The 48392-nt window shown below is 48.7% G+C and carries 46 protein-coding genes; 23 read left to right on the forward strand and 23 right to left on the reverse strand.

Annotation, left to right across the window (positions count from 1 at the left end; all coding sequences use genetic code 11):
- Positions 1-451 (forward strand): hypothetical protein (locus FE296_RS32585; RefSeq protein ID WP_190944984.1); only part of this gene is annotated, 451 nt, incomplete at its 5' end.
- Positions 452-475: 24 nt separating this feature from the next.
- Here FE296_RS32585 and FE296_RS01110 read toward each other — a convergent pair.
- The 5 genes from FE296_RS01110 to FE296_RS01135 are packed head-to-tail and all read right to left on the reverse strand — an operon-like array spanning position 476 to position 5163.
- Positions 476-664: a hypothetical protein gene (locus tag FE296_RS01110; protein WP_150364062.1), complete on the reverse strand. Its 189-nt coding sequence runs from the start codon at positions 662-664 to the stop codon at positions 476-478.
- Between the two features lie 6 nt (positions 665-670).
- Entirely contained in the window at positions 671-1342 is a 672-nt protein-coding gene (locus FE296_RS01115; protein WP_124116680.1) for a class I SAM-dependent methyltransferase, read from the reverse strand.
- A complete protein-coding gene (locus tag FE296_RS33155) occupies positions 1339-2877 on the reverse strand; it encodes a glycosyltransferase family 4 protein (RefSeq protein WP_223868730.1) in 1539 nt (512 codons plus the stop codon). Before FE296_RS33155 ends, FE296_RS01115 begins: the two co-directional genes overlap by 4 nt.
- Before the next feature lies 1 nt (position 2878).
- On the reverse strand, positions 2879-3871 hold the full coding sequence (locus FE296_RS01130; RefSeq protein WP_150364082.1) for a glycosyltransferase: 993 nt from the start codon (positions 3869-3871) through the stop codon (positions 2879-2881).
- Entirely contained in the window at positions 3871-5163 is a 1293-nt protein-coding gene (locus FE296_RS01135) for a hypothetical protein (RefSeq protein ID WP_150364063.1), read from the reverse strand. The genes FE296_RS01130 and FE296_RS01135 overlap by 1 nt, the downstream gene beginning before the upstream one ends.
- Positions 5164-5545: 382 nt before the next feature.
- On the opposite strand from FE296_RS01135, the gene FE296_RS01140 reads away from it, so the two are divergent.
- The 4 genes from FE296_RS01140 to cydC are packed head-to-tail and all read left to right on the forward strand — an operon-like array spanning position 5546 to position 11809.
- Positions 5546-6961 (forward strand): cytochrome ubiquinol oxidase subunit I, encoded by a 1416-nt coding sequence (locus tag FE296_RS01140; protein WP_150364064.1) that lies wholly within the window; start codon positions 5546-5548, stop codon positions 6959-6961.
- The gene (gene cydB, locus FE296_RS01145) at positions 6933-7961 is read left to right on the forward strand and encodes a cytochrome d ubiquinol oxidase subunit II (RefSeq protein ID WP_150364083.1); all 1029 of its coding nucleotides are present in this window, start codon (positions 6933-6935) and stop codon (positions 7959-7961) included. The genes FE296_RS01140 and cydB overlap by 29 nt, the downstream gene beginning before the upstream one ends.
- Before the next feature lies 1 nt (position 7962).
- Complete coding sequence (gene cydD, locus FE296_RS01150) at positions 7963-9870, forward strand: thiol reductant ABC exporter subunit CydD (protein WP_150364065.1); 1908 nt, start codon at positions 7963-7965, stop codon at positions 9868-9870.
- Between the two features lies 1 nt (position 9871).
- A complete protein-coding gene (gene cydC / locus FE296_RS01155; protein WP_150364066.1) occupies positions 9872-11809 on the forward strand; it encodes a thiol reductant ABC exporter subunit CydC in 1938 nt (645 codons plus the stop codon).
- 222 nt (positions 11810-12031) lie between these two features.
- Here the strand turns inward: cydC and FE296_RS01160 are convergent, their stop codons facing one another.
- The 3 genes from FE296_RS01160 to FE296_RS01170 all read right to left on the reverse strand — a co-directional run bounded on the left by FE296_RS01160 (position 12032) and on the right by FE296_RS01170 (position 14312).
- Positions 12032-12991 carry an MraY family glycosyltransferase gene (locus FE296_RS01160; protein ID WP_145325010.1) on the reverse strand — a complete coding sequence of 320 codons (960 nt, stop codon included), beginning with the start codon at positions 12989-12991 and terminating at the stop codon, positions 12032-12034.
- Positions 12992-13109: 118 nt separating this feature from the next.
- Entirely contained in the window at positions 13110-13925 is an 816-nt protein-coding gene (locus tag FE296_RS01165; protein WP_150364067.1) for a hypothetical protein, read from the reverse strand.
- A 69-nt stretch (positions 13926-13994) separates the two neighbouring features.
- Positions 13995-14312 (reverse strand): ArsR/SmtB family transcription factor, encoded by a 318-nt coding sequence (locus FE296_RS01170; RefSeq protein ID WP_223868731.1) that lies wholly within the window; start codon positions 14310-14312, stop codon positions 13995-13997.
- Positions 14313-14666: 354 nt separating this feature from the next.
- Between FE296_RS01170 and FE296_RS01175 the strand changes: the two genes are divergently transcribed.
- Entirely contained in the window at positions 14667-15056 is a 390-nt protein-coding gene (locus FE296_RS01175) for a nuclear transport factor 2 family protein (protein WP_150364068.1), read from the forward strand.
- A 224-nt stretch (positions 15057-15280) separates the two neighbouring features.
- On the opposite strand, the gene gntK is transcribed toward FE296_RS01175, so the two are convergent.
- The 4 genes from gntK to FE296_RS01195 form a co-directional block, all read right to left on the reverse strand.
- A complete protein-coding gene (gene gntK, locus FE296_RS01180) occupies positions 15281-16831 on the reverse strand; it encodes a gluconokinase (protein ID WP_124116672.1) in 1551 nt (516 codons plus the stop codon).
- 288 nt (positions 16832-17119) lie between these two features.
- The gene (locus FE296_RS01185; RefSeq protein WP_091035913.1) at positions 17120-17947 is read right to left on the reverse strand and encodes a carbohydrate ABC transporter permease; all 828 of its coding nucleotides are present in this window, start codon (positions 17945-17947) and stop codon (positions 17120-17122) included.
- A 20-nt stretch (positions 17948-17967) separates the two neighbouring features.
- Positions 17968-18834, reverse strand: a complete 867-nt coding sequence (locus FE296_RS01190) for a carbohydrate ABC transporter permease (RefSeq protein ID WP_091013252.1) — start codon at positions 18832-18834, stop codon at positions 17968-17970.
- Positions 18835-18962: 128 nt separating this feature from the next.
- On the reverse strand, positions 18963-20237 hold the full coding sequence (locus tag FE296_RS01195; RefSeq protein ID WP_150364069.1) for an ABC transporter substrate-binding protein: 1275 nt from the start codon (positions 20235-20237) through the stop codon (positions 18963-18965).
- A 323-nt stretch (positions 20238-20560) separates the two neighbouring features.
- Here FE296_RS01195 and FE296_RS01200 point away from each other — a divergent pair, with 323 nt between their 5' ends.
- The 5 genes from FE296_RS01200 (at position 20561) to FE296_RS01220 (ending at position 26737) form a co-directional block, all read left to right on the forward strand.
- A complete protein-coding gene (locus tag FE296_RS01200) occupies positions 20561-21328 on the forward strand; it encodes a GTP cyclohydrolase II (protein ID WP_124116670.1) in 768 nt (255 codons plus the stop codon).
- A gap of 191 nt (positions 21329-21519) precedes the next feature.
- Positions 21520-22089 carry a glycerol-3-phosphate responsive antiterminator gene (locus FE296_RS01205; protein WP_026081418.1) on the forward strand — a complete coding sequence of 190 codons (570 nt, stop codon included), beginning with the start codon at positions 21520-21522 and terminating at the stop codon, positions 22087-22089.
- 28 nt (positions 22090-22117) lie between these two features.
- A complete protein-coding gene (gene glpK, locus FE296_RS01210; RefSeq protein ID WP_124116668.1) occupies positions 22118-23605 on the forward strand; it encodes a glycerol kinase GlpK in 1488 nt (495 codons plus the stop codon).
- A gap of 400 nt (positions 23606-24005) precedes the next feature.
- A complete protein-coding gene (locus tag FE296_RS01215) occupies positions 24006-25664 on the forward strand; it encodes a glycerol-3-phosphate dehydrogenase/oxidase (RefSeq protein ID WP_411860552.1) in 1659 nt (552 codons plus the stop codon).
- Between the two features lie 68 nt (positions 25665-25732).
- A complete protein-coding gene (locus FE296_RS01220; RefSeq protein WP_124116667.1) occupies positions 25733-26737 on the forward strand; it encodes a Gfo/Idh/MocA family protein in 1005 nt (334 codons plus the stop codon).
- Between the two features lie 104 nt (positions 26738-26841).
- On the opposite strand, the gene FE296_RS01225 is transcribed toward FE296_RS01220, so the two are convergent.
- Positions 26842-27141, reverse strand: coding sequence for a winged helix-turn-helix transcriptional regulator (locus FE296_RS01225; RefSeq protein WP_026081419.1), 300 nt, complete (start codon positions 27139-27141; stop codon positions 26842-26844).
- A gap of 424 nt (positions 27142-27565) precedes the next feature.
- On the opposite strand from FE296_RS01225, the gene FE296_RS01230 reads away from it, so the two are divergent.
- Positions 27566-27946 carry a DoxX family protein gene (locus FE296_RS01230; RefSeq protein ID WP_091035924.1) on the forward strand — a complete coding sequence of 127 codons (381 nt, stop codon included), beginning with the start codon at positions 27566-27568 and terminating at the stop codon, positions 27944-27946.
- A gap of 125 nt (positions 27947-28071) precedes the next feature.
- Here the strand turns inward: FE296_RS01230 and FE296_RS01235 are convergent, their stop codons facing one another.
- The 5 genes from FE296_RS01235 to FE296_RS01255 all read right to left on the reverse strand — a co-directional run bounded on the left by FE296_RS01235 (position 28072) and on the right by FE296_RS01255 (position 31484).
- Positions 28072-28911: a DNA alkylation repair protein gene (locus FE296_RS01235; RefSeq protein ID WP_150364070.1), complete on the reverse strand. Its 840-nt coding sequence runs from the start codon at positions 28909-28911 to the stop codon at positions 28072-28074.
- Positions 28912-28988: 77 nt separating this feature from the next.
- Positions 28989-29684 carry a Crp/Fnr family transcriptional regulator gene (locus FE296_RS01240; protein WP_124116665.1) on the reverse strand — a complete coding sequence of 232 codons (696 nt, stop codon included), beginning with the start codon at positions 29682-29684 and terminating at the stop codon, positions 28989-28991.
- 126 nt (positions 29685-29810) lie between these two features.
- Complete coding sequence (locus tag FE296_RS01245; RefSeq protein ID WP_047840820.1) at positions 29811-30329, reverse strand: AbrB/MazE/SpoVT family DNA-binding domain-containing protein; 519 nt, start codon at positions 30327-30329, stop codon at positions 29811-29813.
- Between the two features lie 106 nt (positions 30330-30435).
- Positions 30436-31116, reverse strand: a complete 681-nt coding sequence (locus FE296_RS01250; protein ID WP_124116664.1) for an LrgB family protein — start codon at positions 31114-31116, stop codon at positions 30436-30438.
- On the reverse strand, positions 31113-31484 hold the full coding sequence (locus FE296_RS01255; RefSeq protein ID WP_017691758.1) for a CidA/LrgA family protein: 372 nt from the start codon (positions 31482-31484) through the stop codon (positions 31113-31115). The genes FE296_RS01250 and FE296_RS01255 overlap by 4 nt, the downstream gene beginning before the upstream one ends.
- Before the next feature lie 155 nt (positions 31485-31639).
- Between FE296_RS01255 and cidR the strand changes: the two genes are divergently transcribed.
- From cidR to FE296_RS01280, 5 genes are all read left to right on the forward strand, one after another.
- Positions 31640-32524 carry a cidABC operon transcriptional activator CidR gene (gene cidR / locus FE296_RS01260; protein ID WP_124116663.1) on the forward strand — a complete coding sequence of 295 codons (885 nt, stop codon included), beginning with the start codon at positions 31640-31642 and terminating at the stop codon, positions 32522-32524.
- A 111-nt stretch (positions 32525-32635) separates the two neighbouring features.
- Positions 32636-33493 carry a carbon-nitrogen hydrolase family protein gene (locus FE296_RS01265; protein ID WP_124116662.1) on the forward strand — a complete coding sequence of 286 codons (858 nt, stop codon included), beginning with the start codon at positions 32636-32638 and terminating at the stop codon, positions 33491-33493.
- Positions 33494-33567: 74 nt separating this feature from the next.
- Positions 33568-34254: a GNAT family N-acetyltransferase gene (locus tag FE296_RS01270; RefSeq protein ID WP_150364071.1), complete on the forward strand. Its 687-nt coding sequence runs from the start codon at positions 33568-33570 to the stop codon at positions 34252-34254.
- A 35-nt stretch (positions 34255-34289) separates the two neighbouring features.
- Positions 34290-34961: a GNAT family N-acetyltransferase gene (locus FE296_RS01275; RefSeq protein ID WP_150364072.1), complete on the forward strand. Its 672-nt coding sequence runs from the start codon at positions 34290-34292 to the stop codon at positions 34959-34961.
- A 158-nt stretch (positions 34962-35119) separates the two neighbouring features.
- Positions 35120-35671: a hypothetical protein gene (locus tag FE296_RS01280; RefSeq protein ID WP_150364073.1), complete on the forward strand. Its 552-nt coding sequence runs from the start codon at positions 35120-35122 to the stop codon at positions 35669-35671.
- Between the two features lie 95 nt (positions 35672-35766).
- Here the strand turns inward: FE296_RS01280 and FE296_RS01285 are convergent, their stop codons facing one another.
- The 4 genes from FE296_RS01285 to FE296_RS01300 form a co-directional block, all read right to left on the reverse strand.
- Positions 35767-37749 carry an LTA synthase family protein gene (locus tag FE296_RS01285; RefSeq protein WP_223868732.1) on the reverse strand — a complete coding sequence of 661 codons (1983 nt, stop codon included), beginning with the start codon at positions 37747-37749 and terminating at the stop codon, positions 35767-35769.
- Between the two features lie 170 nt (positions 37750-37919).
- The gene (locus FE296_RS33890) at positions 37920-38417 is read right to left on the reverse strand and encodes an antibiotic biosynthesis monooxygenase family protein (RefSeq protein ID WP_150364074.1); all 498 of its coding nucleotides are present in this window, start codon (positions 38415-38417) and stop codon (positions 37920-37922) included.
- A 90-nt stretch (positions 38418-38507) separates the two neighbouring features.
- Positions 38508-38822: a hypothetical protein gene (locus tag FE296_RS01295; protein WP_150364075.1), complete on the reverse strand. Its 315-nt coding sequence runs from the start codon at positions 38820-38822 to the stop codon at positions 38508-38510.
- Complete coding sequence (locus tag FE296_RS01300; protein WP_036612923.1) at positions 38812-39024, reverse strand: helix-turn-helix transcriptional regulator; 213 nt, start codon at positions 39022-39024, stop codon at positions 38812-38814. The genes FE296_RS01295 and FE296_RS01300 overlap by 11 nt, the downstream gene beginning before the upstream one ends.
- A 169-nt stretch (positions 39025-39193) precedes the next feature.
- On the opposite strand from FE296_RS01300, the gene FE296_RS01305 reads away from it, so the two are divergent.
- The 3 genes from FE296_RS01305 to FE296_RS01315 all read left to right on the forward strand — a co-directional run bounded on the left by FE296_RS01305 (position 39194) and on the right by FE296_RS01315 (position 44363).
- Positions 39194-41506 (forward strand): ATP-dependent DNA helicase, encoded by a 2313-nt coding sequence (locus FE296_RS01305; protein ID WP_150364076.1) that lies wholly within the window; start codon positions 39194-39196, stop codon positions 41504-41506.
- A gap of 203 nt (positions 41507-41709) precedes the next feature.
- Positions 41710-43191, forward strand: a complete 1482-nt coding sequence (locus FE296_RS01310; protein ID WP_150364077.1) for an alpha-amylase — start codon at positions 41710-41712, stop codon at positions 43189-43191.
- 539 nt (positions 43192-43730) lie between these two features.
- On the forward strand, positions 43731-44363 hold the full coding sequence (locus FE296_RS01315) for a hypothetical protein (RefSeq protein ID WP_150364078.1): 633 nt from the start codon (positions 43731-43733) through the stop codon (positions 44361-44363).
- Between the two features lie 73 nt (positions 44364-44436).
- Here the strand turns inward: FE296_RS01315 and FE296_RS01320 are convergent, their stop codons facing one another.
- Positions 44437-45180: an MBL fold metallo-hydrolase gene (locus FE296_RS01320; protein ID WP_150364079.1), complete on the reverse strand. Its 744-nt coding sequence runs from the start codon at positions 45178-45180 to the stop codon at positions 44437-44439.
- Between the two features lie 204 nt (positions 45181-45384).
- Here FE296_RS01320 and uxaC point away from each other — a divergent pair, with 204 nt between their 5' ends.
- From uxaC to FE296_RS01335, 3 genes are all read left to right on the forward strand, one after another.
- A complete protein-coding gene (uxaC, locus tag FE296_RS01325) occupies positions 45385-46827 on the forward strand; it encodes a glucuronate isomerase (protein WP_150364080.1) in 1443 nt (480 codons plus the stop codon).
- A gap of 402 nt (positions 46828-47229) precedes the next feature.
- Entirely contained in the window at positions 47230-47772 is a 543-nt protein-coding gene (locus tag FE296_RS01330; protein ID WP_074092645.1) for a MarR family winged helix-turn-helix transcriptional regulator, read from the forward strand.
- The coding region (locus tag FE296_RS01335; RefSeq protein ID WP_150364081.1) for an ABC transporter permease at positions 47769-48392 on the forward strand (624 nt) is incomplete at its 3' end. The genes FE296_RS01330 and FE296_RS01335, both read left to right, overlap by 4 nt.

The following is a 48392-nucleotide window of genomic DNA, read 5'->3' on the forward strand; positions in this document are numbered from 1 at the left end:
GCAAGCGCTCGCCGGCGTAGGCGCCTGGGCCGCATGGCTGCGCCTGCTGCAAGCCCTGCCGCCCCGCGGCGCGCTGCCGTTGCTTGCAGCGCTTCCGCCTGCGGCACGCTGCGGGCTGCTGCGCGCACCCGCGAGCGTCCGCGAAGGGCTGCTTGCGCTATGCGGCCCGCCTGACGGCGCGCAGCAGCCCCACGCGGACGAAGTGCCCGCCTCGGGGCGCAACGCTCACGCGCTCCTCGCGGGCACGCTCGCGCTGCTCGCCGGGCGGCAGAACCTGGCGCGTGAGTGGGCCGAATCGGCCCAACTCACTGCGCGGCAACCCGCCGCCACAGGTCGCCCTGCGACGAGAATCCCGCCGGGCCTGCACACCCTGCTGCGCCTGACAGCACCCGGCGCAGCCTCTGCTGATGAATACACTAACCAGTGCAACATGTTACTGGTACATCTTTAATCTTTAATCACTAATCTCTGATTTCTAGTCCCCAACCTCCAACCCCTGTACATCCCCACATATTCCCGCAATAGCCCATCCGATTGAAATTGCAAAAGCAACGGAGCTACCGGTAATCGGAGCATTGCCCGAACCGTGCATGGTTCCGTTGCTAATGGGTGAAGTCCTCAAGCCCTCAATTTTCCACTCTGCACTTAAACCAGTGTAACCCAATTCGTCTCAACCCTTGCATATCACCGCTCGAAAACAGCGGATCGGCGTGCCGTACATGTCAGACCAGATGGCATCGTCTGGCTCTACCACATTCAGCTTATCTTCAATGGTTAATCCGGTGACAGCCATGATCGTCTCCAGTAGATCCGGCCGCATCTCGGGTACATCAAAGGTAGCGATCAACTGTCCGTTTGGCTTCAGTACCCGGGCGAATTCCCGAAACGCCCGCAGCATCGTGCCTGTATCCAGATGCTCCAGTACAGAGATACAGAACACCCGATCAAACTTACCCGACTCATACGGAAGCTGGGCCAGATTAGCCTTTGCGCGGTGCAATCGGACGAGAGTTGATTCCGGCAGATCATGGGCGGCCTGCTCGCCAAAATCAGAAACAATATCCAGCTTTATAGCCTCTTCAGACAAAATGCGTTCATCCCAGTCACAGGCATGAACCTCACGGCAGTGTTCGGCAAGCCAGAATTTGAACGGATGGGAGATGCCGCAGGCTGCATCAAGGACCACATCATCCGGACGTGCAAACCGCCGGGCCCATTCATATTCGTAGGGACGGCTCCACCATGCCGGATGCAGGGGGAAGACCAATGTGTCCGTTTTAGGGTCACTTTGCCTAATGTATCTTGATTCCATGAATTCCGGTGCCTTGGGCGTATCCATCATCCCCGAATTCCCTCCTTTAATCCTGTCTCTGCCAAAAAAGATTCCAACACCGTGCTCCACCGGCTCCGCCATCTGGCAAGATCATAGGACAGTGCGGTCTCGCGCGCATAGATTCCCAGTCGTTCCCGCTCGGCCCGATCCTGTACGAGACGTACCAGTGCGGCGGTTAGTTCCTGCTCACCAGGAGGTACCAGTAGCCCGTTAAAACCATCCTGAATCAGATCATTCAATCCGCCAACATTGGAGGCAATTACCGGGAGTCCACAGCTCATCGCTTCCAGACAGGCATAGGAGGTGCCTTCCGAGAACACGGTTGGAATTACGGCGATATCTGCCTGATGGTAGGCCTCCCGAATATCCCGGAAATCATACGTGCGCTGGTTAATTCGCCCCGCATGTGGATGAGTAAGATGCCAGTAACGAAAGACTCTCCCGACCGTACTGCCTTCGACCAATTCCCCGGCAAATTCAATCTCCAAATCCGGAAAAGCCCCCAGTAGTTTATCCGCTGCTAGCATCATTGGAATAATGCCCCGTTCCATGCTGATGCGGCGCGGATATATAATGCGAATTGGGCGGGGAGAGGTCAAGCGGACATCCATAGTTTTCTGTTCAACCTGTCCCTGAATCGGAACATTATCCTGATATTCAGCATCTGCTTCTGCTAGAACATCTGTAGCCCAATCCGTTGCATTTCGAAGGTTACGAGCAACCCTATACGTTTCGCCATTTACCTCGGCTGTTTCCAGTTTTGATAATTCCAAATGGAGATCTACCGCGCCCTTCTCCTCTCGTTCTTGATCGTCTGTATCCCCACCTCCATCTCCGTTAGCCTTCGCACTGTACGCTCCATCACCACTTGGTCCAGCCTGGCTTTCCTCAGCTTTCAACCCTGATATAACTGCACCGGCATTCTCCTCATGACTCGCCAGATCGGTCTTCCATGCGGCAAGCCATTCGTCTTCCTGTTCCTGCTCGAGTGTGCGCGTTGGCGGGGCAGGTGTGAAATAGGACGTATCCACTGCATTGGGAATCAGGACGACCTGTCTTGGATCGGTATAGGTGCACGCAGCCCGGCAAAAGGTCTGGAAATGGGAATCCACCGATACAATGCGCACGAGTCCATCCAGAGCCAGTTGAATATGTTCCGCCACTTGTTGTTTGGTCTCCAATGGCAGTCCGGGGCGATCCCAGTTAATGCCGTGACAGATGCCAAGACTGCCGGGTTTGTAGGTGATGGGTTGCCACAGACAGCTGGCATAGATTACCGGGCCGCGCGCAGCTGCTGCCATCCGGTCAAAGGCTTCCGGGACATTATCCATGTCGTACGAATAACCAAATACGTCAATCTGCTCCGTTCGAGTCTGGAATGCCTCAAAATAGGACAGTTGATGGACCTCGGGAATATGTCCGAGTCCACGGATGACACTGCACAGATCCAGAATATATCGTTCCAGCCCACCACCAAATACCCGGCCGAATTCCCGGTTGTACCCGTCGGTGAAGCTATGCGTCAGAATACTCACCACGCCCATCTCACGGTCCCTCCTTCCAGGGAATCAGCCGAGGTTCCGGATCAAGAATCGACTCGTAGTGTGCAAGATTGCCCGACTCGCCGCTAGGATCAATACGCTTGTAACGCAAATATTTACGCACCCGATCCTCCAGACTGCCTGCCCAGCCGAGATGCTGAACCTTCAGTTCCGTACTGACTCCAGGCAACACGGTGCAGGACAAGGGAAGACGGGGAACATGATGATTCTGTTGTGGATAAAAATAAGGATATCCAGGCATATACCGTACAAGTGAAGCAGTATGCCGTTTGTGCAGACACCAGAGATCATCTTCACGGTAATGGGTCCGGCCGCCCCACATGTCGTAGAAACGGAATGCAAACCAGTCCGCATACTCCTGATTAATCAGCGTGCGTATGGCTTTCTTGGCCTCAGAGCTGTATAGCTCATCCGCATCAACCGAGAGTAACCAGTCAGGGTGTGTGCCTGCCGCTGCTTGCCACAAAGTGTTGCGTAGCCGCCATTCCTCGGCGAACAGCGGTTTCTCCAACACCTCCAAACGGACCACTTTCGGATAGGCTTTGCATAGATCCGGGGTTCCGTCTGTGCTGGCATCATCCACAATCACGATTTCATCCACGAACTCGCTCAGATCATGCAATACTTCTTCCAGGTATCGGCCACGCTCATTGCGAACCTGGAGCATCGCGGTTAGTTTGTTGCCTGTGCTTTTACGAACCCGACTGATGGAGTGGGGCTCTTTGAATACACTCGTTTCCTCTTCTGTTGCAGAAGCATCCTGTTCTCCCTGAACTTGTGCACCGCCCCAGTGATGTACCTGGCTTCGGATGTTCTGCGCTGGTTGTGCAGGATCTGGCGTGTGATTGCCATCTCTCGATGCGTCTGTATGTGTTCGATCGACTGTTTCCGTTGGCGTGTAAGTGGTTTCGGTTCGGATATCCCTGTGCACCATTGGCCCATTCAACTGTTGTCTACGCTTCTTCGGGTCCAGCATCATGGCACCTCCCCAAGCAATTGCTGTACAGCATGATCCAACAGCTCCAGCTCCACAATCCGGGCCAGCGCATCTTCATCCTCCAGTGCTGTCTCAAGGAAATGTCGGACTGCCCCGTGTCGTTCCCCTCGCAGTGCCAGCGCACTGCCGGATAATTGCTGATAGTCCCGGCGACTGACATCATCCTGAATATCGACTGCATGCACCAGAGCCAGTGCCTCTTCCACACGTCCAGTCTCCTGGTAGATGCGGAATTTCCAATGTCTCGCGGTTTCTCCGCCAAGTTCATCCAGGATGCGCAGCGCAGTTCCATAATCATCGTTCATACGCAGTAGTTCCGCTCGTACAAGTTGATCTTCTCCCGCCTCAAGCCAGCGACATAACTGTTCATAATGATGCCGTTCTTGTTCATGGGCTGCACTAATTCCATACACCCGCAGGGCGTCCTCCAACTGTCCGACCCGGGCATGAATGGCAGACAGGAATCTATAGTGGGAGACTACACAGTCACTGCGACCATTCAAGACCGCATGGGAGAATGCCTCTTGAAGTGAATTGATAGCCCGAGGATCTTCAAGCAAGTACTCATAGGCTGCCAGCAAAAAGGATATCGTCTCATGTGCACCTGCTTTGGCACGAAGCTGGCGGTAGAAGTCGGCACGTACACTGCATTGAAGCAGGGTGACGCTATCCGGAGTGCCTGACAGGATCTGCCGCAGCGCATGCAGGAAGAACAGTTCGTAGTCCCGGAGAGGGACTTCGAGATCATCCTTTTGCATTGTACCTGCAGGTGCAGGGTCTTCACCGCCCAGCCAGATAGCGCGTGCACCTTGGAAAAGCAGCTTCATATAACGTGTTTCGGAGGATGTGCCTACCAGATCGGCGATGCCGACCAGTTTGGAAATACTACTCTCCCATAAGGGAGATTCTGCTTCGTTTCCAGCAGGCTCAGGGAGCAGGGCGATACATAGCTCAGGCTCCAGCGAAGCCGTAGCCATTAGCCAGTAGGGATGGGCGACTACGGCTACGGTGCGAGGTTCCAGCAATAGCTGCTCGGCTTCAGGGAGGGAGATGACGGTAATGACCGGAGGTACATCTTCTGTTTGCGTCAGGCTGCTGACATAGTAGACTTCTCCCTCGATCGACAGCAGTGCAGCAATATCGGGATAGGGAAAGGATGACCAGCCCCCTTTGCGAGGGAAGAGAACATATCGGACCGGGGACTGTGTTGTACTGGTCTTATCCAGGCTGACTTCGGAGTCTTCACCTGATAATGGCGCAGGTTTTTCCATGAATCGTTCACCTCACCTTGACTGTAATATGGCGCGTCATTCGTTCTGCATGTACTTCATGCTTTCACTTCATATGTAAAGCCCTCACGGTACTTCGCATGATATGCCTGAGACTAACATATGGGCATTCCGTCCCAAACATGAGTATCTTCCATCAATACATGAAGTTGGCAAGCTGAGATAATAGACTGAATTTTATCTTTTGTGTGACCAGGATCACTTTTTTTGCTCTAGAGACGAAGATTGTGATAATTATCACATGTATAAGATAGGTAATCTGGCACAATACGTTCATCAACGTATTTGGCGGACAGACAGCGAAGGTGCAGCTTCAATGCCAGATACGCATACTGCGAAGTGAACAGAAAGAAGGGGTAACGGTATGGATCCGATTATGTTATCGCGTATCCAATATGCACTTACAACGATTTTCCATTTCTTTTTTGTCCCGCTATCCATCGGTCTTGTACTGTTGGTTGCAATCATGGAGACGTTGTACGTTGTTAAGGGTAAGGAAATCTACAAAACGATGGCGAAGTTCTGGGGCAAGCTGTTCCTGATTAACTTTGCCGTCGGTGTAGTCACAGGTATTCTGCAAGAGTTCCAGTTCGGCATGAACTGGTCCGAGTACTCTCGGTTTGTGGGGGACGTGTTCGGTGCGCCACTGGCTATTGAAGCGCTACTGGCGTTTTTTATGGAGTCTACATTTATTGGTTTGTGGATATTTGGATGGGATCGTTTGTCCAAAAAAGTGCATCTGGCCTGCATCTGGCTGGTGTTTGTCGGCACATTCCTGTCCGCGCTGTGGATTCTGGCAGCCAATTCATTTATGCAGCATCCGGTCGGGTTTGAGATTAACAACGGCCGAGCCGAGATGAATGATTTCTTTGCACTCATCACGAATGGTCAGCTTCTCGTCGAGTTCCCACATACAATCTTCGGGGCCTTGATGACAGGTGCTTTGGTCGTAACGGGAATCAGTGCTTACAAACTGATGAAAAAACAGGATGTGGAGATCTTCCGCAAATCGTTCAATATAGCGATCATTATTGCTCTTATCTCCTCATTCGGTGTCGCTTTCTCCGGGCACTTCCAAGCGCAATATCTGGTGGAGACACAGCCGATGAAGATGGCAGCCAGTGAGGGCACATGGACGACGACAGAAGATCCAGCGCCATGGACGGTGGTTGCTTTTATTGACCCGGACAAACAGGAGAACTCCGGTGAGATCAAAATCCCAGGGTTACTCAGTTATCTGTCTTACAGTAAGTTCTCCGGTAGTGTCAAAGGCATGAAGGAGCTTCAGGCTGAATATGAGCAGACGTATGGAACGGGGGACTACATCCCGCCAGTTCGGACAACGTTCTGGAGTTTCCGCATCATGATTGCAGCAGGTGGTTTGATGATTGCGCTGGCGCTATACGGTACGTTCCTGGCCATGCGCAAGAAGCTGGAGGTCGCTGGAAAGTGGTTTATGCGCCTGATGGTATTCGCCATCTCCCTACCGTTTATCGCCAATACATCTGGTTGGATTATGACCGAGGTTGGTAGGCAGCCATGGACGGTATTTGGTTATATGACCACCGAAGCCGGGGTCTCACCGAACGTATCCGCAGGAATGATCCTGTTTTCGACCATCGCTTTTACCGCCGCGTATACGGTTCTCGGAATCGTGATGGTATACCTGTTCGTACGTGAGATCAAGGCAGGGCCGTTTGCGGTCGAGAAGCCAGAAGATCACGATAAATCGGCCGATCCGTTCGGCGTGGATGGGGGTTATTCCGTTGTCACTAAGTGAGTTGTGGTTTTTGCTGATTGCCGTATTGTTTGTCGGTTTCTTCTTTTTGGAAGGTTTTGATTTTGGTGTGGGGATGTCTACAGGCATTATTGCCAAAACGGACCGCGAACGCCGGACCCTGATCAACTCGATTGGTCCGTTCTGGGATGGTAATGAAGTATGGCTGATTACAGCAGGGGGCGCCATGTTTGCAGCCTTCCCGCACTGGTATGCCACGATGTTCAGTGGTTTCTACCTGCCGCTTGTGGTAGTGTTACTCGCCTTGATTGGTCGCGGGGTTGCCTTCGAATTCCGCAGTAAAATGAAACAGCAGCGCTGGCGCAAAACATGGGATATCATCATTGTGGTATCCAGCGCGCTCCTGCCTTTCCTGTTCGGCGTAGTCTTTGCCACGTTCATGAAGGGTCTGCCTATTGATGGGGAGATGCAGTTGCGTGCAGGATTCTTCGATATTGTTAATCCGTACACCGTGATTGGTGGTTTGAGTGTAACCCTGCTGTGTCTGGTTCATGGATTGCTGTTTGCCTCACTACGAACAGTCGGGGAACTCAGAGAGCGTGCCTTGAATACAGCGCAAAAATTGATGCTGCCGCTGGCTGCACTGCTCGCTGTTTATGCGTTAATGACGTATTTTATGACCGATGTATTCACCGTACGGGGCTGGGCCCTTTGGATCATGGTTGTATTTGGCGCAGTCGCGCTTGCACTTGCGGCTTACTTCGTGCGTCAGAAGCGTGAAGGCTGGGCTTTTGGTATGACAGGTGCGGTGATTGCAATTGCCTTTGCTTCTGTATTTATCGGGCTGTTCCCAAGAGTCATGGTGAGTTCGTTTGGTTCTGCATTTGACCTGACCGTATACAATGCGGCATCTGGTGCTTATTCATTGAAAGTAATGACGATTGTGGCTTGTACACTGCTGCCATTTGTCCTTGGTTATCAGATCTGGAGTTATTATATCTTCCGCAAACGCCTGAACGAGCAGCACCACCTGGAGTACTGATATGGGACGGGGGCTGCTGAAGCTGCCGGGCATCCGGCCAGTACTCGCGCTGGCATCAGCGCTGGTACTGTTACAGGCGATGACGATCATTATGCAAGCCAAATGGCTGGCACAGGCCATCACGGCATTGTTTGAAGGTTCATCCGTAACAGAGCAGTACCCTGTACTGCTGCTGTTCTTGGCTGCTTTTGCCGCCCGATACGCTCTATCCTTCTGGTTACAACTCGTGACATCACGATATGCGGAGAGGACAGGGACTGATCTGCGCAGACAGATGGTGGAGCAGTGGTTCAGACTTGGACCGCGTTATGCCAAGACGGAGGGCACAGGACATCTGGTTACACTGGCACGTGAGGGAACAGCCCAGTACAAGACGTATCTCGAACTATTCATTCCTCGCATGCTGGGCATAGGATTCACACCCATCGTCATTCTGCTGTATGTGTTCAAGCTGGATCTGATGTCCGGGGTTATTCTGATGCTGACACTACCGATCCTGATCGTGTTCATGATTCTGATTGGCCTCGCAGCCCAGCGGAAGATAGACGGACAATTCCGATCCTACAAAGCACTCGCTAACCATTTTGTTGATACCTTGCGTGGGCTGGAGACGCTAAAAACATTGGGACAGAGCAAAACACATGAAGGCTCCATTCGGCGGGTCAGTCAGCGGTATCGGAAGGCGACGATGTCCACCCTGCGTATGGCTTTCCTTTCTTCGTTTGCACTCGATTTCTTCACCATGCTGTCCGTTGCTTCCGTGGCGGTTGGTCTGGGATTACGTCTGACGGAAGGGCATATGCTGCTTGGCCCTGCGTTGACGGTACTGATTCTGGCACCCGAATATTTCCTGCCTGTACGTATGCTCGGCGCTGATTATCATGCCACATTGGACGGCAAGGAAGCTGGAGCGGCCATTAGTCAGGTGATCGAACGGGGTAGAGCCGCTGAACAGAAACAGAAGGAAGCCTATGCTAATGTTGTTGCGCACCCGGATACGGCAGAGGACGAAGTAGGATCTACACCATCATTACCTTCGGGTAAAAGGAAGGCCGGCATCTCGACCATACGTGTCGTGTTGAGCGATAACATGGCTGCGGTGCATCCTGATCTTGATCCCGATGTTATTCCTGAGCTTGTTTCTTCCGCTTCCTCAGTGTTCTCCTGGAATGAGAATAGCAGATTGGCTCTAACGGATGTACAGGTACGGCATGATGATGAAGGTCCTTATTCGCTAAAGGATGTCACATTTCAGATCACGGGTCTTGGCAAAATCGGTGTTATTGGCGCCAGCGGAGCAGGCAAGTCCACATTAATTGATGTATTGGCTGGTTTCCAGTTACCTACTTCGGGTCAAGTACTGGCTAACGGACAGCCGGTTACACCGGATATGCTCGAATCTTGGCGAAGACAGACGGCAGCTATCCCGCAGTATCCGTATATCTTTAGTGGAAGCTTGGCCGATAATGTTCGTTTCTACATGCCGGAGGCTTCGGATGCGGAGGTGGCCAAGGCCATTAGCGCAGCTGGATTAACCAAGCTTCTGACCTCATTATCCGCTGGGTTGCATGAGCCTATTGGGGCTGGCGGCCGACAGCTTAGTGGTGGGCAGGAGCAACGGGTGGCTCTGGCAAGAGCCTTGCTTAGTCAACGGAACATCCTGCTGCTTGATGAACCGACAGCTCATCTGGATGTGGAAACAGAGTATGAACTGAAACAGACGATGCTGCCGCTGTTTGAAGGCAAACTTGTATTTTTGGCTACCCATCGTCTGCACTGGATGCCACATATGGATCGGATTATTGTCATGGATGGCGGCACAGTGGCAGAGACGGGAACACATCAGGAATTGCTGGCACGACAAGGTGTATATTATCAGATGATTCAGGCTCAGATGGAGGCGATATAAAATGAAGTCCGGATATGAACATATGGAGACCGTCCGTAACGGAAAAGAAAAAAATAGCTGGATCGCTCCGTATGTGGCACAGTACCGCTGGAGATTCATCGCAGTCATTGCGCTGGGTACATGCGCTGCCTTGTGTGCGGTACTGTTGCTGTTCACCTCCGGATTTCTGATCTCCAAGTCTGCGCTGCGTCCTGAGAATATTCTGATGGTGTATGTACCTATTGTTGGTGTACGTGCATTTGGAATATTCCGCGCGGTGTTTCGATATATCGAGCGCTTGGCAGGACATGATGCCGTACTGCGTGTATTGGCCGATCAACGGGTGAGACTATATCGCATTCTGGAGCCACAGGCCCTGTTCTTGCGTTCTCGCATGCAGACTGGAGATGTACTTGGAGCACTCGCCGATGATGTGGAGCGGTTGCAGGATATTTATCTGCGTACAGTCTTTCCCGCTGTTACTGCACTTGTGATGTACGGCGGGGCTGTGATTGCTTTTGGCCGTGTTGATCTGGGATTTGCGGTGTGGATGGGCTTGTATATGTTATTCCTTGTTGCCGCGCTACCTGCGATTTCCCTGAAAGTGACGTGGAAATGGCGTGTACGGCTGAAAAAGGAAAACAGCAGGTTGTATACCCGACTGACTGACGGTGTGCTTGGACTGGGAGATTGGCTTGCAAGTGGACGAGCAACCGAATTTGTTCAGCAGCAGGAAGAGGCGGAAGAACAGGTCGATGCGATTCGTCGCAAGTTGCGGCGCTGGACACGCTGGCGTGATCTGATGGCCCAGTGTGTCATTGGCCTGATGGTCGTATCCGTGACGCTATGGGCTGGAAACGCCGCTTCTGTCGGGCAATTACCTGCCGTGATGATTGCTGCTTTTGTATTGGTGTTATTCCCGCTCACGGAAACACTTCTGCCTGTAGGGGATGCGGTGGAGCATCTGCCTCAGTACCGGGAATCACTGGACCGCTTGAAACAGCTGGAAGGGAAATCGGATCTTCAGGGGCAGACTGGAGTGGATGATGTTGGCGGAACAGGCAAATCGATCTCTGTAGTAAAAAACGGCAACATGATGGCTGGACAGTCATCCGAGTCCTTGCCAGCGGCGAATGATATTCCGGACAGACGAATTCGCCTTCGCATTCCACCCAAACTAAGAGCAGACATCGAGATTAATCGCGTAAGTTACCGTTATGCAGCGGATGATTCCTACGCCGTACATGATGTATTCCTTCATCTGCCACAAGGCAAACAATTAGCTATTCTTGGACGAAGCGGCGGCGGCAAATCGACATTGTTGAAGCTGATTCAGGGGGCATTACTTCCGTCTGCGGGGAAAGTTCTGATCAATGATTTGCCTGTGCAGACCTTGGGTGAGAGTATCACTGATGTCATCGCGGTGCTGAATCAGAGCCCACACCTGTTCGACACCACAGTAGCCAATAATATGCGGATTGGTCGTCCACATGCAACGGATGAGGAGATTCGTAAGGTGGCCACGCAAGTAGGTTTATCTGGTCTGATCGAATCCTTGCCGCAGGGATATGATACGCCGATGCTGGAGACGGGGCTGCGTTTCTCCGGTGGGGAAAGGCAACGGATTGCTCTGGCCCGGGTACTGCTCCGGGAGACACCTGTTATTATATTGGATGAACCAACCGTTGGGCTTGATCCGGTGACGGAACGCGAGTTGATGCGGACCATTCTTGACATTTTGCAAGGCAAAACGATGATATGGGTGACCCATCACCTGATTGGTGCGGAACAGATGGATGAACTTATTTTTATGGAAAATGGAAAGATTGCCATGCAGGGTTCTCACGAACAATTGCTGGCTGGGGAAGAGCGATACCGCCGTCTCATTGAACTTGATCGGCCGAGGTGGACAGGTCGGCAGCAACAAGAACAACCGTTGCCACCGGTAGCCTCGAGATAAGTGTGAGCTTATGAGCGCCTGCGTTTCAAGATGTGTGGATGTTGCATACCAGCCCAGATGATTGAGCTGGACTGAACCTATACATGAATTATCAATTAGCGAATGACACCGAATGAGTGCGGAATGAGCACTTAACCATGTAAGCATAACAAATAGACGAGCCAAGAAATCTTGGACTCGTCTATTTTTACATTTCGACATGAACGCTTACATTGCGGATACTTACATCTCTACCAGCATCAATATAATGGAAGACAGACACAGGCAGGTACTAACCAGATAGAGGACAGCAACAACCTGTTTGTGATTCAATCCGGCACGCAGCAGTCGATAATGGGCTTGACTCGCATCTGCCTGATAAATCGCTTTACCTTGAATGAAGCGTTTGATAACGACAAAGATGTTGTCGAAGATCGGTACACCCAGCGCCAGAATTGGAATGAAGATGGACAACATGGTTGCTTGTTTGAATGCACCGTCCAGAGCGATAACCGCCAGAATGAAGCCAAGGAACGTAGCGCCTGCATCACCCATGAACACTTTGGCAGGAGCTTTGTTGTACTTCAGATAACCAATCGTTACACCGACCAGAATGATCGACATGAGTGCGGAATCACTTTGACCTTTGGCAAGCGCCACGATGAACAGGGTAATTGCCGAGATGGCCGATAACCCGCCAGCCAGTCCGTCCATGCCGTCCGAGAAGTTGATGACTGTTGTCACCCCGAAGATCCACAGGATCGTGAGAATGAATTGCAGCCAGATTGGAAGCATGACATACTCCGCGTTGAAGGGATTCACAAATCCGGTGAACGCAATGCCAGAAGCAAATACGAGTACTGCCGCAGAGACCTGTACGAGCATTTTGGGCAGGGCAGGAAAATCTTTGCCTTTTGTTTTGTACCAGTCGTCGACGGTACCAATCGTTAGCAGAAGCATACCACCAGCGACCAGAGCCGCTGTTTCCCATGTGATTTCTTTCGTCAGAGCAATGTATGTCAGGAAAAATCCAGTAAATATCGCGTAACTCGCCGTGAGCGGGATAGGTTGCCTGTGTAGCTTACGCTCCACATCTTCCCGAGGCTTGTCCACAAAATCGAGCCGGTGAGCCAGTCGACCAAGCGGCGGAATAAGCAGAACCACGACAGCAAAAGACACTATAAAAGCCAGTATGTATACCATAAACTCGCTTGTTTCACTCCCATCTACCAATTTCCCCTTATTATACGAGTTAAACAGGAAATCTGTCGATGTCATTATTGTAACCAGACGTACGCAAAGGTGAGCCAAAGTCCAGGTTTTATCGCATTTGAGGAAGATAGGGGCCGAAATAATGATTTACATTTTCTGCATGATATCCATCGTCACCTTGCCAGGTTGCTGCAAAGACAAAATCGCCGGACCCCCCTTTGCCTTTCCTCGGTTTGTCCCCAGGAACCAGTATGCCGGCTGCCGCCCAGATTTCCAGCAGCGCATCGCGCTCCTGTTTGCTGGAAGGCAAGAGATCCTTCCACTTTTTCTCGAGTGAACGAGCACTGTCTTTGGGGTCTTCCGTCTGAGCTGCTTCAAGCAGATTGACAAGAATCGCCTGATCTTCAGGGGTTACTTCATAGCTTGTATCGTTGTCCTGTAGCAGTAATTCCAGATCCATCAGGCAATAGATAAGCCAGCCATGACGCACGCCGCCCCACTTGATCCGTTCAAAGTTCAGGACGTTTAAGTCGACGTTGGAATATTCCTTGTCTGATTGCAAACGCAGGAAGTTGCAATCCCCACAGGAGCTGGTGTTGGGGTGAAGGGCAGGACGTTCCCCGTAAGTATGCAAAGGCATGTTCGATGTTAAAGCCCAACTGGATAATGCGCTGCGCAGATAGACTTTTTTGGTGGACAGACTATGTAAAAATGCCGAAATCACCCGTTCTTTAAACGAGTCATCCTGATGCATGTCGTACAGACGTTGGACAATCTCGTCATGCGTGATCGTGAGTGGATCGAACATAACACCTTTGCTTTTGGCATATTCAAATTCATCTCCAGAGAAGGGTAGAGAGGTTGTTTTCCAGCCACCACCTCCCCAGAAGGTGCTCAGCAGTATCTTTGCTGCTTTTTTGTCCATATGGTTAGCCTCCTTTATGGGAATTGCGATCATGATGAAAGTAGTTCTTCTATCTCAAATCTGCTTACTTTAATGTACGTATTCCTCGGTTGTATTCAGGATCATCTCGACGAGGCCTGGAAAACGTGTGTTTAGTTCTTCCTTTCGTAGGGAATAAAAATGCTGTTTACCTTCAATGCGTGGCTGGATCACGCCAGCTTCACGTAAAATTTTGATGTGATGGGACAACGTGGATTTGGAAATATGGTCTACTTCGAAGGCGGAACAGTTTTTCTCGCCAGAGCTGGCCAGACAATGTGCAATTTTCATGCGGATCGGATCACCCAATGCATTGCAGACCGTGGTCAACTTCAGTTCCGAAGCCATAGGTATCGTTGGAGTTCTCATATCTATGACGTTAGCATATTCGGCCACACCTTTCAATGTTTGAAAAATTTCGAACTATAGAAGTTGAACTGTAACTATTACACTTGTTTACTCCGATTGCAGTACCATCTTTCGATCGCTCTTATCCCCAGATTTTCTTTATTCCCTTGGTCCAAGGGAAAAATCCGGTGATAAATGCGCACGCTTCGCTTCTTCAGATTGGTTCTGCACTCTCCGTGTTAGTGTAAAAGTCGGTCTCAACTTATATATTTCTTGCGGGCAGTATAGGAAGTGTGTTACATTTCTTTTCGATTAGTTCGAAAATATTCGAACTGAAAGATTGGAAAATGGCTTTTTATTCTGGGAGGAATATAAATGAGTACTATGAGTACCACTACACTGTTGAACAACTATTTCCGTTTATTTGATGCTTCACGCACAGACGAGCGCGCCATGGAGGACTTATTGTCCCTATTTACACCGGACGCAGAGATTGTACTTAACGGTACAAGCCGAACAGGATTCGATGGCTTCATGAAAGCTTTCTACGAGTACAATAAGGACGTAAAACATATGTGGGACGGTTGGGTGGAACAGCCTGACGGCAGCTACCAAACCAACTGGGCGGTATGCGGACAAGCGGCGGACGGAACGGTATATGCCAAAGCAGGCATTGATATCGCGCGTGTAAATGATGCGGGCCAGATTGTGTATCTGGAGAATGTACAGGCCGACCAGAATGCGTTCAGCAAGTATAATCAGTAATAGCGCAGAAGCCCCACAGTCTTTCGAACTGTGTGGCTTTTTTTTGTGGCATATTTTAGCTAATTTGAAAGGCGCTGAGGACGAAGGCTTCATCTATCCAATAACACAGTTTCTGCAAGAAAATTGGTACATAAAACCGTACATAAGATATGTAAATGAAAAAGGCCCCCCGCATGTCTAAAACATGGCGGGAGGGTCCTCATAAACGTACATGCACGTCATCCTTACCCTTGCATTGTCTTATTCTGAAAAGCAGCGATATCCGCATACTCTTCTTCGAATTTGCGGGAGATGCGGATGAAGATCGGCAGCAGTTCCCGGTAGACACGGACACTGTCCGGGTCCGGTTGGTGCCGGTGTGTTGATCCGATCATGCCGGAGACGGCACTTAGGGAATCGATGCGGCCAAGAGCATACAAGCCCAGTACGGCTGCGCCGAGACAGGAGCTTTCAATACTTTCGGGGATGATGACATCCTGATCGAAAATATCGGCCATCATCTGGCGCCACAACTCAGAGCGGGCGAAGCCGCCTGTCGCCTGGATTTTTTTCGGACGGCCAATCTTTTCTTCGATCGCCAGCATGACCGTGTACAGGTTAAACAACACACCCTCAAGTGCAGCGCGAATCATATGTTCCTTCTTATGATGCAGCGTCAGGCCGAAGAACGAGCCACGTGCATTCGGATTCCAGAGCGGAGCCCGCTCACCTGTCATGTACGGATGGAACAGGAGACCCTCCGATCCCGGAGGTACGTTTTCAGCTACACGAGTCAGCACTTCATATGGATCGATGCCAAGTCGCTTCGCCGTCTCCACCTCGGAAGCCGCAAACTCGTCCCGAATCCAGCGGAAAATAACACCGCCGTTGTTCACCGGTCCGCCAATGACCCAGGCATCCTCCGTGAGCGCATAACAGAAGAAGCGTCCTTTTGGATCGGTCACCGGTTTATCTACGACCGTACGAATCGCTCCACTGGTACCAATGGTCACGGCCACGACGCCTGGATCAATGGCGTTAACGCCCAGATTGGACAGCACGCCATCACTTGCCCCAATGACAAACGGTGTGGTGACCGCGATGCCCATCTCCTTGGCGTACTCCGGGTTCAATCCATGTTTCAGCACATGTGTGGTTGGGACCAATCGGGACAGGTGTTCCGGCGTAATGCCCGCCACATGCAGCGCTTCTGCATCCCAGTTGAGTTTCTCCAGATTCATGAGTCCGGTGGCGGAGGCCATCGAGTGGTCAATGACGTATTCAGAAAATAATTTATAGAAGACATATTCTTTCATGGATATGAATTTGTACGTCTGTCTGAACAGTTCCGGTTGATCCCGGGTAAGCCACATGATCTTGGTGAGAGGGGACATCGGATGAATTGGCGTACCTGTTCTCAGATAGATTTCGTGACCATTCATCTCCGATTTGAGCACTTCGGTCCACTCGGCACTGCGATTATCTGCCCATGTCATGGCCCGCATCAGCGGTTTGCCGTGTTGATCGACTGGCAGAATGCTGTGCATGGCCGAGCTGAACGATACAAACAGGATGTCCTCTGGCTTCACTCCCGCTTTGGACGTGGCCTGTTTAACGGACTCGATGACTGCTTTGAAAATATCTTCCGCATCCTGCTCCGCAATCGCAGGTGTGGGGGTGTGCAGCGGATAATCGGCACTGCCTTGAGCCACAATGGTTCCGTTCTGTTCGAACAAGACGGCCTTAGTGGAGGTTGTGCCGATATCTACGCCGATCATATAGGGTGAAGAAGCCATTTTGTCATCCCTCTTTCTTAAATATATAAGTGAAAGAATGCTGTTACACGTTAACACTTCGGGTACAGAAAGCCTTCCGATCGCGTAAATGCGAAGCATATGCTTTCGAAGTAGCTTTCCTTCAGAAAGCTTTTAATTCCATTTCTTCAGGCCCTTTCTGTCCCCTTCGCGCACGTGGCGCTATTCATCCAACTTATATGGCATCTGTTATTTCAACTATAGATAAGAATATCAGACTTGAGGGATGGATCAAAATAGATCAGACCACGCTATCGCTTTTACACATCTTCAGTCCTTCACCGCCCCTGCGGCAATATCCGAAATAAACTGACGGCTGATGAACAGGAACATGACAATCAGTGGAATGACGGCAAGCAGCGTACCTGCGATCACCATCGCATAGTCTGTGTTATACAGTCCGTTCAATTGAGACAACGCAATCTGCAACGTGTATTTGCGTTCATCCGTCAGGACGATTAAAGGCCACAGGTAGTCATTCCATACGCCGATAAAGGTGAACGCGCCAAGGAAAGCAAAGGCAGGTCGCAAAATCGGCAACGCCACGTTCCAATAGAGCCGGAAGAAATTACAGCCGTCGATGCGGCCTGCATCCAGCAGATCGTTCGGAATGGACTCCGTGGCATACTGGCGAATCCAGAAAATACCGAAGGCGTTCACCATGCCCGGAATAATAAGAGCTTTGAAGGAACCGACCCAGCCGAACGTAGCCATGAGTACGAAGGAAGGCACCAGCGATAGCTGGGAAGGTACCATCATGGTCGCGAGCAGCAGGATGAAGAGCCACTTTTTGCCGGGAAATTCAAACTTCGCAAACGCAAACCCCGCCAGTGAGTCAAAAAACAGTACAAGAATGGTCACGAGGCCCGACACAAACAACGTATTCAGAAAGGCGCCCCAGAAGTCAATCTGCTGTAACACCCGCGTAATATTATTCCACAATTCGCCCCCGAACCAGAGCTGCGGTGGAAACTTGTAGATATCGGACGTTGTCCGGGTAGACATTACAATCAGCCAATAGAACGGGAACATGGATATGAGCATGCCCCCGATAAGACCGGTATACAACACCAGCGATTTGAGGTGTTTGGACGCCATAAGCGCTCCCCCTTGTCACATCAGGATGATTTGCCTTGAACAAGCTTCCAGTTCACAATCGAGAACAGGGCGATAATGAGGAACATGCCCCAACCAACGGCAGCGCCATATCCGAAGTAATTGTTAATGAAGGATTCACGGTAGAGATACAATACAATCGTCATGCCTGCTGCACCAGCGCCACCATCGTTACCTACCAATACTTGAGGCTCGGTGAACAGTTGCATACCCCCGATCGTTGATGTAATGACCGTAAACAGGATCACAGGACGCAGCATCGGAATTGTAATTCGGAAAAAGGACTGTATCGCTGATGCGCCGTCAATCTTGGCCGCTTCGTATAATGTCTGCGGAATACTTTGAAGTCCGGCCAGATAGATGACGGCGTTATATCCGGTCCAGCGCCAGACCACCATGGAGGAAATCGCGACTTTGATGCCCCATGGTGCATTCAGCCATTCCACAACAGGTAGCCCGACCGACTGCAACAGATAATTGAGAAAGCCATAATTGTTGGCAAATAAGGCACCGAAGATAATGGCTACCGCTACGATGGACGTGACGTTTGGCAGGAAATAACCCACCCGAAATAATGTACGGAACTTCACAAATGGTGCATGCAGCAGAAAGGCAATAATCAATGCGAAGAAGAGCATCGGAATCGTCGAATAGATCCAGATCATGAACGTGTTGCCCACGGCTTGCCAGAACTCGGCATCGGTCAGCATGTATTTGAAGTTGTTGAACCCGTTGTACGTCATGACACCGATGCCATCCCATTTATGAAAAGCCAGATAGAGTGAGAATCCGATCGGGAACAGGCCAAATACCGCAAACAGAATATAAAACGGCGATATCGCAACATAAAGTGCACGATGCTCCCACATCCTGGACCACAGTGACTTCTGCCGATCCAGATCAGGTCTTGCATTTCCGGGATCGGGAGTAAGACGAGGTTCAGTTACAGCCATATGAATTCCTCCTTTGCGGATAACGAAACCACACGTTCTTCAGGTTAACGCTGCAATTCCCGCTCGACGCGGTGTACCGTATCTGTCCAGACCTGCTGTGGATCGGCATTTTGCTTCGCGACATCATTCAGCCGCCGGGTGATAATGTTGTGTACGGATGGGTATCTTTCGCCAAAAAAGGCATCCGGCACTTGCTGTGCCGATTCGGCAAATACAGGCCCCGTCGCCTGTCCGCCGAAGAAAGGTTCTTCTTCTTTCATGGCAGGATCATCAAATACACCTGGTGCAGAAGGGAAAAGGTTCAATGTCTGGTATTGCTCCAGCTGATTTTCGGGACTTTGCAGCCAGCGAACCAGTTCGAAGGCTTCCTGAGGATGTTCACTCGACTTCAGGATGGACAGGAATGATCCCCCGTTGTTGCCATCTCCCCCTGGTGCCCGAGCGACCCGCCACTTCCCGGATGTATCCGGAGCGGCTTCCTGAAGAACTTGTTTCATCCAGACAGCACCTACAAAAGAGGCGATTTCGCCATTATTCATCGCGGCGTTCCAGCCTGGAGTCCAGCCGTCTGCGTTGGCAAGTAGTCCCTTCTCTTTGAAGGCAATGGATGTATCCCAGCTTGTTCGCACCAGAGCAGAATCCATGCCGATGAATGAACCATCTGGACGGAAATAACGTTCAGCTCCTTGCGACAGCACTTGGTTGTAAACGCTTCCAATGTTATCGGTCAGAAATACCTTTCCTCCGAATTTCTCCTTGATCTGTTCTCCGGCAGCGGCATATGCATCCCAGCTGTTGATCTGGCGTGTAACGTCTTCGGGATCAGATGGCAATCCGGCCTCCTTGAACAGATCTTCTCGGTAGAAGAGGGCAGTTGGCCCCGTATCCATCGGAAAACCGATCATCTGTCCGCTTGGCGTAACGCCTTGCTTCCATTTCCACGGCAGATATTGGTCTTCAATATCTCCTGCACCTAGATCATACAGATTATAGAAACGGTCCTCACTGGGGAATAGCTCCATGATCCAGTCGTTCAATGCCACAATGTCTGGTTCACCTGAGCGTGCAGCGAGTGTTGTTTTGAGCTTTGCTTTGAAATCACCGCCGATTTTCTGAGCTGTCAGTTCGATATTGGGGAACCTTTCCTTAGCCCTGGCAATCAACTTATCATCGATGGAACGATTCCAGTACCATAATGTAAGCGCTACTTTTTTGTTGTTCGCTGAATCGTCCTGTCCGGGCCAGATGGAGCATCCGCTTATGAGCAGGACGCAGACCATCAGTATGGCTGTCCAGCATGTTCTTTTCCGGCGGATCATGTGTATTACCCCCTCATCGTTAAGTTCGAGGCATGAAGTGCTTTGGACTACAACATTAGTGTATGAGCAGTTTATAAACTCATACCCAATATTCCTAAAATGAAACACATATTTGTGTCGGTTGCGTAACATAAATTGGGTAGTTACTTTAAAAATAAAAGTTACTTGACACATTATAATTTTTATTCTAAACTAACTTACATAAAGTAACTAATGATGATGAGAATAATATAGATACGTACTATATAACATCCAAGTGATCCAATTTCACGCTGGATGCGAATCAATCAACATACAAGTTGGCCTAAACAGGAGGAACGACAATGATCAATTCACATATTATTCAACTGCTTGCCCCCAAAATTCAGACTTTTCCGAGTGGAAAAGAGTTTATATACCTGGTGGGACCAATCAAGCTTCCGGTTAACCTCGACGGGGAGACCAAGACATTCCAGTGGTACAGCTGGATGAAATCGGACAAAGCGATGGAGAGCGGCGAGTTAATCGAATCTCTTGCTGCTGCTGAACTGGCAGAGCGTCAACAATCCAGTGTTCTGGTGTACGGTGACTTTGCTGAAGCACAAGAAGCGCTGATCCGGATGCATAGCATCTGTCATACAGGCGACATCTTTGGCAGCAAACGCTGTGATTGCGGCTTCCAATTGGAGCAATCCATGAAAATGATCGCCGCACACGGAGCGGGTGCACTGTTCTATCTTGCGAACCACGAGGGACGTGGTATTGGTCTGTTCAGCAAAGCCATGGCGTACATTTTGCAAGAAGAAGGTCTGGATACGGTAGATGCAAACTTACAGCTCGGATTCACAGACGATGCTCGTAATTATGACGATGCGATTGCCGTATTGCGTGCGCTTCGCTCAGCTCCGGTTACATTGATCACCAACAATCCACGGAAGCTGGCTGCTTTGCAGGAAGCAGGATTGAATGTGGGCGGACGTGTCCCACTGTGGGGAGATCGTTCTGCTTTCAACGAGAAATATCTGCAAACGAAAGTGAACCGTTCTGGTCACTTGGCGGAAAGTGATGGCTGGGCTGGGGCAGAGACGCTGCTTCCGCATGCGCAGGCTTAATCCTTATTCATTGAACATATACGATTAGCTGATTAGCCGTTGTTGTACTCTCCGCTATGGAGAAGTATACAGCGGCTTTTTGCATGGATGACAGGGTAGCGATCAGGTTTTCCTGATTCACGGAATGGCTTGCCGTTCCCACAGTTCGGATTATACAATATAGTCATCTGATGAATGCGGGAGGAACCAAGGTGCCATTTGAGGGACAACGTATATTGCCGGCTGCGAAGAGCATGAAGCAGTTTGAGGCGATGATTGAAGGCCCTTATACCTATGGGGTGATGCTGGAAACGCATATTGCACAGCTTCAGAGTGTAATGGACGAGGCGCGGCGGTATGACAAAAAGATACTTTTGCATGCAGATCTGGTACAGGGATTAAAAAACGATGAGTATGCGGCAGAGTATCTGTGTCAGCACATTCGCCCGGCAGGACTGATCTCTACACGAGCGAGTGTCATTCAGAAGGCAAAGCAGAAAGGCATTACAGCCATACAACGTATTTTTCTGCTCGATACCCATGCACTGGAGAAAAGTTATCTGTTGCTGGCCAAAACCCAACCGGATTATATTGAAGTATTACCTGGCGTCATTCCGCATATTATTGCGGAAGTATCTGTGCGTACAGGGATACCCATTATTGCGGGGGGATTGATCCGTTCACCGGAAGAGGTTGAACTTGCGCTTGGCGTCGGGGCTACGGCAGTGACCACATCCAACGCAGATCTGATCCGACACTTCGAGAAATCGCTTACACCGTAAAAAGAACCCACAACAGGAGGTTGGCTGTATGGAAAAATATATATTGGCTCTGGATCAGGGAACGACAAGCTCCCGAGCTATTCTGTTTAACCGTGGCGGGGAGATTGTGCACATTGCACAGCAGGAATTCCCCCAGTATTTCCCCAAGCCGGGCTGGGTAGAACAGAATGCCAACGAAATCTGGAGTTCCATTCTTGCCGTGATGGCTTCATGTCTGGCAGAGAGCGGAATCAAACCTGTTCAGATTGCCGGAATTGGAATTACGAATCAACGTGAGACGGTTGTGGTATGGGACAAAGAAACAGGCAGACCCATCTATAATGCAGTGGTATGGCAATCCAGACAGACCGCAGATATCTGTGAAGAATTGAAGACGCAGGGTCTCGGGGACCTTTTCCGCCGTAAAACAGGATTACTGATCGATCCCTACTTCTCGGGAACAAAGGTGAAGTGGATTCTGGATCATGTCCCTGGTGCCCGGGAGCGGGCAGATAAGGGGGAACTACTGTTTGGCACGATTGATAGCTGGCTGATCTGGAAACTGAGCGGGGGTACACATGTCACGGATATATCCAATGCCTCACGTACCCTAATCTATAACATCTATGATCTGCAATGGGATGACGAATTGTTGGCTATCCTCGACATTCCTAAGGCCATGCTGCCAGAGGTACGGGGTTCATCCGAGGTGTATGCACACACAACAGACTATCATTTCTTCGGTCATCGGATTCCGATTGCGGGAGCGGCAGGTGATCAACAGGCAGCGATGTTTGGTCAGGGCTGTTACACCAAGGGCAGTATGAAAAATACATATGGTACCGGTTGTTTCATGCTTATGAATACGGGAGAGAACCCGGTACAATCCAATCACGGACTGATTACAACGATTGCCTGGGGGATGAATGGCAAGGTTGAATATGCGCTCGAAGGCAGCATTTTTGTTGCAGGTTCAGCGGTTCAGTGGCTGCGTGATGGATTAAGAATGCTTCGCTCTTCAAAAGATAGCGAGGATTACGCCACACGCGTGCTTTCGACAGACGGCGTTTATATGGTACCTGCATTTGTGGGACTGGGCAGTCCGTATTGGGATAGTGAGGTTAAGGGTGCGGTGTTTGGCCTGACCCGAGGAACGACAAAGGAACACTTTATTCGTGCTACGCTTGAGGCGTTGGCGTATCAGACCAAAGATGTACTGGAGGCCATGGAATCAGACTCGGGTATTCCCGTGCATGCTCTGCGTGTGGATGGCGGGGCGGCGGCCAATGATTTCCTCATGCAGTTCCAGAGTGATATTCTGGGCATTCCTGTCGAACGCCCAACGGTGAATGAAACGACTGCATTGGGTGCGGCTTATCTGGCAGGTTTGGCGGTTGGATATTGGACGAGTGCGGATGAATTGACGGATCATGAAAATACGGAGCGTGTCTTCCAGCCTGTTATGGCTGAGCAACAACGAACAGAACTGTATACAGGCTGGAAGCGTGCAGTGAATGCAGCAATGGCTTTTAAATAAAAGGAATGAAATGAATATTTTTTGGTGTGGGTATTTGTACTTTTTAACTAAACATATGTTATAAATGATATTTACTGGTGGAAAATGATGCATGATTTACAGGGTTATTCTTCCTGGAGAAGGCAAAATATATACCCACTATAAGGAAAAAAACAAGGTTAGTGGATTCATTTGAAATTCCATCCTTTGGCATAACAACTTTTTGAATTTTTTTTGAATAATGTGTCATTTCAGGACTTCACGCCGTCAAAAATCTGTGATAGGATAAAGGCACAAGTTAAAAAATGATGTCTGGAGATCGGGAGGGACCACGTGCCGCTCAGCAATTGCTGAGCGAATGACGTGGTCCTTTTTTTGTTTTTTTACGGAAAAATCGAGAAAATCAATAGGAGGTTCAAGAATGACAGAAACGTTCTCGTCAGCACACCGGACCGAATATTTGCAAAGCATGGCGAATGCACATTTTGACGTATTAATTATTGGTGGTGGGATTACAGGCGCAGGGATTGCATTGGACGCGGCTTCCCGTGGATTGAAGACAGCGCTTGTAGAAATGCAGGATTTTGCAGCAGGTACATCCAGTCGTTCGACCAAGCTTGTCCATGGCGGATTACGTTATTTGAAGCAATATGAAGTGAAGATGGTTGCTGAGGTAGGACGGGAGCGGGCTGTAGTTTATGAAAATGGGCCACATGTGACCACACCGGAACCGATGTTGTTACCGATCTATACGGCTGGCACGTTCGGCCGCTTCAGCACATCCATTGGACTGATGGTGTATGATCGGCTCGCCGGGGTGAAGCGCAGTGAACGGCGCCAAATGTTGAATGCTGGAGCGGTGTCAGACAGTGAGCCTTTATTACGCAAACAGGGGTTGTTAGGTGGTGGACTCTATGTGGAGTACCGGACTGATGATGCCAGGCTCACCATAGAAGTTATGAAAGAAGCTGTCAAACGTGGGGCACAGGCAGTGAACTACGTTAAGGCGAAAGGTTTCCTGAAGGAGAATGGCAAGATTACAGGTATTGAAGCCATGGATCAGATCGATGGGCAGATATATACACTAAAAGCAAGCAAGGTGATTAACGCTTCCGGTCCATGGGTGGACGGTCTGCGGGAATTGGATGGTTCGCGCCAGGGGAAAACGCTGCAGATGACCAAAGGCATTCATTTGGTCTTTGATGGTGGACGATTCCCATTAAGACAGGCCGTCTATTTTGATACACCAGATGGTCGAATGGTATTTGCTGTCCCACGTGATGGCAAAACCTATGTAGGAACAACCGACACTGTATATCAGGATGATCCTGCACACCCGCAAATTTCCGACTCAGATCGCGATTATGTGATTGATGCAGTTAATGGCATGTTTCCAGATGTACACATTGGTACCGAGGACGTGGAATCCGGATGGGCGGGTGTACGTCCACTAATTCATGAGGAAGGCAAGAATCCTTCCGAAATTTCACGTAAAGATGAAGTCTGGGTTTCCGATTCCAATCTGATTACGATTGCCGGGGGCAAGTTAACCGGATACCGTAAAATGGCCGAGATGGTCGTTGATCTGGTCGCACGCCAGATGCAGCAGGAGAGTGGGCATTCCATAGGCCCTTGTGTAACGAAGAAGATGCCCATCTCCGGCGGTGATGTAGGGGGATCGGCTGGATTTGTATCGTATGCGGAGCGCAAGATCAAGGATGGTGTTGCCTTGGGACTTGCTCGACCTGCTGCGGAGCGGCTGGTCCGCACGTATGGTTCCAACGTGGAGGCACTATATGAGCGAATGCCCGATCCACGCACCAAGTCCGAGCTTCATGGCATGCCACAGGAGCTATTGCTGATGCTACACTACGCGATTGATGAAGAGATGGCTGCAACCCCATCTGACTTTTTGGTACGAAGAACAGGTGATTTATTCTTCCGTATTGATGAAGTTCGTCGCTATAAAGCAGCAGTTATCTCGTATATGGCAGTTCGTTTGGACTGGTCGGAAGAGGAAGTGGTTAAACATACACAGGAACTGGATCAGCTGCTGCTGGAAGCATCCGGCAAAATCTGAGGCAGGATTTCAAGATCGAGAGTCGAATGGAACATGTAAGCGTGTAACATAGAGAGGGGATTACATCCATGACATTACAGATCGGAATCATTGGAACAGGCTGGTTCAGTAAGGTACACGCGGATATTCTCGCACGGATGGAAGGTGTTCGTGTTGCGGGTGTCTGTGGAACATCGCTCGAAAAGGCTGAGGCTATGGCCTCCGTTTATGATGCAGTTGGTTACGGGGAACTTGAACATATGCTGGATGGTGAGAAGCTGGATGCGGTGTATATCTGTGTGCCTCCGATGTCTCACGGGTCGATTGAGTCCGAATTGATTCGCCGTGGCATTCCATTCCTGGTGGAGAAACCTTTGAGCACCGGAATGGATGTTCCGCGTCAGGTGTTGGATCAGGTGCAGAAGAGCGGATTGTTAACCTCTGTCGGATACCATTTCCGTTATCAGGAGGCCGCGCAGGTCCTGCAGCAATCGATGAAAGAACAGACGGTCGGTATGGCTCTTGGTCGCTGGATGGGCGGAATGCCAGGGGTCGCCTGGTGGCGGCGTCAGGACGGTTCAGGAGGACAATTCGTAGAACAGACTACACATATTGTAGACTTGCTTCGGTATTGTGCAGGAGAAGTTACGGAGGTATATGCTGTAGCAGCTCAGCGAAGCATGCATGAGAAGCATGAGCATGTCACCGTTGCCGATGTGGCGAATGTGACGCTCAAGCTGGAAAGTGGAGCGATTGCCAGTATCGCCAATACATGTCTGTTGCCAGATGGTGAGGGCGGCGCAGGACTCCAGTTCTACACGGATGCAGGCGTGTGGGATTGGACGCCAGAACGTTTGCTTCTGCCAAGTGCGGCAAAACATGCGATGGCAGGTTTGGAGATTCCGGCAGGACATAATCCATACGAGCGTGAGAATGAAGCGTTCATTCATGCTCTGCGTACGGGAGACCGTTCACGAATTCTGTCCGACTATGCGGATGCCTGCCGTACACAGGAGATTACAACGGCGGCCTTGGCATCGGCAGATTCCGGTCTGCCTGTACAGCTTCAGCCTTCAAAACATCTCTCTCATTAAAAGGTTGAAGGTAATATAAATACGCCTGAATCAGGGAATGATCCGCAGATCAGCCCGATTCAGGCGTATTTGTGTTGAGTAGAGATTATTGAACAGCAATTCAACTACTCAGATTTCTGCTGTTTCAACCAGTCAGATGACCAACTGTAGATCTGATCAATGACAGGTTCAATGGCTCTGCCTTTAGGTGTTAATTCATACTCTACACGGGGAGGTATCTCGGGAAACATGTGTCGGGTTACGATACCTTCCGTCTCCATTTCCTTTAATCGCTCCGATAAAAGTCGTCCACTGATCGCCATCTCTGCTTCAAGCTCCGTAAACCGCTTGGGTCCGGACAACAGTTGATACATGATTAACAGTACCCACTTCTTGCCTATGATGTCTATGGCTTGAGTGATCATACAGGGACTTGGTGATTTTACTTTTTTCAGCTTCAACGTGTTCACCTCGATTCATGATTATTTTCTTCGCAGGTTGTATATGAAAGGACATGGTTTCTGCCGCTTTAAGAATATAGGACATCCAAGTAAATGAGGGTTACTACAAAATATACTGTAACATACCTTTTGTATGTATTATACATCATACAGCGAAAAATTACTTGAAGAAATTATATTATTATTATATACTAACTTCACAAAAGTAAGTTGGTGATAAATAATACGTATAATATGAACGCGTACTATTCTGAAAATTAAACTCGGCTGAACGGTTGAAAACAGAGTGACCTTTGGGAACTTTTACATAGATTCTTTTTTTTACAATGGGCAGCAAAATAATCATTACATAGTAGGAACATATAATTTGTTACAGGAGGATCTACATATGAACAAAATTTTGGGTTATATTTTTCTAGTTATTCTTGCAGGTGTGTTTGTCATGACAGGGTTTAACAAGATTAGTGGGGCAGACATGATGATTCAGACATTCGAAAGTTTCTCTTATCCGACATGGACGATGTATTTGCTCGGGGCTGCGGAGTTGCTTAGTGCAGTAGGATTGCTGATTCCACGTACTCGCATCCTGGCTTCTGGCATACTGACCTTTATTCTGATTGGGGCCGTGGGAAGTCATCTGATCTATGCACAATACGCTGCTGTTCCGTTCCCGGCTGTGTTGTTGGTAGCTAACATCATTGTTCTGGTGGTAGGCATGCGCAGATTGGAAGCGGAAGAAGAAGGCCAGATGGACGCGATTCAGGCGTAAGTTAAAGATAAGAGGGAACGTTATGGGGCTATTTACCGAGGAAAAGGTATTCCTTTCAAAAGGAATGTAAACGCGGATGCCTATGCAGAAGATGATCACTGCCAGTAAGCGGTGATCATCTTTTTTTATGTGAGACTTCGCGTGGCACGTGTAACGATTCGCCGCGTATGTTGGGTATTCGACTGCTGAGTCCAAGTGGCACAGACCTGCCGCACCCACTCTGGATTGGTCTTGCTGGCGTCGTTCAGCCAGTTACTTACCGAATCCTGCACATACTTATGGGCATCGGATTTCACCGCGTCAAGCAAGGGAAGAGCCATAGCCGGATTTTCTTTTAACTCCTGAATATGCTTGGCCCAGACGCCTCGAGGTCTGATTGATTCTATGGCAAATCGACGGATCAGTGGATCAGGGTCAACGCTCCATGGGATTAACTGCTGCAGGGCTAAGGATAATTCGGCAGAGATGGACTCCCGTACAGCCATCCAGGCGATTTCTCTTACACCAAAGTGATGATCTGCTCCAAAGGGCCGAATATGCTCCAACTTTTCAGTCAGGTTCAGACCGGAATTCAGCCCAATGATATAAGCCGCCCAGCAGCGAACACTGTCTGAACGATGCTCGGCAATGGAACGAAAGAGATTCATGCGTTCATTGACGGGTAGACGATTCAACAGATTAAGCCATTGCATACCAATGGCCGGAATGATTTTCATAATCCGCTGCCCATTCAACTGTTTGAACTGCTCCATAATTTCTATCGTTTCAGCATCCATTCCCCATTCATGGGTAACCTTCTGAAAAAGAGAAACATGATCTATAGCCAGCCATTCGGTCAGATTGACTGATTCGATATGTCCTGCTTGCAGCCAATTGCGGATATGCTCAGGGATTTCCGTTGCTCTACGGGCACCTTTGCGAAGAAAAACGTCTTCAGGGATAAATAGATCTGGCTTAGCATTCAACAGTATATTCCTCCTTAGCTGTATAGCATCATGCGTTATACAATACAACTTGCTGGAGAACAGGGATGTAAGGCATCTTACAAGTGGGCAGTGATTTTCCGAAGGGTAGCGATTTCGTCACGATGAAGGGAGACTGATTTGAATCCGGTACGAATACGACCTGCTTTTGCCAAGTCTTGCATGACAATCGTAACCGATTCCCGTGTGGCCCCCGCCATCCAGGCAATCTCCTGATGGGTAAGTGCGAGTTGAATCTTGCAGAACTCATCTTCTTCGATCCATCCCATCTGTTCAGCCAGGCGGAAGAGATTATGTAGCACCTTTTCATGCAGGTTTCCGAGTGCGAGCGTCTGTGTCAACTCACTCATTTGCTTGATCCGCTCGCTTAGTACGTTCATCAGTCTCATCATAAATTGTGGATGTTCAATCAGAAACTGTTCAAAACGTTGTTTGTTCATCAGGCAAATATCACACGCCTCCATCGTTTCGATATAGACGGCACGTGTTCCCAATGAAATTCCGTTCATTTCTCCAAACACGTTACCTTCCGTCAAAATATCGAGAGTGAACTGCTTGCCCTCTGGGTTTAATGTATATAAACGAACCTTTCCCCGTTTTACAAAATAGAAACCTTCTGTAAACGTATCCGGTGTCTGGATCTGTCTGTTTTTGGGTATGGTCGTGATAGAGGTCATCCCATCCATTTCAATCAGGTCGGCCTCGGATAAAGAGGACATGAGGTCGAATTGTGATAAATACAGAATTTTATCCATAGAACTCCTTTCCATTACAATATGAATATAAAAAAAAGAAGAACCCACGAAAAACAACGGGTTCTCTTGCAGCGGGACTTCCTGATCGGAAGGTCTTCTGACTATAAATGATCGAATGCCATTTGATTATAGTAACTTTTTTAATTGAGAGACGCGTCCTTGGCTGATGCCAAGCTTTTCCGCAATTTGCTGTTGAGCCAAACCGGGATTCTGTTCAACAATTTCTTTCATCTGTTGCAGCATGCGTGCCGTCTTCGGCCGCAGATCCGGGTATTCTTGGTTGTCAGCTGTGGTCCCTTCTTCCCTAGCGGGAGATGAGACTGGGGCGGATTTGGAAGCAGGACGCTCCACGGGTGCAGGAGCCTGTTTGTTCTGAGGTACGAACCAGTCGGGAGAGTCATCCGGGTGTTTTAATTGAATTGCACAAGTCCGGCAGATGAATTGTTCTTTGAAATACATTTCCGTATCTACATCACCGCAAAAAATACATAATGTTGATTTGTACTTTCTTAAAATCAACTCTTTCCCTTCAATGAAAAACTCAAGCGGATCGCCGATATGGATTTCCATCGTATCCCGCATTTCTTTGGGAAGGACAATTCGTCCAAGACGGTCCAGAGATCTCTTCATTCCGGTTCTTTTCATCGCATCTCCCCCGCAATATTCACAATTAAAAACCTGTCCTTATTGTAAGGAAGAAAGGGCTTTAATACAACAATAATATTTCAAAAAAGTGGGATAATGCCATCTATTATGGAAAAATAAGTTTGGAAAGGACGGGTGCAACGGCTAAAGTGAACAATGCAGCGAGCACCATGGAGATGCTGGAGATGGTACCGGTCAGGGAACTCAGTTCAAACGCCTTGGATGTCCCTGTGCCATGGGCACCGGTTCCAAACAGTGTGCCTCGTGCAATCTCCCCATCGATGCGCAGCATCTTGACGATAGATGGGCCCATAATCACTCCGAGCAGACCAGTCATAATAACGAAAACAGCTGTCACTGCGGGTATGCCACCGATTGTGGCGGATACGTTCATGGCAATTGGGGTGGTAATCGATCTTGGGATCAGACTATGAATGAGACCGGAATCCAGGCGCAACCATTTGGCGAGCAGGGCAGAAGAAAGTACGGCAACGACCGAGCCGGTCATGACACTGAAGACAATCTCGGAAATATGTTTTTTGAGTACATGGAAAAAGGTGTAGAGCGGTACGGCAAAAGCCACGGTGGCCGGTTGGAGAAGCAGACTCAGCCATTTGCCACCACTACTATACGTGGTATAATCCGTTCCGGTTGCAAGCAATATGCCAACGACAAGCAGCGGCGTAATGAGCAGTGGAGACAGATATACTTTTGGCAGATTACGATACATTCGTTTGGCGACCCCATAGATACCAACGGTTAACAGCAGGCAGAGAAATCCAATCATCCGGTGTGACGCTCCTTTCGTTTGGCAATTCGTGTAGCAACCAGGCCAGTACAGGACATGACCAGAAATGTACTAAGCAGTACGATGAATAAAATCTGAAGTCCGTCATGCTCCAACATGGGCATGTAGTTCATAATGCCAACGGCTGACGGGATAAAAAATAGTAGTAGTTCACCGAGCAGCCAGGCAGCTCCAACTTCAATCCAGCGCAGCTTCACGACACGAGTCTGAAGCAGAATGAATAACACGACCATACCGAGTATCGAACCTGGTACAGGAAGATGGAGAGTACGGGCCAACAGGTCCATGAGCAGTGAAAAAACCATTAAGAGCGCAACCTGTGCAATACCGAGGCCCCACTTTTTCACTTCAATCCCTCCTTATATAATCAACGTAATCATTTGAGTTATTATGAAAATGTTTCGCTTGATATCACAAATTTTACATGGCATTCTTTCATGAGTAAAATGCATATTAAGAATGTTTACTATTCCATTTATCTATGAGAGGTGGGGATCAACCGATGGATATCCGCCATTTGCAATATTTTCTGGAAGTTGCCCGGCAGCAGAGCTTCACAAAAGCCGCCGAAGTTCTGTATATCACTCAGCCCACGATCAGCAAGACGGTAAAGAGTCTTGAAGAGGAATTGGGTATCACGTTATTAGACCGTTATGGGAAGAAAGTTGAACTAACCGATGCAGGTCATGTGTTTTTTCGGCAGGCACTGGAGATTGAAAAATCGTTCCGCAGTCTGTCGTCCGAATTGGATGACCTGATGAATTTGAAGAAAGGCCATCTGCGGATCGGCTTGCCGCCGATGGTAGGATCAAGCTTTTTCCCCATGATCATTGGTGAATTTCACAAAGCCTACCCCCAGGTGACCATTCAGCTATTTGAGGATGGTGCCAAAAAAGTGGAGGCCGATGTGATCAGTGGTGCACTGGATATTGGCGTTGCTGTACTGCCAACCGTGGATGAGTTGTTGGATCATTTTGTGTTTGTGAAAGAGAAGCTGAACCTGCTTGTGCACCCTTCACATCCACTTGCCGGGAAAGAGTCGGTTGCGCTACATGAACTGGAAAACGACGCCTTTGTGCTGTTCCGGGAAGATTTTGCATTGCATGACCGGATTATTGTGGCCTGTCAGCATGCCGGGTTCCAACCCCGGGTGGTATATGAGAGCTCTCAGTGGGATCTGCTCAGCGCGATGGTTGCCGCCAATCTGGGTGTAGCCTTACTGCCGGAGACGATCTGTCGTGAGGTGGATCATATGCGTGTACGCATCATACCCGTGGTGGAACCGGTGATTCCATGGCAGCTCGGTATGATCTGGCGGAAGGATCGCTATCTTTCATTTGCCACGAGAGAGTGGATTGCATTCACACAGTCGATGCTGGGTGAGTAAGGGAGTGATGGGAAGGTTATTCTGTCATTGTAGTGCCCAGAGTAAATACTCTTTTGTTGACCCCGGATCGTTGTTACAATGGAAGCATAATCATGATGGAGGTGTACGAACATGAAACTGCGGGTATCCGCTGTACAATACCAATTGCACACAATCAGCTCGTTTGAGCAGTTCGCCGCTCAGGCTGAGCATTACATACGGACAGCGAGTGAATACGGAACCGAATTTGTGCTGTTCCCGGAATTTTTCACAACGCAATTAATGTCCATTGGGGACAAACAAGGCAATGCACTGACGATTGAGGATCTGCCAGACTTTACGGAACAATATGAACAACTGTTCACGTCACTTGCTGCCAAGTATGGCATGCATGTCATCGGGGGAACCCACGTCATTCGCCGTGAAGGGAAGCTGTATAATACAGCCCACATGTTCTACCCGGATGGTCGCATCGCTCGCCAGGACAAGATTCACATTACACCAACCGAAGTCCAGGAATGGAATATGGCTCCCGGAGATGGACTTGAGGTGTTCGACACCGATAAAGGCCGCATTGCCATGCTGACCTGCTACGATATTGAGTTCCCGGAAATCGTGCGCATGGCCAAAGCCAAAGGCGCTGATGTGATTTTCTGTCCTTCCTGTACGGACGATCGTCATGGATTCTACCGTGTGCGTTATACAAGTCATGCCCGCGCGGTGGAGAATCAGGTGTATGTTGTGTTAACCGGAACAGTGGGTAACTTGCCAACCGTTGATTTCATGCGGGCCAACTACGGACAGGCTGCAATGATTACGCCGAATGATATTCCATTCCCGCCACGTGGCATTCTGGCCGAGGGTGAGATTAACAACGATATGATCGTGACCGCCGATCTGGATCTGGACTTGTTGTATGAGGTGCGCGAACGTGGATCGGTAACGACCTGGCGTGACCGCCGTACCGATCTGTATACCGATTGGGAGTAGGCAACTACGTTTAAAACCGAAGCAAAACAGAGTTTTGAAGTTCATTTGTCAGTGGAAAGGGGTGAACCGGCAACATGTATACGAAAGAAATGCTGATCACCGACCCGGAGCGAAGTGGCAAAAGGGTAAAGGCAGTCGTTCGCAATTATGTTGCAGCCGACTTTGAGGAACTCATTCGCATTCAGGCGGAGAGTTTCCCTCCTCCTTATCCGGAAGAGCTGCTCTGGAGTCACGAGCAGCTCACCAGTCATGTGCAGCATTACCCGGAGGGTGCCATCTGTATTGAAGTGGGTGGAGAATTGGCTGGCTCAATGACCTCGCTGCGGATGCAGTGGGACCCCGCACATCCAGCAAGTCATACTTGGGCCGAAGTAACGGATGACGGCTATATTCGTAACCACCAGCCAGATAGCAACACGCTGTATATTGTCGATCTCTGTGTTCGTCCAAAGTACCGCAAATGGGGACTGGCTCAGCTTATGATGCAGGCGATGTACCACCTTGTCATCGCTCAGGGGATGGATCGGTTACTAGGTGCTGGTAGAATGCCCGGTTATCATCTGGTTGCAGACCAACTGTCTGCGCAGGAATATCTGGATCAGGTAGCAGCGGGAGAGAGGCGTGACCCGGTGATATCGTTCCTGCTTCGCTGTGGCCGCATGCCTGTTGGCGTGACCGCAGACTATCTGGACGATGAGGAATCCTGCAACTATGCTGCCTTGATGGAGTGGCGGAATCCGTTCAAAATAAAAAAATATTAAATGAAATACATCATCAATCAAGGGGGTATTTATCCATGGAATTTACGCGTATTACATCCATTAAAGATCCATTGTTTGCCCAAATGCACAAGCTAATGCAGGAAATTTTCCCGCGGGAGGAAGTGCTGGACTTCCCCCTGTGGGAAGAACCGCTGGAAGATCCGGGTATTCGGGTGTTCGTGGCTGTACATGAAGGACAAGTCGTTGGAGCGACGGAGTACCGTTATTACGAGGACTGGAACGTAGCCATGACGGACTTTACGATTATTGGGCGCGAAGGACTGGGGATCGGCAGTTTCCTGGCGAATCACCGCAAGTTTGATCTGCAAAAGCTGGCTGCAGCAAACGGGAAAGAATTGTTCGGTATGTTTGCCGAAATCTATAACCCTTATCTGAGTCAGGATCACGAGTTTGGCGGTATCAAGCCAATGGATCCTTATGTGCGTCGCGAAGTGCTGTCCCATCTGGGATATCAGCGTCTGGACTTCCCATATGTTCATCCATCCTGGCAAGGGGATGGTGAAGCGGTTGGTGGATTGGACCTGTGCTTTATGCCTGATGATGAGTCGCTTGGTGAACTGCCAGCCAGTCTGGTGGCTGATTTCCTGAATCGATATTATGCAGTGCTTCCTAACAAACCACAGGAATGGCTTGCCATGGTAGAACAATTGACTGCTCGCAAGTCGGTTGCGCTACTGCCGTTGTAAACATATGAAAGACCCGCGCCTGGACTAACAGGGTTCGGGTCTTTTTTGTTTATTTTTCAGAATAAACAAGATAGTATTTTCTTTTGTATGGGATATGTTACCATAAATATGGAAGATATGTGTTTCTATTATTCACTTTTTATTAAGGAGGGGATTAGATGAGAAAAAGCAGAATCTTATTGATATGGATGCTCGCTTTATTTTTAACAGCCTGCAGTTCGAGTGACGATGCTTCACTACCAGATGTACAGGAGAGGGAACGCGAGGATGCCATAAATACCGAACAAATGCGGAAGGAAAATGAACTGCTGAAGGAGCAGGTACGGAACAACCAGAAGGAAAAAGATGCAAAAGAGCAGGAAAATGTAGAAAGTTTAAGAGAAACACTGAACATAACGTTTAAACTGATGGCGGCGATGCAATCCAATAACTATACATATCTTGAATCGGTGTCTTCTCCGAACATAGAAATATCGCAGCAGAACAATATCATTATTTCGAAACTGGAACAGGGGGATTACGAAGTACCTTTTCTGCAAAACGTTAGCCTGAATAATTTGGAGTACCGTGGATTTAATCCTCTGGATTCAGATCGTGTCATTTTACATATGGCTACAGTATGGTCTGATGGAAACAGTGCATTGGATTTCTATTTTATTCGTTCCGAGAAAGGAAATTGGCTCTTTGATGGTCTGCTCACGAATGGATAGGCCACTAGTCTGGTTCCGTAATATAAATAGCGACCGTTCTCTCTATGATAAAGAGGAAGGTCGCCGCATGGATGAGTTCTAGTGAAAAGATTTAATTATTGTGTAGTCTTTCGGTCCGGTAGCTGGCTCAAATAACTGTTGGACAAGTGTGCAAGATCCAATGCTCGATCATATTGATCCTTCGTTATAAACCGTGAAGAAGACAGCCCACTGTTATTGGGTGTGGCTATAGTTGGAGATTCCTCTTCTCCCGAAATCTGCGGTGTCTCGTCTGACGGAACACCTGTCCGTTGTTGCCCAGCATCCTGTCTTCCCGCATCAGCTAGGGAATAATGCGTCCCATCCCCGTATCCTTTCGCCGGAATGAAGAGAGAAGCATCGTTTAGCACCGAACCGGAAGGAAGGTAATAGCGTTCGGGTAAGAGATTTCCACCTTCGTGTAACAAATCCTGTCCGAAGTGTAATTGGTCCTTCAGCGATACTCCGGTAAGTCCCGCAATCGTTGGCAGAATATCCACCTGGCCTCCGATCTGTTCCAGTTGTATACCCGGGGTAACGCCCGGGGCCGAGATAATGAGTGGGATATTAATCATATCTGCTGATGTGTATTCCCGACCATACAACTCTTTCATAAGGACTTTGTCATCCCGATCCAGTGAGTAGATGGGAAGCCCCAGGTGATCCCCGTACAAGACGAACACACTATTTTCCCATAATCCCCGTTCTTTCAATCCAGCAATCAACTGTCCAACTGCCTCATCCGCATAATGCTGTGATATCAGATAATCACCGGGCAACGTATCCTTGTAACGTTCTGGCAGCGTCAGCTTTACCTTGTTTTTAGGCAAAGTGTACGGGTGGTGGGCTGACATAGAAATGATATGGGCATAGAAGGGATTGCCCGAAGACTGCATGGATTCCAGCTTATCCAGTGTTTTGGAATACAGTACTTCATCCGAGGCCGAAAAGGCGATAGAGTCCTGTGTGCCGAAATAATCAATATCATAATACTGGTCGAATCCTAGTGCCTTGTATAACTGATCCCGATTCCAGAAACGAACATCATTTGTATGGAATGTGGCTGTCTGATATCCGTTTGCTGACATCAACTTGGGTAGACTCGGCAGAGCTTTATCCGCATATACAGTTGTTGCTGCCCCGTTCGGTGGGGTGTAGAACGATGTGTTCACAACAAATTCTGCATCCGATGTATTTCCCTGTCCCACTTGCTGATAGAAGTTCGGAAAATACAGGCTCTTTCTAGCCAATTGATTCAGGTTGGGCGTGATCTCCTGTCCATCTACCTCTAATCCAATCAGAAAGTTCTGAAACGATTCCAACTGGAGCATAATCACATTGCGTCCGCTCGCGGCACCCTTCTCCAAAATTGCAGAAAGTTCGGTCGTTTGCTTCAGTTGGTCGATGTCAGTCTGATCAATCTGAGCAATGGGCACAGGTTTATCAGGTCGATCCAGGATGGTATACGCCTCGTAACCGAGGATGCCCATCTGTTCTGCTTGTGTAAGCTCACTCATGCTGGCCCGATTGGGATAGATGTTAAGCATGCACAGGATCAGGGACAGGGTAAGAATGACCGAAGCAACACGTCTTCTGGCACGTCGTTCAAGTGGAATACGGTTTGGGCGTTCTGTACTCCCGAGCTTGATCCGACGACGAGTGAGTACCCCCCCAATGATCAGAACGTCTGCAAAAATAAACAAATAATAGGGGTCAAGTAAAGAGAACATACTGCTCTTGACCGAGGTCACCTGATTCACCTGTGCCAGCGCGTGATAGCTAACGATTACGCCATAGTATTTGTAGTACATGATGGCTGCAAAGAAAATCCCTGAAAGCAGCAGATCCACGGCAAGGTACATCCACATCCGTCGCTTGGCAGCAAACCACTCAATTAGACAGAAGCTGATCCAGATGAGCGGCAATTCGGTCAGCAGTGGTTTCCAGACAGGGATGTCATCGAAGATAACAATCCAGGCAAGTGAGCTTTTGATCATCATAATAATGGTAAAGAATATAAAAGGTCCGCTTAGAAATCGGGTGAGTGAACTGCGTGACAAGGTACCGCCTTCCCTTCCGAAGTTTCATTTAACAAGTATTATCCTATCTCAGCATGGCTGTGTCAAAAATGAGAGCTTTCTATAATTGACGGCAAAAAACCTCTTCCATGCAGGAAGAGGTTTGAAAAAACATGGGTTACCGCGATAAAAGCCAGATGCGATCCATTCCGTTATTCTATCGTGTACGTTGTAACGTAAGAAGGTCTGGGGAACATGGTAGGCTTCTGTGCAGTCAGCCCTTCGCTTGTACTGCGGTTACGGTGAGCGTGACTATAAGCTTGGGATTCCTGCCAGCCTTTGAAATATTCCTCCGACTGCCAGAGTGTAAGTACCACATATGTGTCATCCTTTAGAGGACGAAGCACACGAATACCGACAAAGCCAGGCTCGTCTTCTACCTTGCGGGCACGGTTCTTAAACCGTTCTTCGAAATCGTTACGACCATCCTCTGTGACAGGGATATTATTCAAAACAGCAAAACCTCCGCCAGTCCACGAGCCTGCGGCATCGAAAGCTTCATATGCGGCTATTTTATCATCGGACTCGATATTCATCAGGCGTTCTGCGGATTCAATAGCCAGACGCACATGCTCTTCGCTTCGCAAAGTCAGATGCGGGTATGCAGCAAGTGCATCCGGAATCGGAGAAGGAACCAAATAGATATACATAGAAGCTGCCTCCTTATATAACTTATATACCTCAACATAGCATATGGGATTGTGCGAGTCCAATCGGTTCACATGTATCGGACAGGTGGGCTAATTCCGAGCTGAGTAGTATAGGTTTGCCGCAATAGAAGATAAACAATGAATGACAAACACTGCAGTAATAATGAAAAAGGAAAGCGATATCCCGTCTAGCATAACTACGAGGATCCAAGCCAGAACAAGACTGATGGTTGTTGCATTCCAGGAGAAGGCCTTTGCTCTCGTGATACAATAGAGGTATCGCTCATCCAGTCCGTTGTGCTTTTTTGCAATCAACCTTGTGAAAAAAATAATGAGTATTGCAAATAACAAACCAGCTACAATTCCACCGATCCCGATCATCCGATTCAGTAATTCAGAACTCAATATTCTCATCTCCTTCAAAAATAAATAATTCCTCGATCTGACAGCCAAATAATTGGGCAAGCTTGTGAGCAAGCACAAGAGAAGGTTTGTACTTTCCGGATTCCAACGATATGATGGTCTGCCTGGAGACCTTAAGCCGTTGAGACAGTTCTTCCTGTGTGATGTGCATATGTATTCGTTTGTCTCTGATTAGATTTTGCAAGTATATCCTCCCATAAGTAAAGTTCGCTTTACGTAAAGTTAACTTTACTTATGCGATGATGTGATGTCAACCTCTCTTTATAATATTTTCCACTTCTTCGAGGTGGTGCTGTGTCCAAAAGCATATTTCATGATAAAGTATAATCACTACAAACAGAACGGGTGATCGTATGACAACAACAATTCGGATATCGGTTAGACCTTTGGTGGAGTATGTGTACCGGAGTGGCAGCATACGTCCAGGGTTCCGGACCAATGCCTCGATGCAAGAGGGGACTCGAATTCACCAGCGGGTACAGAAGGAGTACACGGAAGAGGATTTAAAAGAGATTGTGCTCGAAGCTGAGATTCAACATGGGGATCTGACCTATGTGGTGGAGGGGCGATGTGACGGGCTAATTCGTCTGGACGGTCAGTTGACAGTGGATGAGATCAAATCAACTGCGGGCAATCTGGATGATCTGGGAGAAGGACTTCCCGTGCACTGGGCGCAGGCCATGATGTATGCCTATATGTACGCCGTTCAGCAAGATGAACCACGTATGCAAGTGCAGTTGACGTATGTGCATTCGGTAACCCATGAAGAAAGACGGTTTCGCCGAATGGCAGAACGGCAGGAACTGGAGCAGTTTGCGGCAGAAGTGATTGCCGGTTATGCGCCATATGCAGAGATGATCGCTGCATATGAAGAAGAGCGTGATATCAGTGTGCGAGAGTTGCCGTTTCCTTTTCGCAAATACCGGGAGGGGCAGCGGAAGTTGGCTGGAGCCGTGTACAAGACGATCCGTGAAGGTCAGGGATTGATGGCCAAAGCACCAACAGGCATTGGTAAAACCATGTCCGTGCTGTTCCCCACGGTCAAAGCGATTGGCGAAGGCGAAGCGAGCCGATTGTTCTATCTGACCGCGAGGACGACGACACGGGTGGCGGCAGAAGAAGCTTTTGCCCGGATGCAATCGGAAGGATTGAAGATGCATGTGATCAGTCTGACCGCGAAGGACAAGATTTGTTTTAAGGAAGAGGAAGCTTGTGATACGGGGCAGTGCGGCATGTGTGAAGGGTATTATGACCGTATTAACGGGGCCGTGCTGGACATGCTGGAACATGAGACGTTGATGACACGTCCGGTCATCGAGCAGTATGCGCGCAAACATCGGGTGTGTCCGTTTGAGTTTTCATTGGATGCGGCGTATGCAGCTGATGCGGTGATCTGCGATTATAACTATATTTTCGATCCGAGGATCTCTCTGAAAAGAATGTTGGAGGAGCAGAAACGTAAGACGGTGCTACTGGTGGACGAGGCTCACAATTTGGTCGATCGTGGCCGAATGATGTTTTCCGCTGAGCTGGAGAAGGCAGTATTTCTGGATGTGAAAAGAGAGTTCCAGTCGCTGGACAGCAGTGTGCCTGCTGCCAAAGCCATTGTTGACTACACCGGGGCCATTGATAAGTATCTGATTACCCTTCGGAAAAACGGTGGAGAAGAAGGGAAGATCATTCAGCAGGAAGCGCCGGAGGAACTGATTGAACGACTGGAGCCTTTTGTCATGGTCGCGGAGCAATGCCTTGTTGAAGGTGGTTCAGGGAATGCCGAGACGGATCAACTGCTGTTGGATGCCTACTTCACGGCACAGAATTTCCTGCGCATTGCCAAGCTGTATGATGAACGTTTTATTACGTATGCAGAGTGTGTTCGAAGTGAAGTGAGAGTGAAGTTATTTTGTCTCGATCCTTCGGTACTGCTTCGTCAGACGGCCAAAGGATTCCGCTCCCTCATTCATTTTTCGGCTACCTTGTCACCTCTTCGCTATTATCGGGATATGCTGGGTGCAGAGGAAGAGGATTATACATTGCAGATTCCATCTCCATTTCAGCGCGAACAATTGGATGTGAGACTCCTGCCCTTATCCGTGCGTTATAAGGATCGGGAGCAATCCCGGCGACCCATTGCGGAGATGCTGCAACAGCTGGTAAGTGAGTGGCCGCGCAGTAATCTGATGGTCTTCTTCCCTTCCTACCCTTATATGCGAGAGATCTATGAAACCTATGCACAGCTTCCAAGTGAAGCGGATACGGTTATACAAAAGCAAGGCATGAACGAACTGGAACGGGAGCAGTTTCTGGATGGATTTCAGCCGAATCCTGAACGAACACGCTTGGTTTTTGCCGTCATGGGTGGCGTATTCTCGGAGGGGGTCGATCTGCCGGGAGACCGTTTGAATGGCGTTGTTGTGGTAGGTGCGGGGCTGCCGCAGATTGGTCTGGAGAACAACGTATTACGTGATTACTATGATCGGACAGGACGCAACGGATTCAATTACGCCTATATTTTCCCGGGTATGAACAAGGTGCTGCAGGCGGGTGGACGGCTGATTCGGACGGAGGAAGACAGGGGTGTGCTGGTGCTGGTCGACGATCGTTTTATCCAGGAACCGTATCGTTCCCTGTTGCCCGAGGAGTGGCGGGACTATAAACGAATTTGAATATGATGCATCTCCACAGCAATTTCAATGGAATCAGGCAAATGCTGAACCAAGAAGTTTAACATTTTTCTCAGATTTCTTTCCTTTATATGATTGAAGGGTAGGGTGAAAGGGTTATAACTTGGTTAGCAACGAACGAACAACGGCGATTACCCTATCCGTTCCGCGGTCCGCTTCGAAAGCAATCAAGGAGGTCGGTTATAATGAAGAGAAATCATACCATGATGCAGTTTTTTGAATGGCACCTGGCTGCAGACGGAGATCATTGGAAGCGACTGGCTGAAATGGCCCCGGAACTGAAAGCCAAAGGCATTGACTCGGTATGGGTACCACCCGTAACCAAGGCAGTGTCAGCAGAAGATACAGGTTATGGGGTATATGATCTGTACGATCTGGGCGAATTTGATCAAAAGGGTACCGTACGGACCAAATATGGCACCAAGCAGGAACTGGTGGAGGCCATTGCTGAGTGTCAGAAGAACGGCATTGCCGTCTATGTGGATCTGGTTATGAATCACAAGGCCGGAGCAGATGAGACGGAAGTGTTCAAAGTGATCGAGGTTGATCCCAATGATCGAACGAAGGAAATTTCCGAGCCGTTCGAAATTGAGGGCTGGACCAAATTCACATTTCCGGGTCGCGAAGATCAATACTCCTCCTTTAAGTGGAGCTCTGAACATTTCAACGGTACAGACTTTGACGCCAAGGGAGAACGAACAGGTGTTTTCCGCATCGCAGGAGAGAATAAAAAATGGAATGAGAATGTCGATGATGAGTTTGGCAACTATGACTATCTGATGTTCGCCAATATAGATTATAATCACCCGGATGTTCGGCGCGAGATGATTGATTGGGGAAAATGGCTGATCGATACCCTCCAGTGTGGTGGGTTCCGGCTGGATGCGATTAAGCATATCAACCACGAATTCATCAAGGAGTTCGCAGCAGAGATGATCCGCAAACGCGGTCAGGATTTCTACATCGTAGGTGAGTTCTGGAATTCGAACCTGGATGCATGTCGTGAATTCCTTGATACGGTAGACTATCAGATCGACCTGTTTGACGTGTCTCTTCACTACAAGTTGCATGAGGCTTCGCTTGCAGGCAGAGACTTTGATCTCTCCAAAATTTTTGATGATACCTTGGTGCAGACACATCCTACCCATGCGGTAACTTTTGTAGATAATCATGACTCCCAACCTCATGAGGCGTTAGAATCATGGATTGGAGACTGGTTTAAGCCGAGCGCTTATGCGTTGACACTATTACGTCGGGATGGTTATCCGGTTGTATTTTACGGGGATTATTATGGCATTGGTGGTCCTGAGCCTGTAGATGGCAAAAAAGAAATTCTGGACATTCTGTTGTCTGCCCGTTGCAACAAGGCATATGGAGAGCAGGAAGATTACTTCGATCACGCAAATACGATTGGCTGGGTACGTCGTGGCGTAGAGGAAATCGAAGGTTCCGGTTGTGCAGTGGTCATCTCCAACGGGGATGACGGTGAGAAGAGAATGTTCATCGGCGAGCATCGTGCTGGTGAAGTCTGGGTGGATCTGACGAAGAGCTGTGAGGATCAGATTACCATTGAGAAAGACGGCTGGGCCACCTTCCATGTGTGCGGTGGGGGCGTGTCGGTATGGGCTCTTCCCGAACAGAATGAGGACTGCGCTGACGCTGAGTAACGGCATGTGCCAGGCAGGATAAGAAAAGGTATACCGATTGATATGAAAACAGTATATAGATTGATCGTTAAACCATCTGAACAGGAGAGCGAGTATACCTGTGTCCAGGTGGTTTTTTTGCATTTTTCTAGGTACAACTAAAACTCCATCCTAACGAACCGAGGGCACCTTATTTGCACTGAATTAGCGTTATTGGAATTCTAACGAATCTCAGTAACCTTATTACTCTCAAAAACGATTGAAATAGCGCCAATTGGAGCAATATCAGCAGATTAACGTGTTTGAGATTCGTTAGAATACTGGTAACTCGGATTTCAGCCGAATAAGGCCTCTCAGATTCGTTAGCTTAACGTGGGTTAAGTGTGGCCGCCATAGGCAAACGAATCACTGCTATAAGTTATAAATGAAATGAGAAGAAACAGTTCGGTTCCACATCTTAATATATGGTATAATAATCCAAATATGGAGTTTAGGGAATAAAATGAGAGAACGTAATAAGCGATATTTTCTACAGAGGATTGGAGAAGAGGAGGCATGACATGAGTCCCAAAAGAGAGATGAACCGTTTCTTCCCGTTAGTCATGTGTCTATTTTTAATAGCCGTGTGTATGGGGGCTTGCAGTTTAGGACCAAACCAGGGGCCAGCGGGCGAACCGAAACGGACCGATGAGTATACGTTGAATTCGGAGCGAAGAGATTTAAATGAGCGGGTTACGAAGAGACCTGAATCCTTCCAGAAGGATACGCCTGATGATTATACTTTGACTGCAACGGTGGATGTGAGTCATGAATCCGGAGGGGATCGGATTTCTTATGAGATTTTGGTGAATGAGGCTCGGGTGCCCATGGTTAATATCATTCAGTCCTTCACCCTCGATCCCAACATGATAAATCGAATAGATGCCGGAGAGTTATTTCATTCCAATGTGAGCAATACACACGAGATTAGTTTAGAGTCTGACAAGGAACCGCTTGGATTGAGTTTGAGCAGAAGTTATGTCTTGAAGCCAAGGGCGGAGATCGACAGCAATATCCTCCAGCGTTATGCAGATATGTATATCAAAATTTCCTATGGCCCAAATGATCAGCGAACGGAAGATTATTTTTACATCCAAGCCCATCCGTCTCTGAGAACGATTGAGTATATGAAATCATGGGAGAAAGAAAAATAGAAAAAAGCAGCGCATACCGGTTCCGTATGAGGAATTTCAGTAGACGCTGCCTGTTTATTGGACCTCCGTTTACCTACTCCAACTTAAATGATTCCAATGTACCAACCATCCGTAGATCATGCGCGCGGTTGAACTGTTCCCGTTTGTCCGCATCCGCGTACTCATCATGATAATGCATCAGTACGGTTTTCTGTCTCACTTCCGCGGGTAACTGCTCCAGATCCATCAACGAGGTATGGGATTTGATCACCAGATCATGCATATGACATTCATGGAAAATCAGCTGCACATCAGCGGCAACTTGCTCCACCCGTTCCTGGTCGAGTGTACTGTCTGCACTGTAATAGAAGTAAGGCTTGGCGAGAAGCCCATTGCTGACCATACCGGGAACATGTTGGGTCCGAAACGTCTCAAACGTCACGCCGCCCAGTTCGAATGTGCCTCCATCTGGCAGGGGAACGACATCGTAGTAATCGCTCATGGTACGTTCACCATCCGTTGTGTAGCGCATGCCGGGAGATAGAATGTTCCAGAGCGGATCTACCAATTGTTCGTGGATGAACAGACGGGGTTTGCGGTCGCCTACGATCTGTGCGTAATAACCCAGCATCTGTACACCATTAATATGATCTTCATGCAAATGGGTAATGAACACATTGTGGATATCGGTCATAGCGAATCCATATTCCTTGAGTGCTTTAGCATTTGACTCTGGGAAATCAATGACCAGATGCGTGTCTCCGAATTCAGCCAGCATACTATTGTGGTGCTGCTCCACGCTGAACATATCTCCTGTGCCCAGAAAAGTAATTTTCAATTCATTTCATCTCCTTGTGTAATCTTCAGATCAGCAACCTTGCGTTAAATCCAGTATACCTTGTTCCCGAATATATGCCTAAATCAACCTTTTTTTGATAACGCTATCATTTTATATTGAACTTTGATGATAAACAGTGTAGCGTAAAGATGGGAAGTGAACCCATATGAACGTAAACTCACCTAAAGGGAGCGTGCGAGGCGAATGAAATCTTTTCTGGATGAACAATTTTTGCTGCACAATGAAACGGCGATCAAGTTATATGAGGATTATGCCAAAGACATGCCGATTATTGATTATCATTGCCACCTCAGTCCTCAGGAGATCTACGAGAACAAAACCTTTGGCAATCTTACAGAGGCTTGGTTATACGGTGATCACTATAAGTGGCGGCTCATGCGCGCAAACGGAATTGAAGAGCAATATGTGACCGGCGGCGAGGGAGTGACCGATTACGATCGTTTCCTGGCTTACGCCAAAACGGTCCCTATGATGATTGGTAATCCGCTGTACGCCTGGTCTCACTTGGAATTACAGCGATATTTCGGCGTCTACGAAGTACTGAATGAGACAAGCGCACCAACCATCTGGGAAAAAGTAAATGCCAAACTGAACAGTGACGGATTCGGTGCACGTGATCTGATTACCAAATCCAATGTCACTGTTGTGTGCACAACCGATGATCCAACGGATTCTCTGGAGTATCATCTGAAGATTCAGGAAATCGAAGGCTTTGACACGGCGGTATTACCTTCTTTCCGCCCGGATAAAGGCTTGGAATTGAACCGGGATACCTTCGTGGAATGGGTGGGCAAGCTGTCGCAGGCATCCGGCACCGCCATTTCAGATTATGAATCCTTCCTTACTGCGCTGGAGTCCCGGGTGGAATTTTTCCATTCCGTCGGTGGCAGAGTCTCTGACCATGCACTCGATTATGTTCCTTACGGCGTGGCTACACGGGAAGAGGCGGGTGCCATCTTTGCCAAGGCACTTGCGGGTCAGAAGGTAACTCGTGAGGAAGAGGACAAATACAAGACAGTGACGCTGACGTTCCTTGGCAAGCTGTATGCAGATCGGGGCTGGGTGATGCAGTTCCACATTAATGCAGCCCGTAACAACAATACGCGGATGTTTGCGAAGCTTGGGCCGGATACCGGTTACGATGCCGTGAATGATACACCGCTGTCGTCAGCGATGATTGGATTACTTGATGCGTTGGATGAGCAGCAAGCACTGCCCAAAACGATTCTGTATTCCCTGAATCCAAGGGACAACGAAGTGCTCGCGGCGATCATCGGCAGCTTCCAGGGCGGGGGCATTCCGGGCAAAATCCAGCTTGGTGCAGCCTGGTGGTTCAATGATACGAAGGACGGCATGCTTGCTCAGATGAAAGCCCTTGCGAATGTTGGTCTGCTCAGCCGTTTTGTTGGTATGCTGACCGATTCACGCAGCTTCCTGTCCTACACCCGGCATGAGTATTTCCGTCGTCTGGTCTGCAACCTCATCGGTGAATGGGCCGAGCAAGGGGAGGCACCGCAGGATCTGGAGCTGCTTGGTCAGATCGTACAGGGCATCGCCTACAACAATGCAAAAGAATATTTCCCGTTTGCCTCAGTGCTTAAAACAGTCTCTGCTTCACAGTCCTGATGAATAACAAGCGTATCTAATCATGCAAGTTATGCAATTTAGGAGATTCTCTAGTTTCTAATTTTCGATCGTAATAAAAATGCTCTCATTTCTTAATCCCGGGCCATCATCCACCGGAGTAAGGAATGGGAGCTTCTTTGTAAGTTGAATTCATGGAATTGCACATAATAAGTATAGCGGGCTCCAATGAATGCCAAATGACAAAACCCATAGTCAAGCGCGTGTATGCTCTTGATTATGGGTTTATATTGGTTATTTATAGATGTTTGACAATGGCTTCTTGTGATAATATACTTAGTACACCTAATTAATTGTGCATCTATTTAATTGTACTACTATTTAATAGATGTCCTATGATGTTGGATGTCTATGGAATGATAAAGAAAGAAGGAGGGACCCATTATGACTGGTATAGATCCGGTCGCTCAGAAGCTTTTGTACTCCATTATGCAGTTTAATAAAGGCAAATGGAGGCAACATAAACCTCATGGGCGCAATCACAATGAAATTATGGTGCTGGGTTGTTTGCTCCACGGGATGCATCCGGGAGAACAATTGAACTGGCAGGACAATCCGCCTGATTTCAATGACACGATCGAATCCAATCATCCCGGGATGAAAGTCTCGGAAATCAGCGCATTGCTACGAGTGAAGTCACCGACCATTACACCTGTTATTCGTGGCCTTGAAGATGAGGGGCTGGTCAAACGGACGATGGACCCGGAGGATCGCCGTGCTGTCCGCATCACGATTACTGAAGCAGGTCGTGAAATTATTCGGGCTGCTCACCAAGAGCGTATGGAAATATTCAATAAGTTAGTTGAGCATTTGGGTGAGCAAGACAGTACTCAGCTGGCTGAGTTGTTGACAAAGGTATACACCTTTTTTGATACATTAACTTCCTTGCAAAAGGATGATTCGACAAGAGGAGATGATACGCCATGATGAAACTGTTTAGCATGCTGAAACCATACCGAATTCCGATTATTTTCATTCTGGTTTTGGTACTGTTTCAGTCGCTTGCTGAATTGTACCTGCCTACGTTAATGGCAGATATTGTGAATGACGGCATCATTAAAGGGGATATCCCGTATATCTGGCAGATTGGTGGATGGATGTTGGTCATCGCGATTGGCGGAACAGCGTGTTCGGTGATTGCCAGTTATCTCTCATCTCGAACAGCGGGTGGATTTGCCAAACAACTGCGGAGCAGAGTATTTCGCCATGTGGAGAACTTCTCTCTCCAGGAGTTCGATAAGATGGGTACTGCTTCACTGATTACGCGTACGACGAATGACATCACGCAGGTACAGAATGTACTTACAATGATGCTGCGAATGATGATTATGGCTCCGCTCATGTGTATCGGGGGTATCTTCATGGCGGTATCTCAGGACGCCAAATTGTCTACGATTTTCCTGGTCGTGCTTCCGGTACTGGGTGGAGCTATTGCGCTGATTGGTGCCAAGGGTTTACCTTTGTTCAAAACCATTCAGAAAAAGCTGGACCGGCTCAACCTGGTGCTGCGTGAGCAGTTAACAGGGATTCGGGTTGTTCGTTCATTC

This window comes from Paenibacillus sp. UASWS1643 (assembly GCF_008693195.1).
Taxonomy (GTDB): domain Bacteria; phylum Bacillota; class Bacilli; order Paenibacillales; family Paenibacillaceae; genus Paenibacillus; species Paenibacillus amylolyticus_B.

Excerpts from the sequence above, each read along its gene's own strand:
- FE296_RS01115 (WP_124116680.1), bottom strand. The coding sequence starts at position 1,342 with ATGATGGATACGCCCAAGGCACCGGAATTCATGGAATCAAGATACATT.
- FE296_RS33155 (WP_223868730.1), bottom strand. The coding sequence starts at position 2,877 with ATGGGCGTGGTGAGTATTCTGACGCATAGCTTCACCGACGGGTACAAC.
- FE296_RS01130 (WP_150364082.1), bottom strand. The coding sequence starts at position 3,871 with ATGCTGGACCCGAAGAAGCGTAGACAACAGTTGAATGGGCCAATGGTG.
- FE296_RS01135 (WP_150364063.1), bottom strand. The coding sequence starts at position 5,163 with ATGGAAAAACCTGCGCCATTATCAGGTGAAGACTCCGAAGTCAGCCTG.
- FE296_RS01140 (WP_150364064.1), top strand. The coding sequence starts at position 5,546 with ATGGATCCGATTATGTTATCGCGTATCCAATATGCACTTACAACGATT.
- cydB (WP_150364083.1), top strand. The coding sequence starts at position 6,933 with ATGGGGGTTATTCCGTTGTCACTAAGTGAGTTGTGGTTTTTGCTGATT.
- cydD (WP_150364065.1), top strand. The coding sequence starts at position 7,963 with ATGGGACGGGGGCTGCTGAAGCTGCCGGGCATCCGGCCAGTACTCGCG.
- cydC (WP_150364066.1), top strand. The coding sequence starts at position 9,872 with ATGAAGTCCGGATATGAACATATGGAGACCGTCCGTAACGGAAAAGAA.
- FE296_RS01160 (WP_145325010.1), bottom strand. The coding sequence starts at position 12,991 with ATGGTATACATACTGGCTTTTATAGTGTCTTTTGCTGTCGTGGTTCTG.
- FE296_RS01165 (WP_150364067.1), bottom strand. The coding sequence starts at position 13,925 with ATGGACAAAAAAGCAGCAAAGATACTGCTGAGCACCTTCTGGGGAGGT.
- FE296_RS01170 (WP_223868731.1), bottom strand. The coding sequence starts at position 14,312 with ATGAGAACTCCAACGATACCTATGGCTTCGGAACTGAAGTTGACCACG.
- FE296_RS01175 (WP_150364068.1), top strand. The coding sequence starts at position 14,667 with ATGAGTACTATGAGTACCACTACACTGTTGAACAACTATTTCCGTTTA.
- gntK (WP_124116672.1), bottom strand. The coding sequence starts at position 16,831 with ATGGCTTCTTCACCCTATATGATCGGCGTAGATATCGGCACAACCTCC.
- FE296_RS01185 (WP_091035913.1), bottom strand. The coding sequence starts at position 17,947 with ATGGCGTCCAAACACCTCAAATCGCTGGTGTTGTATACCGGTCTTATC.
- FE296_RS01190 (WP_091013252.1), bottom strand. The coding sequence starts at position 18,834 with ATGTGGGAGCATCGTGCACTTTATGTTGCGATATCGCCGTTTTATATT.
- FE296_RS01195 (WP_150364069.1), bottom strand. The coding sequence starts at position 20,237 with ATGATCCGCCGGAAAAGAACATGCTGGACAGCCATACTGATGGTCTGC.
- FE296_RS01200 (WP_124116670.1), top strand. The coding sequence starts at position 20,561 with ATGATCAATTCACATATTATTCAACTGCTTGCCCCCAAAATTCAGACT.
- glpK (WP_124116668.1), top strand. The coding sequence starts at position 22,118 with ATGGAAAAATATATATTGGCTCTGGATCAGGGAACGACAAGCTCCCGA.
- FE296_RS01215 (WP_411860552.1), top strand. The coding sequence starts at position 24,006 with ATGACAGAAACGTTCTCGTCAGCACACCGGACCGAATATTTGCAAAGC.
- FE296_RS01220 (WP_124116667.1), top strand. The coding sequence starts at position 25,733 with ATGACATTACAGATCGGAATCATTGGAACAGGCTGGTTCAGTAAGGTA.
- FE296_RS01225 (WP_026081419.1), bottom strand. The coding sequence starts at position 27,141 with ATGATCACTCAAGCCATAGACATCATAGGCAAGAAGTGGGTACTGTTA.
- FE296_RS01230 (WP_091035924.1), top strand. The coding sequence starts at position 27,566 with ATGAACAAAATTTTGGGTTATATTTTTCTAGTTATTCTTGCAGGTGTG.
- FE296_RS01240 (WP_124116665.1), bottom strand. The coding sequence starts at position 29,684 with ATGGATAAAATTCTGTATTTATCACAATTCGACCTCATGTCCTCTTTA.
- FE296_RS01245 (WP_047840820.1), bottom strand. The coding sequence starts at position 30,329 with ATGAAAAGAACCGGAATGAAGAGATCTCTGGACCGTCTTGGACGAATT.
- FE296_RS01250 (WP_124116664.1), bottom strand. The coding sequence starts at position 31,116 with ATGATTGGATTTCTCTGCCTGCTGTTAACCGTTGGTATCTATGGGGTC.
- cidR (WP_124116663.1), top strand. The coding sequence starts at position 31,640 with ATGGATATCCGCCATTTGCAATATTTTCTGGAAGTTGCCCGGCAGCAG.
- FE296_RS01265 (WP_124116662.1), top strand. The coding sequence starts at position 32,636 with ATGAAACTGCGGGTATCCGCTGTACAATACCAATTGCACACAATCAGC.
- FE296_RS01270 (WP_150364071.1), top strand. The coding sequence starts at position 33,568 with ATGTATACGAAAGAAATGCTGATCACCGACCCGGAGCGAAGTGGCAAA.
- FE296_RS01275 (WP_150364072.1), top strand. The coding sequence starts at position 34,290 with ATGGAATTTACGCGTATTACATCCATTAAAGATCCATTGTTTGCCCAA.
- FE296_RS01280 (WP_150364073.1), top strand. The coding sequence starts at position 35,120 with ATGAGAAAAAGCAGAATCTTATTGATATGGATGCTCGCTTTATTTTTA.
- FE296_RS33890 (WP_150364074.1), bottom strand. The coding sequence starts at position 38,417 with ATGTATATCTATTTGGTTCCTTCTCCGATTCCGGATGCACTTGCTGCA.
- FE296_RS01305 (WP_150364076.1), top strand. The coding sequence starts at position 39,194 with ATGACAACAACAATTCGGATATCGGTTAGACCTTTGGTGGAGTATGTG.
- FE296_RS01310 (WP_150364077.1), top strand. The coding sequence starts at position 41,710 with ATGAAGAGAAATCATACCATGATGCAGTTTTTTGAATGGCACCTGGCT.
- FE296_RS01315 (WP_150364078.1), top strand. The coding sequence starts at position 43,731 with ATGAGTCCCAAAAGAGAGATGAACCGTTTCTTCCCGTTAGTCATGTGT.
- uxaC (WP_150364080.1), top strand. The coding sequence starts at position 45,385 with ATGAAATCTTTTCTGGATGAACAATTTTTGCTGCACAATGAAACGGCG.
- FE296_RS01330 (WP_074092645.1), top strand. The coding sequence starts at position 47,230 with ATGACTGGTATAGATCCGGTCGCTCAGAAGCTTTTGTACTCCATTATG.